Origin of the sequence: Acidiphilium sp. 34-64-41, assembly GCF_002282635.1 — a bacterium.
Classification (GTDB): Bacteria; Pseudomonadota; Alphaproteobacteria; order Acetobacterales; family Acetobacteraceae; genus Acidiphilium; species Acidiphilium rubrum.
In genome coordinates this window covers 1-41,855 of the sequence record NZ_NCJX01000026.1, presented here as the reverse complement: position 1 = coordinate 41,855, position 41,855 = coordinate 1, and the positions used below count along the sequence as shown (strand labels likewise).

Sequence of the window (41,855 nt, the reverse complement as noted above, 5' to 3'; positions counted from 1 at the left end):
CCGAGCCAGGATTCGAAATCTGCCACGTCCATGGATCGTCTCCTCACATCAAACCAGACCCTCGTAGCCAATATCAACAGCTAACGCCACAAGAGCCATCACCTTTGATCCGCTGGTCGCCGGCACGCCGATCGCGCTCGGCGGCACCGGCGCCGGTACGCTCGATATCGGCGGATCCCTGCTCGCCGCCATCACGCCTGGCGCCGCCGTGCTCGAAATCGGCAACAGCCTGTCCGGGCCGCTCGATGTCGCCGCCGCGTTGAGCCTGACGATCCCCGACATCGTGCTGCACGGCAACGGCGTCGCGGTAAACGCCTCGCTCGCCGCCGATACGCTCGACCTCGAAAGCACCGGCTCGATCAGCCAGGCAGCACCGGTCAGCGCCACTCAACTGATCGGCGCGGCCAATGGCACGGTCCTGCTGACGGCATCGAACAGCATCGGCACGCTCGGGGGCTTTACCGATCCGAACGGCAATTTCGACCTGACCGACAGCGGCACACTGGTGGTCGCCGGCCCGCTCAGCGCCGCCAATGCCGCCTTGATCGCCAGCGATCTGGCGATTCCCGGCGCGATTACCACCGGGTCGCTCGCCCTGACCGCGACCAATACTATCGCCGGCTCCGGCACGCTGACCGCGCAGACGCTGACCGGCACCGCCGCTGACCTGAGCCTGACCGGTCCGAACCAGATCGTCACGCTCGGCTCGCTCGCGATCACCGGCGATGCGCTGTTCAACGACGCCACCGCGCTCACCATCGCCGGCCCGGTCAGCGCCACTATGCTTTCCCTGGGTGAGAATGGTGGGATCACCGAAACGGGTAGCATTACGGCGAAGACGCTCGCGAGTTACAACACGATCGGCGGCAATGTCGCTCTAACGGGACTCAATAGTATTGCCGTACTCGGCAGCTTCGCCGATGCCGCCGCCGTCACGCTCGATGATAGCGGCCCCCTCAGCATCGCCGGCCTGCTCTCCGCCGCCAGCGCCACGCTCAACACCGGCGCGCTCACCGAATCCGGCAGCATCACCGCCGGATCGCTCTCGGCCGATATCAGCGGATCACTCGCGCTGAACGGCACCAACAGCATCGCCACACTCGGCAGCATTATCGCAACCGGCGATGCCACCATCACTGACCATAGCGCGGTCACGCTCGATGGCACGTTCACCGCGCCGAACGCGACGATCACCGCCCCGGGAATCGGCATCAACGGCGGTATCCAGACCAGCCTGCTCTCACTCGCCAGCACCGGCAGCATCACCGGCGCCGGCCCGATCACCGCCGCCACGCTGACCGGCAGCGCCGGCCCGGTGGTCTCGCTCACCGGCGCCAATACCATCGCCAACCTCGGCTCGTTCACCGGCACCGGCAGCATGGCGTTCAACGACACCGTCGATCTGTTGATCGCGGGCTCGCTCAGCGCGCCGCAATCCATCAGCTTCGCCGATACCAGCCCGATCACCGAAACCGGCAGCATCACCACCAGCACGCTCGCGAGCTTCGGCGCCGGCCTGAACAGCGCCCAATTCACCGGAACCAACACCATCGCGGCACTCGGCAGTCTCACCGCCAGCGGCGCCCTGAGTTTCTCCGACACATCCGGCTTCGCTATCGCGGACCCGGTTGGCGCCGCCAGCGTCACGGTCATCACCCCAGGCAGCATCACTGAAAGCGGTGTGGTTGCGACCAATTTGTTCAACGCGACCGCCGCAGGCCTGCGCCTGACCGGCGCGAACCAGATCGTCACGCTCGGCACGCTCGCGATCACCGGCAATGCGCTGATCAACGACACCACCGCGCTCACCATCGCCGGTCCGGTCAGCGCCACGATGCTTGCCCTGGGTGATAATGCTGCGATCGCCGAAACCGGCAGCATCACCGCGGCCACGCTCGCGAGTTACAACACAATCGGCGGCAATGCCGCCCTCACCGGCACCAACAGTATCGCCACGCTCGGCAGCTTCGCCGATGCCGCCACTGTCACGCTCGATGATAACGGCCCCCTCAGCATCGCCGGCCCGCTGTCGGCCGCCAGTGCCACGCTGAACACCGGCGCGCTCACCGAACCTGGCAGCATCACCGCCGGATCATTCTCGGTCGACGTCAGCGGATCGCTCGCGTTGACGGGCACCAACAGTATCGCAACGCTCGACAGTATCATCGCGACCGGGGATGCCACTCTTGTTAACACTATCGCGGTCGCGCTTGACGGTATGTTCACCGCACCGAACGCGACGATCACCGCCCCTGGCATCGGCATCAACGGCGGTATCCAGACCAGCCTGCTCTCGCTCGCCAGCACCGGCAGCATCACCGGCGCCGGCCCGATCACCGCCGCCACGCTGACCGGCAGCGCCGGCCCGGTGGTCTCGCTCACCGGCGCCAACGCCATCGCCAACCTCGGTCCGTTCACCGGTACCGGCAGCATGGCGTTCAACGACACGGTCGCTCTGCTGATTGCAGGCTCGCTCACCGCTCCCGCCGGTCTCGCGCTCGGCGATGCCGCATCGATTACCGCAACCGGCGGCATCACCACGGGCACATTGACAAGCATCGGCACGATCGGCGGTGCAGCCCGCCTGGCCGGGCTGAACACCATCGCAACGCTTGGCGATTTCGCCGCCGCCGGCACGCTGAGCCTCGCGGATCAAACCAACCTGATCATCGCCGGCGCGGTCGCCGCCGCCAATACCACGCTCACCACACCGGGCAGCATCACTGAAACCGGCAGCCTGGCCACCGGCAGCCTCACTGGCAGCGCCGGCGCGCTGGAACTCACCGGCACCAACACCATCGCCACGCTCGGCGCCCTCAGCATCGCCAACGCCCTGCTTCTGCAGGACGCAACCCCGCTCACCATCGCCGGCCCGGTTGCCGCCGGCACTCTGGCGCTGGGCGATACCGGCGCGATCACCGAACCCGGCAGCATCAACGCGGCAACCCTGGCGAGCCTCGGCACCATCGGTGGCCCCGTCGCGCTCACCGACACCAATACCATCGCCACACTCGGCAGCTTCAGCGCCGGCAACACCGTCACGCTTGATGACACCGCGCCGCTGACCATCGCCGGCCCGTTCACCGCACCCGATGCCACGATCGCCGCCGCCGGCCTCACCGTGCCGGGCACCATCACCACCGATACGCTCGCCCTGCTGAGCGCCGGCGCCATCACCGCGACCGGCCCGATCGATACCGCAACCCTGCGCGGGCGCGCCGCCGGCACTCTGGCACTCACCGGCGCCAACCAGATCGGCACCATCGCCAGCTTCACCGCAACCGGCGACGCCACCATCAACGATGCCGCCCCCCTCACCCTCGCGGGATCGTTCACCGCCCCCAACGCAACCATCACCGCCGCCGCCATCGCCATCCAGGGCAGCATCGCCCTTCAGAACACGCTCGCCCTCGGCAGCCCCGGCAGCGTGACGGAAACCGGCGCGATCACCGCTCAAACCCTGACATCCGAGGGGATAATCGGCGGCAGCGTCGCGCTGACCGGCACCAACACCATCGTCGCCCTCGGCGATTTCGCCGCCCGCAACGACATCATTCTGCTCGATACCGCGCCCCTCACCATCGCCGGCACGCTCAGCGCCGCCAGCGCGACCCTCGGCAGCGCCGGCCTTTCGATCCCCGGCGATATCGCCGTGCCGGGCACCGTTTCGCTCGCCAGCACCGGCGGCATCACCGAAACCGGCACGATCGACCCTGCCCTGCTCACCGGCAGCAGCGCCGGGCCGGCCAGCCTCACCGGCACCAACGTCATCGCCACACTCGGTGCCTTCACCGTCGCCGATGGCGCCTTCATGCTGAACGATACCACGCCGCTCATCGTCACCGGCCCGCTCACCGCGGCCGATATCGCCCTGACCACACCGGGCCTCGCGGTTCCAGGCACCATCACCACGCCGGGCACCATCACCATCGCCGGCGGCGGCGTCAGTGAAACCGGCGCAATCGCCGCCAACCTGATCCAGACCACCGGCAGCCTCACCGGCGACGCCAGCCTGATCGGCACCAATCAGATCGGCACGCTCGGCAGCTTCAACGATGCCGGCCATTATCTCTCCCTGAACGATGCCAGGGCGCTCACCCTGATCGGCCCGGTCACCGCCCGCGCCGTCACCATCGCCGCCGCCGGCCAACTCGTGCTCGATGGTACCGCGGGCGGCGGCCTGTTCATCCAGGGCCAGGGCCTCGCCATGCCGATCGCGCCCGACGTGCAGCCCCGCGCCGGCATCGATTCGGTGCTCAGCGTCACCAACGGCGGAGCCCAGCAATTGCTGCAAACCGGGGCCTTCACCATCGATACCGGCCCGGTCGCCCAGGCCGCCGGCCTCGCCAACCAGCCCAACGGGGTGTTCATGCTGCTGCCCTCGACCGGCAGCGCCACCTTCGCCGACCTGCTCGCGCCCAACACCACCCTGGTCATCAACCTCGGCGGCGGCATGGCCAGCGGCCAGATGGCGCTCCACTTCCTTGTCGTCGCCGGCAGCGCGGCCGGACAGACCAATTTCGACGGCTCGCTCGGCAATCTGTCCGGGCAGGCCGCCGCACATAACGGCGTCGTCGTCCCGGTGCCCGGCACCAACTACCGCTTCAACGCCTGCATCATCGGCTCGGTCAATTGCACCGTTCTGCCGATCCTGAACCTGCCCGAAGCCAGCCCGATCCAGGATTACGACCTGGCCCCGACACGACGCCGCCGCCTTGACCGCGACGTCCGCCTGCCCGGCGTCGCCGCAAAGGACTACTGACCATGCCACGCGCCACCGGCATCACCCCGACCAGACCCGGTGATGAGACTGGGAATCAGCAAGGCCAGGGGCTCCGCCCCTGGACCCCGCTAAGGGCGGAGCCCTTAGAACCCGCTAGTTTTAGGCGGGGGGAGGGCATCCAGGCGATTGCCACGCCGAATCCCGTGCCCGCCCTCCCCCCGCCTAAAACGAATGGATTCCAAAGGCTCCGCCTTTGCTGGGGGTCCAGGGGGCAAAGCCCCCTGGCCTTTTTGACCCAAGTCGCATCACCACGCCCAATCGGCGTCATCGCCGTGCTGGGTCTGGCGCTGGGCCTTGCCGGTTGTGCGCGGCCGCCGTCGAGTGCGTATCAGGCGGCGGGCAATATTGGGGCGGGGCTGACCGGCCCGCAGTATGCCCTGGGCCACAACAGCAGTGGTGAGGCGTGTACGGCCAGCCGCGCGAAGGGTGGCGCGCTGGTCTATTGCGGCGGTTGGCAGCATCCGAGTGCGCGGGTGGTATCGGGTCCGGCGACGAATGCCGCGGGGCTGGTTGCGCTGGCGACGTCCGGTTCGTGGCGTGGCGGGCTGGAGGAGCGGTACGTGTGCGCGGCACCGCGCCCGACGACCGTGTTGGGGCGTTATCCGGGCGAGGTTTTGTTGTGCACGCAGCGCATCGGCGGTTGGCCGCATGTCGCGCTCGCGGTACTGATCGATGGTCACGCCTGGCTGGCCGATGGTGTGCAGCCGGCATTTCCGGTGATGCAGCGCGCAATCGGGCTGGTCAGCGGCGTGGCCACGCCCTCGACGGTGCGGGACGTTTCGGTTGCGACGTCGGACCGGCTGCTGGCGAACCGTCTCGCGGCGGCGGCGTTCAGTTCGGGCGATATCGGCCAGTACGACGCGTTGATGCAGGTCGGCAACAATGCCAACCAGGCCGAGGATTATGCGGCGGCGGTCACCGCATACCGCGCCGCGCTTGCGTTGCAGCAGAAGAGTCTCGGCCCGGACAACCCGAACACCGTGTCGCCGATGGTCGATCTGGCGCTGAATTTGTCGGATGAGGGGCGGTATCGCCAGGCGGATGCGCAATTTGCCCAGGCGCGGGTTCTGGCACCGCACGCGGCGGATGCCACGGCGCTGCCGCGGCTGCTGCATTATCGCGGGCTCGATGCGTTGAACCGCGGCGAGTACCGCCGGGCGATGGTGCTGCTGGCCCGCGCGGAACAGGGTTATGCCGCGCTGTTGCCGGCGGCGGTGTTGCAGCCGCACGCGCTGGTGACCGCCGATGAGTCGAGTTTCGGCGTCGCGGCAAATGGCGGCACGGCGCAGATCCTGACCGCGCAGACCACGCTGCTCAGCCCGGTCAGCCAGCAGGCGCTGCTCGGCGTGATCGAGACGCTGCGCTATTATGGCGTGGTGTTGGCCGATCTCGGTCATCCGCACGCGGCGGCGGCGAAGCTGCGCCTGTCTTCGATGATCGCGGCAGCGAATGGCATCGGCGCGCCGATCCTGCAGGCGCGGCTCGACCGGACGGCCGCCACGATCGACAGCGACACGGGCAATACCAGTGCCGCGGTGGGTCAATTGGCCAACGCCGCGCGCCAGTTCGCCCAGGCGCTGCCGGGCTCGCGCCCGGTCGCTGATACCGCGCTGCTTCAGGGCGCGGTGCTGATGCGCGCGGGCAATGCCGATGAAGCGGTCACCGCGTGCCGCGCCGGCGTCACGTTGCTGAACCGGTTGCGGCTCGGCACCTCGGCGCGGCTGATCGCGCCGTGCCTGTCAGCGCTCGATCGTGTGGCCCAGACCCGGCCGGGCGCGGCGCAGGCGCTGTATGGCGAAATGTTCGCCATGGCCGAACTCGCCCAGGGCAGCACGACCAGCCAAGAGATTGCGGAATCATCGGCGCGGCTGGCGGCGGATGCCCATAACCCGAAGGTCGCCGCCGCGATCAGAGCGCATCAGGACGCGGTGGTTGCACTCGCCCGGCTGTACCGCACGCGCGATGATCTGGTGCACGGCCGTGGCGGCACGGCGCCGGCGGCCAAGCCCGGCAGCCCATTGGCGATCACAGAGCTCGACGCCAAAATCGCCGCCGCCACCAGGCAATTGGCCGATGCGGACGAAGCGGTGCAGGCGGCAGCGCCGAATTTCGGCCAGCTGGTGCAGGAATCGGTGCCCGCCACCGCGGTGATGCAGCAGTTGCGCCCGAACGAGGCGTTCCTCGACATCATGCTCGCGCCGCAGCATGCGTGGCTGTTCATGCTGCAGAACGGCCGGATCGCGGTGGCCCGGACCGGCGTGGGTGAGGCACCGATGACCAAACTGGTCGAGGCGGTGCGCCACAGCATCGAGCCGACCCAATCCGGTCTACCGCCGTTCGCGATGGACGATGCCGCGGCGATCTATCAGGCGACCATCGCCCCGTTCAAGACTGACCTCACGCATACCGTCGCGATGGTGGTGGCGCCGTCCGGCCCGCTGTTGTCGCTGCCCTTCGCCCTGCTGCCGACCGGCCCCGCCATGACCGCTGGCCCGGCCACCACCTCGGGCGGCAACCTGGGCATGACACCGTGGCTGATCCGCAAAATGACCCTGGTCTATGTGCCGGCGGCGGCGAATTTCGTTTCGCTACGCGCGGTGCAGGGCAATTCCCGCGCCACGCGCCCCTGGTTCGGCTTCGGCGATTTCAAACCAGTCACGCCAACCCAGGCCGAGGCCAGTTTCCCCGGCGGGGCGTGCGGCCAAAGCGCGCAGTTGTTCGCCGGCCTGCCGCCGCTGCCCTATGCCAAACTCGAACTCGCCGCCGCCCAGGCGATTTTCCACGCCCCGGCCAGCGATGAATTGCTCGGCGCGCAGTTCACGGTGCCCGCCGTCGAACACGCCGATTTGTCCGATTACCGGATTCTGCACTTCGCCACCCATGCGCTGCTGCCCTCGGAACTGCCCTGCGCCCAGGAACCCGCGATCGTGACCTCTGCACCACCTGATGCGAAATCCGCCGCGCGGGCGATGCTGACGACCTCGGACATCACCAACCTGCATCTCAACGCCAATCTGGTCATCCTGTCGGCCTGCAACACCGGCGGCAGCAACGGCCGGGCCGGTGGCGAGGCGCTGTCCGGCCTCGCGCGCTCGTTCTTTTTCGCCGGCGCCCGCGCGCTGATGGTGACGCAATGGGCGGTAAACGATCAGGTCAGCTCCTATCTGGTGGCGACCACGCTCGAACACGTCGCCGCCGCTGACGATGGCGGTGCCGCATCCAGCCTGCGCAGCGCGCAGCTTGCCCTGATCGACAGCGCCGGGTCGGGCGGCGTGCCGGCCAGCGTCGCCGATCCGTTCTACTGGGCGCCGTTCGTGGTGATCGGCGATGGCGGACGGCCGGCGCCGAACCTGGCCAATTACCGGGCGGTCGGTCAAGCGAAACGGTCCTTCTGAGATGGCCGGTGACGATCCGGCCACGCTCGGTAAATACGATGTGGTCCGCCCTTTGGGCCGTGGCGCGATGGGCGTGGTGTTCGAGGGGTTCGACCCGATCATCACCCGGCGCGTCGCGATCAAGACGGTTCGGCTCGACCGCATCGATGAGACCGAGGGAGCAGAGGATCTGCTGCGCTTCAAGCGCGAGGCCCAGGCCGCCGGTCGGCTGACCCACCCCAACATCGTCGGCGTCTACGATTACGGCGAAACCGATGCACTCGCCTACATCGTGATGGAATTCGTCGAAGGCGACACGCTGAAGTTCCTGCTCGATCGCGGCGATCGCTTCACCCCGGCCGATGCCGTGGCGATGCTGGAATCACTGCTTGCCGGCATCGCCTACAGCCATGACAATGGCGTGATCCATCGCGATATCAAACCCGCCAATGTCATGATCACGCGCGATGGGCGGGTGAAACTGGCCGATTTCGGGGTTGCACGGATCGAAAGCTCGAGTCTGACCCAGGCGGGCACCATGATCGGCACGCCGTCGTATATGTCGCCCGAACAATTCATGGGTCAGACCATCGATTCGCGGACCGACATCTATTCCGCCGGCGTGCTGCTGTATCAACTGTTGACCGGCGAAAAACCGTTCGAAGGCTCGGTCACCGCGATCATGCACAAGGTGCTGAACACCGAGCCGCCGCCGCCCTCCGCGCTGTCGGTTTCGGTGGCCCCCGCGCTCGATGCGGTGGTGCGCCGCGCGATGGCGAAACGGCCGGAGGACCGCTTTGCCGGCGCCCGCGATTTCGCCCAGGCCCTGCGCGATGCCACCGCCACGGCCGATGATGCCGATGCCACCATGATCGCGACACCCGCCCGCCCGACGATACGCGTTGCGGACGAACCGGCAGTTCGCCCGCGCCGCACCGGGCTGATCGCGGGCATTGCCGGTGCTGCGTTGATTGCGGCAGGCATCGCCGCCTTCATGGTAACGCGCCACCCCGCGCCGCACGCGGCAGCGCCGCCGAAAACAGCCGCAGTCGCCCGCCCGGTCGCGCGCCCCGGTGGCGCGGCGCTAACCGGCATCGTCGGCACCGGCGAACAGCAGGCGCTCAACACCGCCGCAACCAGCGCCATCCCCCCCCTGCCCGTCACCCTCGCGCTGGAACCCTTCACCGGCCCCTATTGCGGCGTGCTCGATGCGGTACGCGCGGACGCCCCGCCGTTCGCGGCCGACCCCGATCGCTTGCGCCTGCGCCTTGCGCACCATGCCACCCGCCTGGGCGCCGGCCAGCATATCGTGGTCGATCTCACCCTGCCTGACTTCGCTGGCTACGCCGAGGTCGATTACATCTCGAGCAGCGGTGCGATCTATCGCCTCTATCCCAGCCCCGCGCTGCCCGCGGCTCTGCTCCCGGCCTCCGATCATCTGGTGCTCGGCAAATCCGCCGCCGCAAGCTGGGCGGTTGCTAAGCCCTTCGGCCGCGACATGATCCTCGCCATCGCAAGCTCCGCGCCGATCAACACCATGCCGAAATCGTTATCGGGTGATATGAAGACCTTCCTGCCCGCGCTCAAGGCCACGCTGGCAAAGTTGCAGGCGCAGGGTGCCACGATCCGCACCGCCGCGATCGTGTTAGATACCGTCCCCCCGTAGCCGGCGCGCCGCCAGCGCCACGCAACGCTCGAACGCCGCCAGCGAGTCGAACGCCAGTTCCTCGCCCGCGTGCGGCAGCACCACCGGGCAGGACCCGCCAAACTCCACGGCGCCCACCACCATCAGATTATCCGCGAGCCCGAAGCTTTCATGCATCAGCCCCGCGACATCATCGGCGATCCGTCCGGCCTGCGCCCGGCTGCGCGCGGCGAACGGCACAGCGCTGTTGGAATACCCGAACACTGGCTTGCCGTGCCCGAAAAACCAGCCCAGTTCAACCAGCGTGCCGGCGTCAGCCGAGGCGCCGCGAAACGGCGTGAGGTTCGCGATGATGATGTCGCTCACCTCCATCATCGCCACATCCTTGTGAAAAATCGCGCGCCACGCCTGATCTTCGCTCATCGCCGCCGTGCTCGCATCATCGAGCGGTGCGAGCCCGACAATGCCATAGCGCGCCGCGATCGCGATTTTCCGCGCCGCCTGCGCAGTCGCATTCGGCAGGAACACATCGGGTCCCGCCAGATACGCCGTGATCGCCCGATCAGAAGGCAGCGTCTTCAAACTCCATCATGGTCGCCGAGCCAGATTGGATGGCGGCGAGCAGCGCGCCGGTCTGCGGCAACAGGCGCTCCATGAAGAATTTCGCCGTCTGCACCTTGGCGCGATAAAACTGTGCATCCTCGCTATCCGCCTTCGGTGCCGCGATCGCGACCATCCGCGCCCAGACGAACGCGAGTGCCGCCAGCCCGAACAGCCGCAGATAATCGACCGACGCCGCGCCGATTTCATCATGGTTCGACATGGCGTTTTCCATGATGAACCCGGTCGCGATCTGCACATGCTCGATCGCCTGCTGCAACGGCGGCAGGAACGGCGCCAGCGCCGCGTTGCCCTCATGCGCCTCGATAAATTCCAGCACCGGATCGAGGAAACGGGTGAGCAGGCGCCCGCCATCCTGCGGCAACTTGCGTCCGACCAGATCGAGCGCCTGGATGCCGTTGGTGCCTTCATACAGCATCGAAATCCGCGCGTCGCGCACGTATTGCTCGATGCCATGGTCACGAATATAGCCGTGCCCGCCGTAGGTCTGCACCGCCAGCGAGGCAATTTCGAAGCCCAGATCGGTGAACATCGCTTTGACGATCGGGGTCATCAACGAGGCGAAATCATCCGCGGCCTGCTTTGCATCGTTATCGCCCGATTTCGCGAGTATCTCCAACTCGCGCGCCACCCAGCCCGCGAGCGCACGGCAGCCCTCGATGTAGGCGCGCATGGTCAGCAACATGCGCCGCACATCCGGGTGGACCATGATTGGATCGGCCTGCTTGTCCTCGGCCTTGATGCCGGTCAGCGAGCGCCCCTGAATCCGATCCCGCGCATAGGCGACCGCATTCTGATAGGCGGTTTCCGCAACACCGAGCCCCTGGATTCCCACCGAAAGTCGTTCCGTATTCATCATGGTGAACATCGCGCGCAAACCCTTGTGCGCCTCGCCTACGAGCCAGCCCGTCGCACCATCGAAACTCATGGCACACGTCGCCGACGCCTTGATGCCCATTTTGTGCTCGATCGCGGTGCATTGCAGCCCGTTGCGCGGCCCGACCGAACCATCCTCGCGCAGTAGAAATTTCGGCACCACGAACATCGAAATCCCCTTCACGCCGGCCGGTGCGTCCGGCAGGCGGGCGAGGACGAGGTGGATGATGTTCTCGGTCAGGTCATGCTCACCGGCGCTGATGAAAATCTTGTTGCCGGTGATGCTGTAGCTACCATCATCGTTCGGCACCGCCCTCGTGCGCAGCATCCCTAAATCTGTGCCACAATGCGGCTCGGTCAGGCACATCGTGCCGGACCATTTGCCGGACACCAGATTGGGCAGATAGGTCTGCTTCTGCTCGTCGCTGCCAGCATGGTTGAGCGCCACATAGGCGCCATGCGACAGGCCGGGATATAGCCCGAACGCCACATTTGCCGAACACAACATTTCCTCGACCATCATGGCCGCCGGCACCGGCATGCCCTGGCCGCCGAATTCCGGGTCCGCCGCCATCGCGGTCCAACCGCCCTCACAGAACGACTTGTAGGCATGCTTGAAGCCGGATGGCGTGCGCACAACGCCATTTTCATAGGTGCAGCCTTCAAGATCGCCCGACTGATTGAGCGGGAACAGCACGCCTTCGGAGAATTTCGCAGCCTCCTCCAGCACGCTGTCGATCAACTCCGGCGTGAACTCGGCATTGCCCGGCAGTGCGGCTATTTCGTTGCTGTCGAACAACTGATGCAGCACGAAACGCATATCCTCCAGCGGGGCTTTATAGATCGGCATGGGTCTCTCCGTTCGGTTGGATCAATTACGCAAAGGTCGGCCGGTTTCCAGCGTGTGTTTGATACGCGCCTGGGATTCCTTGGTGCGGAACAGCGCCATGAAGGCCTCGCGTTCCAGCGCCATCACATCCGACTCAGTGACCGGGTCAATGATATCCGCATCACCCCCGGTCAGCACCCGCGCCAGGTGGGTCGAAACCGTCACATCGTGCGCGGTCGCCATGCCCTTCTTGCGGAACTCTGCCACCGCCATCCCAAGCCCGACCCGGCCGGACTCACCGGGCAGTTGCAGCACGACAGGCTCGGGCGGCCGATATCCCGCCACCTTCGCCAGCGCCAACGCCTTGGCATCGGCCAGCACGCGCATCCGATTCATCGTGATTCCGTCATCGGGTTTCAGGAATTTCAAATCCTTCGCATCCGCCGCCGAAGTCGAGACCTTCGCGGTCGAAACCATCTCGAACACTTTGGCCACAGCCGGCATTGGCCCCTTCGGCGCGTCCTTCGGAGTCTGCCAACGTGCCAGCATCGTGGCACAACCGCCCCACCCCGGCACCAGCCCGACACCGCATTCCACCAACCCTATGTAGCTCTCGGCATGGGCCTGCACCGCAGCGCAATGCAGTAGAATCTCGCACCCGCCGCCGAGTGCGCGCCCCGCCGGCGCACCGATCACCGGGAACGGCGCATAGCGCAACGCCTGATAGGTTTTCTGACCGTCCTTGATGCTGCCTTCAATCTTGCCCCACATCCGCAAATTCGCGGCGAACACCGCAAGTCCCAGATTGGCCCCGACCGAGAAATTCTCCCGGCCCGGCCCCGCGCGGAGATTTTCGGTATAGATTACGAGCGCCTGGTAACTCTTGGCGACCAGTGCAACGGTTTTATCAAGCAACGATAAAATATCGCCGTCCAGCGAATTCATGATCGAGTGGAACTCAAAACACAGAACACCATCACTGATGTCCCACACCGACGCCGATTTATTGGTCAACACTGGCTTCTGGCCGCGCTTGATATCTTCGAGTAACACAACGCCCGCGGGACGTCGCACCGGGCGATAAGTGCCCGCGCTGTCGAATTGCATCAAGGCACCGTCGACAGTTTTATAAAATGTCCCGTCTGCAAGCTTCGCCAGGATCGGTGGCACCGCAATGCCGAGCGGACCCAACCGCTCGGCGACCCACGCCGCGCCAAGCTTGTCGATCAACTCGAACGGGCCGTATTTCCAAGTATAGCCCAGGCGCATCGCCTCATCGATGTTGCTGATGTCATCGGCAATCTCGGGTACCAGTGCCGCCGCATAGGCGAGCACCCGCCCGAGCACGCCCCAGGCGTATTGACCGGCAACGCTCTTGGCGCCCACCAGTTTCTTCAGATCCTTTTTGGCGTCCTTCACCTCGGCGATGTCGGATTTCGCGGTCTTGCGCCATTCCAGCACGCCACCGGCGGCCGCCTTGAGCGACAAGGTCTCGCGCAACGCCTCTGCCCCCCGGCCGCTGCGCCGATAAAACCCACCCTTGCCTTTTCGGCCGGTATAGCCTTGATCGATCATCATCCCGATCATTGGCATGTCCCGATTCATCGCATGAAACGCATCCCCTGGCGGCAACAACCGCGCGAGCGATGCATTGACATGCGGCCCCAGATCGATCCCGACCAGATCCATCAACCCGAACACGCCGGTCGATGGCAGCCCCATCGGCTTGCCCATGATCGCATCGGCATCCTCGATTTCGATGCCCATCTCCATCGCCAGCACCAGCGCCGTCTGGATCCAGTAGGTCCCAATCCGGTTAGCGATGAAGCCCGGCGTATCACGGCACGCGATCACTGATTTGCCGAGCATCACGTCACAAAACTGCGTGATCGACTCGACGGTGTTTGCATTCGTCTCCGGTCCGGTCACCAATTCGAGCAGCCGCATGTAGCGCGGCGGATTAAAGAAATGCGTGATCACGAAATCCGGCCGCAGGCTTGCCGGCATCGCCGCCATCAATTTGGCAAGCGGAATCGTCGATGTGTTGGATGACACGACCGAACCCGGCTTCCGCACCGCGGCCAGCCGCGCATACAGCGCCTGCTTGACATCGAGCCGCTCGATCACCGCCTCGACGATCCAGTCGCACTCGGCCAGACGCGCGAAATCATCCTCGGTGTTGCCCGGCGTGATAAGCCGCGCCGCCTTCGCTGACATCAAAGGCGCCGGCTCGATTTTTTTGAATCGCTCGATCGCCCCTTTGGCAATCGCGTTGCGATCCGCGCTGCCCGGCATGACGATATCGAGCAGCATCACCTTCACACCGGCATTGGCAACATGTGCGGCAATCGCCGCCCCCATCACGCCCGCGCCGATCACTGCAACCGATTTGATTTCGGACATCAAACCGCCTCCAGCACCGTAGCGATCCCCTGCCCACCGCCGATGCACTGCGTCGCCAGCGCATACCGCCCGCCCTGTTGCTGCAACAACTGCGCCGCCTTGCCGGTAATCCGCGCCCCGGTCGCGCCGAGCGGGTGGCCAAGAGCGATGGCCCCGCCATCAAGATTGACGCGCGCGGCCTCAAGCTCCAACTCGCGCATGCAGGCCAGCGCCTGGGATGCGAAGGCCTCATTCAACTCAACCACGTCGATCTCGCGCGCCGTAATCCCTGCCCGCGCCAGCGCCTTGCGCGACGCCGCGACCGGCCCGATGCCCATGATATCCGGCGCGCAACCGGCCACTGCCACCGCGGCGATCCGCGCCATCACTGTCAGACCATGCGTGCGCGCATAATCCTCCGAACACACCAGCACGGCAGAAGCGCCATCGGTCAGCGGCGAGGATGTGCCGGCGGTCACAGTGCCGTTGGCATCGAACGCCGGTTTCAAGCTGGCAAACCCCTCGCGCGAGGCGTCGTGGCGAATGCACTCGTCCTGCGTCGCGTTCGCCTTGCTCAGCGTGATCGGCACGATCTCATCGGCCAGACGCCCAGCCGTCTGCGCGGCCGATGCCTTCATATGGCTCGACAGCGCGAACTCCTCCTGCGCTTCACGGGTAATCTGCCAGCGCCGGGCGACGTTTTCGGCGGTGTCGCCCATTCCCATGTAGGCAGCAGGGTTTTTCGCGTACAGCGCGGGCGAGGGCATCGGATTGTATCCACCCATCGGCACCCGCGTCATGCTCTCCACGCCCACCGCAATGAACGCCTCGCCCGCCCCCATCGCAATCGCGCCCGCCGCCATATGGATCGAATACATCGATGATCCGCAGAACCGGTTGACCGTGGCACCCGCGACCGTAATCGGCAGATCTGCCAGCAGCGCAATCAACCGCGCCACGTTCAGCCCCTGCTCGGCCTCGGGAAACGCGCAACCGACAATAATATCCTCGATGTCTTCCGGGTTCACCTTGCTGCGCGCCACCAGAGCGCGCACCACCTCGGCCGCCATTTCATCGGGGCGCACCCGGGTCAGGCCCCCCTTTCGGGCCGGTGCGAACGGGGAACGGGCATAACCGGCAATGACAGCGTTGGTCATGATAGTGACTGGCTCCTGAGACTTTTATTTTTGCAGTTTCTGGATCGCGATTTCCGACTGGCGCTCAATATCACCAAGCTCGGCAAGACTCTGTTCAAGCGCGGCACGCTGCTCCTGCAGCTTCGCAATCCGCTTGCGCACGGCAGCCAACAACTGGCGCACCTGGGTATGCTGCGTCGGGTCGATATCGTACAGGTCGAGATAATCCTTAATCTCCCGCAACGAAAAACCCAGCCGCTTGCCGCGCAAAATCAACATCAGCCGCGCCCGATCGCGCGGTGTGTAGACGCGCGTGGTGCCGGCCCGGCTCGGGTTAACCAGCCCCTTGTCCTCGTAAAAGCGAATGGTACGCGCGGTCACGCCAAGCTGGCGCGCCAATTGGCTTACCGAATACAGCGCTCGTGGCGTCCCGCCGGCATCCGCAACCTCCCGCTCATGGCGCGCGTGTAACGCGGCCATCGCCGGACTCTCAGTCGTCAATACAGTCATGCCCAATCCTGGATATTTTGAAACAAAGTTTCCGGTTTTCGTATCGATGAACATGGACGATTCCGCGCGTTTACGCAAAGAGGATAGCTATTACGTATAGGATATACCCTTCCGTTTGTCCAGCGTCCGGCACTGGCGTCAGCCGAGGGTGGCAAGGCCTTCTTTTTTGAAAAAAAGAAGCAAAAAACTTTTATTCGTCTGGGCCCGTGCCGATGAAACCGCCTGTACCTAAATTCAAAAAAGTTTTTTGCTGCTTTTTTTCAAAAAAGCAGTCTCGCTTCGCCTAAACCTTGGCCTGCGCCTTAGCCACCTCCTCAGCCACCAACTCCTTCTTCGACAATTTACCCACCATCGTCTTCGGCAGGCTCTCACGAATCTCGACCGTCTTCGGAATCTCGATCCGGTTCAAATGCGCCTGGAGAAATTCGAGTATCTCGGCCTCGGTCGCCACCGCTCCGGGCCGCAGCGTCACGAACAGCTTGGGCGCCTGGCCGCGATACGCGTCAGGAATGCCGATCGCCACGGCATCCTGCACCGCAGCGTGCTGATACGCCGCCTCCTCGATCACGCGGGGATACACGTTGAACCCGCCACACAGGATCAAATCCTTGATCCGGTCAACGATGAACAAATACCCATCCTCATCCAGATACCCGATATCGCCGGTCCGCAACGCACCATCGACAAAGCTCGCCGCGGTCTCCGCCGGCCGGTGATAATAGCCGCGCATCACCTGCGGCCCGCGCACGCAAATCTCGCCGCGCGCGCCCTGCGCCAGCACGACCTCAGGATGGTCGGGGTCACGAATTTCCACAATCGTACCCGGCAGCGCTCGGCCGACCGAGCCGATCTTCACACGGTCCGGTGGCGTGGTCGTCACAATCGGCGAGGTTTCGGACAGCCCATACCCTTCCAGAATGGGGCAGCGCGACAGGAGCTGAAACCGCTCCATCCCCTCGAGCGACATCGGCGCGCCGCCGGACATGCAGAAATGGATGAACGATAAATCCATCCCCGCACCGGCAGCGTTGCAAATCGCGGTATACAGCGTCGGCACGCCCGGCAGCATGGTAGGCCGCTTGCGCGCAATCGTCGCCATCAGCAGTTTCATGTCGAGCCTGGGCATCAGGATCAACTCGGCGCCGATCGCCACACCCAGATTCATCACGCCGATCCGCTCGGTGCCGCGCCCGATCGTCGGGTTCGCCGCCAGAACCTGCTGGATATTGGCGGTGATATTGGCATGCGTCAGCATCGCGGCCTTCGGCGTGCCGGTGGTGCCGCCGGTATATTGCAGCACCGCGATATCCTGCACCGGATCGATCGCGACAGGCTTGGGTTTCGCTGCCCCGGCAATCAGCCTATCGAACCGCAGATACACTTCGCCATCCGGCACGGCGGCAAGATCCCTCGCCTTGAACGCGCGGAACAGCAACGCTTTCAGCAGCGGAAGGGCCGCCACCATCGAACAGACGATCACCCGGTCCAGCAACCCCTGATCCACCAGCCGGCCGATCTTTGCCTGGATCATCGCGATATCCAGCGTCACCATGATCCGCGTGCCAGAGTCCTTGATCTGCCCGGCCAGCTCCCGCTCCGTATACAGCGGATTGAAATTCACGACCGTGCCGCCGACCTTCAGGATTGCGAAATACAGGATCACCGAATACGGCGTGTTTGGCAGGCACAGGCCGACGCACACGCCCTTGCCTACCCCCAGCGCTTGCAACCCCGCGGCCGCACGATCGGCCAAATCCGCCACCGTTCCCCAGGTCTGGCCACGCCCGAGAAAATCGATCGCCGGGCGCCCGGCAAACCGGCGCGCCGCGTCATCGAGCAAATCAATCAGGGGGGTGGGAACGGCAACAAAATCGACATCGGCATGATTGGCTGTAGCGTCCACTTCGGTGTCCTCCAGAGTCGGCCGGATTTTGTCCAACGCCGTATCGAACTACCCTTTTGGACGATCCCTTGCCGTTAACGTCAATACTACCAAGCCGACCCCGCCTTGGCAAGAATGCCGCCCGCGCAAAAAAACGGGGCCCAGAGGACCCCGTGATCGACAACCCCGAAGTCAGAAACTTCAGACGGCTTTCAGGTTGATGGCGGCAGCCTTGCCCCGTTCCATCGCGATTTCGTATGAGACTTTCTGGCCTTCATTCAGGCCGCGCATGCCCGCTGCCTGAACTGCCGTGATATGAACGAATACATCCTTGCCGCCATCCTGCGGTACGATGAACCCGAAACCTTTTGTGGTGTTAAACCACTTGACAGTGCCGATCGCCATTGTTGCGTCGTCGCTCCTAAGACACACCCACCGTGCGACCGCCGCACGGCTCAAGAGGGACAACCGGGTTTTGGACGTCTTGGCCGCATACGGAGACCCGTCTCGTGCAACAAGGCAAGCCAAAGTCGATTGCATAGTTAATGACGCAGAAAGATGCGTGCCTGTCAACGCGAATACGCATGGCTCGCGCAGCGGACACGCCCTTTCCCGCAGCGCGTGACAATATTCCCCGCCGGAGGTCCTATTTGCGCCCAAACCGCCGAACGGCGATAAGTGCAATCGTCTGTTCCAGGGAGGATAATTCGTGATCGTATCGAAAACATTTGAGACAATTTCCACTCAGAAAAGTTTCGGTGGCACGCAGAGCGTGTACCGCCATGAATCGACCGAGACCGGCTGTCCGATGCGCTTTGGCGTATTCCTGCCGCCCCAGGCCGCTGACGGGCCGGTGCCGGCGCTGTACTACCTTGCCGGCCTTACCTGCACCGAAGAGAATTTCGTGGTCAAAGCCGGTGCGCAGCGCATCGCCGCCGAACTCGGCATCGCGCTGATCGCGCCCGATACCTCGCCCCGCGGCCTGCACTACCCCAGCGAAGACGATGCCTACGATTTCGGCTCCGGCGCCGGCTTCTATGTCGATGCGACCGAAGCACCCTGGCAGACCGGCTATCGCATGTATTCCTACATCAGCCGCGAACTGCCCAACCTGTTGAACGCCGAACTCCCGATCGATCCCGCCCGCATCGGCATCTTCGGCCATTCGATGGGCGGCCACGGCGCGTTGACCATCGCGCTCAAACACCCCGAAACCTTTAAATCGGTCTCCGCCTTCGCGCCCATCGTGTCACCGATGCGCTGCCCCTGGGGCGAAAAGGCGCTGACCGGCTACCTCGGCGCCGACCGCACCGCCTGGCGCGCCTATGACGCCACCGCCCTCATCGCCGATCGCGGCTGGGCCGGCCCGCCCATCCTGATCGACCAGGGCAGCGCAGACCCGTTCCTGACCCGCGAACTCAAGCCCGAACTGATGCAGGAGGCCTGCGCCGCCAAGGGCGTCGCGCTGGACCTGCGCATGCAGGATGGCTACGACCATTCGTACTTCTTCATCGCCAGCTTCGTGGAAGATCACCTGCGCTTTCATGCGAAATATCTCTGACGCGAAAAGTCTCGGAGGCAAATGTCCGGCGGTCGCCCGCCGGACATCGCCGAGCTCAATCGGGATGCGCGCCGTCGATGCTGTTCTCCAGCACCGCCCCTGTCTTCGCATCCACGCCGACCTCGTGCGTCGCACCCGCTGCCTTGATATCGAACGAATAGCGCAGACCGGACCCACCCGCCTCGCGCTCCAGTTCCATATCCGTAACCCGCCCCCTCTGCGCCTTCAACGCGATGGCCTGCGCATGGGTCGGCGTGATCGCCGCATCCTTCTGCAAAGCTTGCCCGGAATAGGCCAACCCCGCGCCGCACGCCGCCACCGAGACCGCCGCGATCAAGCCAATGTTCCGGATCGATACAATACGCTTCGTCATGTGTGTCTCCTGATGCCACGGCCCACGATCGGCCGCACTGCCATCAGGCGCCGTGCCGCAAACCCAGACCATGACAGCGGCTGTATCGATCGGTAACCTCGAATTGCCGCTGGCAAAACCGTGACCCATAATGCTTGCAAGGCGCTCGGAGCGAGGAAGACCATGGGCGAGCATTTGACGATCGGCGAAGCGGCGGCGGGCAGCGGCGTGTCGGCCAAGATGATCCGGCATTACGAGTCGATCGGATTGATCGAACCACCGGTGCGTGGTGAGAACAACTACCGGTTCTACGATCCGCGACTGATCCATGAATTGGGCTTCATCCATCGCGCCCGGGATCTGGGATTTTCGATCGCGGATATCCGGGTGCTGTTGTCGTTATGGCGCGACCGCAACCGGCCATCGGCCGAAGTGAAGGCGGTGGCGCTCGCACATCTCGCCGCGCTGGATGCAAAGGTGGCCGGGTTACAGGCGATGAGCGCGCAATTGCGCCATCTCGCGGCGTGCTGCCATGGCGATGATCGGCCGGATTGTCCGATCCTCGATGATCTGGCGGCGCAGGGACGCCGTGCCGCGGCCGGATGACGGTGGTGAGCCAACGAGCAGACGACCTGCAATGTCCTTCACCGCCGCACACAATCGAGCAGATAATTACCGTCGTTATCCTTGCGAACGCCATGAATATCGGCCTCGAACCCAGGAAACTGCCGATCCCAGGCCGCGGCGAAGCGCAGATATTCGATAATGAGCGGCGAGGACACGCGCTCCCCCGGCACGATCAGCGCAATGCCCGGCGGATACGGCACCACCATCCGCGCCAGTACCCGGCCGTGCAGCGCGTCGAGCCCCACCTGCTCGACCCGGCCGCCGGCGAGTTCGGCATGCGCCTGCTGCGGCGTCAGCACCTGTTCGGGCAGGGTTTCGAACATCGCATTCTGGATCGCGAGAACCCGGCCATCCTGATAGACCGCGTGCTGCGCCGTGCACAGATCGCGCAGACCCATGCGCTCATAGGCGCGCGATTCGCGGACCAGATCGGGCATCACATCGGCCAGTGGCGTGTTGGCCGCATAATGCGCGCGAAACGCCAGCAATTCAGTGACCAGATTGCTCCATTTGCCGCGCGAGACGCCGAGGGTGAACAGGATCAGAAAATGATACGTGCCGATCTTTTCGACCACGATGCCGCGCGACCACAGGAATTTCGCAACGATCGGCGCCGGAATGCCATCCTCATCACCCAGACCCGGGCACAAAATAGTCACCTTCATCGGGTCCAGCAGCGAAAACCCCTCGGTGATCTCGGCAAACCCGTGCCAGGCGTCGCCGGGTTTCAGCGTCCAATCCACCTGGTCGAACCCGGCACCCGCCGGTTCCCATAGCTTGAACCACCAGTCGCCACGCGCCGCGAAGGTATCGCCCAACGCCGCGATGCTGCGCCGGAACGCCGCCGCCTCGTGCAAGGTTTCATCGACCAGCGTGCGCCCCGCTGCACCGCGCATCATCCGCGCCGCCACATCGCACGACGCAATGATGCCATACCAGGGCGAGGTACTGGAGTGCATCATGAACGCCTCGTTGAATCGGTCAGGATCGAGTTTCTGCGCCGAGCCCTCCTTCAGATGCACCATCGACGCCTGCGAAATCGCGGCCAGAACCTTGTGAGTCGATTGCGTCGAAAACACCAAAGGTTCGACCGGCCCCGCCCCGTCGCTCATCGCGTAAAAACCACGATAAAACTCATGAAAATGCGCCTGGGCGAGCCATGCCTCATCGAAATGGACCGCATCCGCCACCGGCGCCAAAGCCAGCTTCACCGCATCCGCGTTGATGCACAGACCATCGTAGGTCGAGTTCGTCACCGTAGCGATCCGGATGCGCCCGCCCGCCTGCGCCGCAATCGCCGCCGCTTCGAATTGCGCGCGCGGGATCGGGCCGATAATGCCATACGCATTGCGACTCGGCCGCAGATAAATCGGGCTGGCCCCGGTCATGATCAGCGCATGCACGATCGATTTATGGCAATTCCGGTCCACCAGAACCTTGTCGCCCGGCCCGACCAGACCGCTCCAGACGATCTTGTTGGCCGATGACGTACCGTTGGTAACGAAAAACGTCGAATCCGCACCAAAACTCTGCGCGGCCTCACGCTCCGCCTCGCGCACCGGACCCGCATGATCGAGCAACGAACCCAACTCCGGCACCGAGACCGACAAATCCGCCCGCAAGGTCGTCTCGCCGAAAAACCGGTGAAACGCCTGGCCGACCGGCGAGCGCATGAACGCCACCCCGCCACCATGACCAGGCGTGTGCCAGGAATACTTCGCCGCATCGGTATAGCGCACCAACGCCTTGAAAAACGGCGGTAACATCGCATCCAGATACCGATGAATCGCACTCGACACATAGCCCGCCATAAACGCCGGACTGTCTTCATGCAGGTATAAATACCCGTCGATCCGCTCCATCAGCGCCACCGGCGGATCATCCGGCATCCGCCGCTCGCCATATAAAAACAACGGCAGATCCGGCGCCCGCGCCAACGCCAGGGCCACGATCCGGTCCAACGCCTCGATCAACGCATCACGGTCGGCAAATCCGTCGATCGACACCAGCACGGCCGATAAGCCGGTGTACAGCACGCGCCCGGCCCGCGCATCGTCAACCGTCAGCCCGGCCAGCACCGCATGGCCCCGCGCCTCGAACGCACCAACCAACGCCCGGACCACACGGCCCGCCGCCGATTCTGCGGCATAATCGTCGTCGACCACCGCAATCGGATAATCCTGCAAACTGCTCATCGCCGCTCCTTATGCTCGCCGGTATGATCGTGGCGCCCGATTATATCAGTTCGGTCGGCAGGGTAATTCGGAACAGAGTCCCATGGTCGGAGGTTGCCACCAGGTCGAGTTCGCCGCCATGAGCGCGCACGAGGTCGCGCGCGATCGCGAGGCCCAGACCGGTGCCGCCGCGGCGGGCGGAACCGGTAAAAGGACGGAACAAATTGGCGCGGGCTTGCTCAGGCAGGCCGGGACCATCGTCCTCGATATCGATCGTGACAACGCCGGCTTCGCTGGCCGCCCGCACCGTCACATGCCGGGCCCCCGCCTCGGCAGCGTTGCGGATCAGGTTGAACAGAGCACGGAACATCTGCGTCCGGTCCAGCGGCGGAGCCAGACCGGACGGGATTTCCGCTGCGACCGCCACCGTTTCGACCTGCGCCATCACCTGATCGGCCACTTCACCGACCAGATCGCCCAAAGGAAACCCGGCCCGCAACACCGCCGGCGGCCCCTCACGCGCGAAGGTCAGCGTCTTGGTGACCAGATCGGTCGCGCGCTCCACCGCGGTCACCAGCGTCGTCGCCGCACGCCGTGTGCCAGGGTCGTCGCTGCCCGACAGCCGGTCCGCGACCAGCAACGCCGAGGACAAAATGTTGCGCAGATCATGGCTGATCTTCGCAACCGCCGTGCCCAACGCCGCCAGTCGCGCATTGCGCCACAAAGCGGCTCGCAACTCGGTCTGCATCGCGGTGAGTTCACTGGCGGCCAAGGCAATCTCGTCATCACGAACCCGCCGGCGGCGCGGCATCGCAACGGGCGCCGCATGCTCCGGATCGGCCCGAAACCGCGCGATACTCTCGGTCAGCCGGCGCATCGGCAACACCAATATGCGGTCGAGCGCCAGATACACCATCAGCCCGGTCACCAACGCAATTGCCACCGATAACGCCGCGATATGCGCCATATACCGCCGCAAATGATCCGCCAAAGTCGGATTGTGCACGACAATCTGGACGATCACACCCTTTTGTAACGGACTTGGCGACGTCACCAGAATGTCCGGCGGCTCCAGGTTGAGCACCACCGCAACCGCCCGCACCATCGAACCAATCAACGTCTCATGCGCAATATTGATCTGGCCCTCCGCATGAACCGTGCCACGCGGCGGCAACACCAAAATACTCCGCCCGCCCTCGACCAGCCGGATCGCCTCCGTGCCCGACAACCGCAACAACTCGTTGCGCGTCGATAAATCGACCACACCATGCGGCGCCGTCGAGACCGTCAAACCCGCTAGATGCGCCTCCGTCACACGGTTGGTCAGCCACGCCATCCGCTCCCGCCCCAAACTCGGCAACAGAATCATCACCTCGACCAGCAACGTCACACCCACCGTCAACCACAACAACCGCGCCGATAAACTATGCCGCACCCGCCGCGCCATCGGCCTCAACATCCGCCGCTCCGGCGCATGACCGCAACGGGGGCCGGGGTTAAAAGCAAGGAAGGCCGGGGGCTCTGCCCCTGGACCCCGCTAAGGGCACAGCCCTTAGAACCCGCAGGTTTCAGGCGAGGGGAGGGCATCCAAACGATTGCCGCTCCAAATTCCATGCCTGCCCTCCCCTCGCCTGAAACTAATGGATTCCAAAGGCCCTGCCTTTGGCGGGGGGCCAGGGGGCAGATCCCCCTGGCCTTCTTTGGCTCGACCCCGGCCCCCGTGGCGGTCATGCGCCCGCGCGACCGGCGGTGAAGAGGCGGTCGAGGAAGGTGCGGTCGGCGTTGGCGCGGGATTCGGGGGTGAGGCCGGCGAGGGCCTGGTCGGCGGTGTATTCGGTGAAGGCGAGGCTGGGGGGGAGCATGGCGCATTCGGCGTCGATGGCGGTTTGGAAGGCGATTTCCTGGACGCGGTTGAGGATATCGTTGGTTTGGGTGGGCACGCCGGCACGGAGGCGGCTTTGGGCGCGGATGAGGACGAGACGGGTTGGATTGAGGGCGAGGAGTGGTGCGAGGGGTGGGTTACCGGAGTAGGCGCCGTCCCAGTAGGCGATGCCGTCGATGGTGACGGGGGGAAACAGCATGGGCAGGCAGGAGGAAGCGAGCAGGGCGTCGGTTGTGATGTCCTGGTTGGTAAAGATGCGGGGGCGGCCGGATTCGACGGCGGTGGCGGCGATGAACAGGCGTTTGGCGCTGGGGTGGATCAGGGCGTCGGGGTCGAGCAGGTCGGCGAGGATGGGGCGCAGCGGGTTCTGACCGAGCGGGTTGATGGTGGCGGCGCCGAACATGTTGACCAGGGCGGACATGCCTTGCATGGCGATGCTGTTGCCGAATTCGCGGCCGATTTCAAAGCCGGGGACCCAGCGGTCGAGGTGGCCGGTGAGCGGGGCGAACATATTGGTGGCGACAACGCGGTCCCAGAATGCGGCCATGGCGGTGCGGGCGCCGGTGGCGCCGTTTCGCACGAGGCCCTGCACGGCCATCGTGGCGAGAATGGCGCCGGAGGAGACGCCGCACACGGCATCGAAGGTGAAGCCGGTTTCGAGCAGGGCATCGAGCACGCCCCAAGCGTAGGCGCCGTGGGAGCCGCCGCCTTGGAGGGCCAGGGCAGTAGGGCCGGCGGTTCGGGCGCTGTTCTTGGTCATGACCCATAGTGTGGGCCGAACGCCGTTTCGGCAAGCGCACAGGGTTCCGGGGTGGTAAAGCGAAGGAAGAAGGAAGGTCTTCTTTTTTGTGAACAAAAAAGAAGCAAAAAAAACTTTGTTCGTTTGGGACTGCGCCGCTTCAAACGCCCGTGCTCCAGGGTCAGAACGTTTTTTGGTTTTTTCCAAAAAAGAAGTGCTTCCTTCCTCCTTGCCTTAAACCCACACCCAACCGCGCTGATTTGTTGACGGCAGCGAGCCGTGATGCTTAAGACGGCGCGACGATGAGCCGCTCCACCCGGAACGCGGCCTCGTGTCCGTTTTTGTCATCATAATGATCTGCCCGTCAGACCGGGATTTGTTGGAGTACAGACCGTGAAGCGCACTTATCAGCCATCCAAACTCGTTCGTAAGCGCCGCCATGGTTTCCGCTCGCGCATGGAGACCGTTGGCGGCCGCAAGGTTCTGGCCAATCGTCGTGCCAAGGGCCGCAAGCGCCTTTCGGCCTGATTTCTGGTGCTGATGTTCGGCACCGATCTCTTTGATTGCGGACCGGCTTGATGCCACGGGCACTTCCTGACTCTCTCCCGAAACGTGCCGATTTTTTGCGTGCCGCTGCACGTGGCCGCAAGGTGGCGCGGCCTGGCGTTGTGGTGCAGGTATTCAAGACCAGCCCTGGTGATCAGCTCCGGCTGGGGCTGACGGCGAGTCGCAAAATTGGCAATGCCGTGGCACGCAACCGCGCGCGGCGAAGGCTGCGGGCGGCGTTCCGCTTGGAATTGGCGGTGCGCCGGGCGCGCGGCGAAGTGGCGGGCGCGGATATCGTGCTGATTGCCCGCAAGGACAGTGCCACGGTGGATTTCACGCATTTGCAGGCGGACATCGGTGCGATTCTGGATTTGTCGTTTGGACATCAATCGTCCGGGCCGGCTGGTGCCGTGAACGGCCCGTCTTCATGACGCCGCAGGCCCGCGCTTTGCGCGGTGCGGTGCGCGCGTATCAGCTCATCGGCGCTGCGGTGCTGGGTGGCCAGTGCCGATTTTACCCTTCGTGCAGCGCATATGCGATGGAGGCGTTGGATCTGCATGGCGCGGCGCGCGGAAGTTTGCTGGCGGTGCGGCGGATTCTGCGGTGTCATCCGTGGCATGAGGGCGGCATTGATCCCGTGCCGCCGGCACCGCGACCGGCCCTGATGGTTTGCGACGCTCCCGAGGCTTCCTCGTTACCGAACGAAAAGACAATTCATGGATAATCGCCGACTTTTATACGCTATTTCGATCTCGCTCGTGATCCTGGTGATCTTTCAGGTGTTGGGCGGCTATTTCCTGCCCAAGCCGCCGCCGAAGCCGATCGTGGCGCACAGCACGGTATCGCGCACGATGGCGCCTGCGAGCGGTGCCGCATCGTCCGGTGCGGCGCCGGGCGTACCGGGCGAGGCGACAACGGCCGCGGCCGCCGCGCCGCGACTGATGATCGATGCGCCGGCGATCAAAGGCTCGATGAGCCTGCTGGGCGCGCGGCTCGATGATCTGGTTTTGACCAATTACCATCAGACCGTCTCGAAAAAATCACCGCTGGTGCAATTGCTGTCGCGGCCGGGCGGCAAGAAATCGTATTACGTGCAATTCGGCTGGGATGCGGCACCGGGTTCGGCGCTGGCGGTGCCGGGGCCGCAGACATTGTGGACCAGTTCGGCGGGGACGCTGTCGCCCAATCATCCGGTCACACTGTCGTGGAACAACGGCGCGGGCGTGACGTTCGAGCTGCTGATGACGGTCGATACCGAATATATGGTGACGGTGCAGCAGCGGGTAGTGAATGCCGGCAAGACTGCGGTTGCGGTGTTTCCGTGGTCGCGCATCCGGCGGGACTATCTGCCGACGGTCGAGGGGTCGTTCACGCTGCACAAGGGGCCGATCGGCGCGTTCAAGGGCACGCTCCACGAAATGAGCTATGATGGCGTGAAATCGGGTGGCAAGCATCCGCAGGTCGGCCAGGCACCGGGCACGGCATTTCAGGACACGAATCTGGGCGGCTGGGCCGGGATTACCGGAAAATATTGGCTGACCGCGCTGATTCCGAGCCAGGGCACCGAGATGACCGGTGCCTATCGGTATCTGGAGCGGCCGGGCGATCCGAAGCAGGGAGCCTGGCAGGTCGATTACATGACGGCCAAGGCGATCGATGCGGCACCGGGTGCGACGTCGGGGACCACGCTGCACGTGTTCGCCGGGGCCAAGGTTCTCAGCATTCTGAACGGGTATGAGGCGAAATATCATATTCCGCTGTTCGAGCGGGCGATCGATTTCGGGTGGTTCTTCTTTCTGACCAAGCCGATTTTCGAGGCGCTGGATTATCTGGCCTCGGTGTTCGGCAACTATGGTGTCGCGATCATCGTATTCACCGTGATGTTGAAGCTCGTCCTGTTTCCGCTGGTGCGGACGTCGTACCGGTCGATGGGGCGGATGCGCGCGGTGGCCCCCAAGGTTGCTGCCATCCGCGAGCGGCTGAAGGACGATACGGTCCAGCAGCAGAAAGAGATCATGGCGCTCTACAAATCGGAGGGCGTGAACCCGGCGGCGGGCTGTTTACCGATGCTGCCGCAGATTCCGATTTTCTTTTCGCTGTACAAGGTGATTTTCATCTCGATCGGGATGCGGCATGCGCCGTTCATGCTGTGGGTGCATGATCTGGCGGCCGAGGACCCGACCAATGTATTCAATCTATTCGGGCTGATTCCGTATCATCCGAGCACGTTGTCGCCGTTCCTGCATCTGGGCGTGCTGCCGATCATCATGGGGCTGACGATGTGGGGCCAGCAGAAGCTCAACCCGCCGCCACCGGACCCGACGCAGGCAAAGATGATGCAGTTCATGCCGGTGATCTTCACGTTCATGCTTGGCCGCTTCGCCGCCGGGCTGGTGCTGTATTATTGCATCAACAACTCGCTGACGATCCTGCAACAATGGTTCATCATGCGCGGCGTTACGCGGCCGCCGCGGCGCCAAGTTGATGTGAAGGCCTGACGATGCCCGAGGTTATCCCCCCCGATCCTGAAATCGGCGAGGCTGCGGCGCTCGAAGCCGGGCGGTTGCTGTTCGCGCAGAATACCCAGTTCGTGCACGCGGCGCAGACGGTGGAAGGCTTGCTCGAGGCGCGCGGCATCGAAGTGGCGCTGGCCGGGCGCTCGAACGTCGGCAAGTCGACGCTGATCAATGCAATCACCGGACATGTCGCGCTGGCGCGCGTGGCGCAGGCGCCGGGGCGGACGCGGCAGCTGAATTTTTTCCAGGTCGGTGAGGGTCGGCTTTCGATCGTGGATATGCCTGGCTACGGCTATGCCGAAGCGCCGAAGGCGGTAAAGCGGGACTGGCAGGGGCTGATGTTTCGCTATCTGCGCGGCCGGCCGAACCTGCGGCGGGTACTTCTGCTGATGGATGCGCGGATCGAGGACAAGCCGGCGGATCACACGATCATGGGGATTCTCGATAAGGCGGCAGTGGCGTTTCAGATCGTGCTGACCAAGGCCGACAAAATGAAACCCGAGGTGCTGGCCCGCAAGCATGAAGCGATTCTGGCGATTGCGCGCAAACATCCGGCGGCGCTGAATGATGTTATCGTGACATCGAGCGAGACCGGGCTGGGGATTGCCGAATTGCGGGCTTCGATCGCGGCGTTGGTAGTTTGAGGTGAGGGAAGGCGAGCACTTCTTTTTTTGAAAAAAAAGAAGCAAAAAAACTTTTGTTTGTGGGGCCTGCTGCGGTTCAAACGCCCGTGTCCCAGAATCAGAAAGTTTTTTTGCTTCTTTTTTACAAAAAAGAAGCCGTCCCTTCCCTGTTTCCGCCGACTTGACCCCGCGCCCCCCTCACCATAGACGGCCCCAAGCCAAAGGAACCTCGTGCCGCCATGACCAGTACCGACCGCCACGCCGACGCAGCCGAGCAGGCGCGCATCGTTGCCCTCGCCCTGCCCTACCTGCGGCGCTACGCCGGTGCGACGATCGTCGTGAAATACGGCGGTCACGCGATGGGCGAAGACGCGCTGGCCGATGAATTCGGCCGCGATATCGCGCTGCTGAAGCAAGTCGGTATCAATCCGGTCGTGGTGCATGGCGGCGGGCCGCAGATCAATGCGATGCTGTCACGCCTGAAAATCCAGTCGACCTTCGTCGATGGCCTGCGGGTGACCGATGCCGCCATGGTCGAGGTGGTGGAGATGGTGCTGGCCGGCACGGTGAATAAAATGGTCGCGGGGCTGATCAACCGCGCCGGGGCGCTGGCGGTGGGGATTTGCGGCAAGGATGGCGGGTTGATCCGTGCGCGCAAGCTTACACGGACGCGGCGGGACCCTGGCAGCGCGATCGAGACCGCGCTCGACCTCGGGTTTGTCGGCGAGCCTGAGCATGTCGATGTGCGGGTGATCCATGCGCTGACCGGTGCAGGGTTGATTCCGGTGATTGCGCCGGTCGGCGTCGGGGCGGATGGTGCGACGTATAATATCAATGCCGATACGGTGGCCGGGGCGATTGCCGGGGCGCTGGGCGCGAACCGGCTACTGATGCTGACCGACGTGCCGGGGGTGCTCGATCGCGAGGGGCAGTTGATGGCGGATCTGACAGTCGATCAGATCGATGCGATGCGCGCCGATGGCACGATATCGGGCGGCATGATCCCGAAGGTGGAGACCTGTATTGCCGCGGTGCGCGATGGGGTGAAGGGGGCGACGATTCTGGATGGCCGGGTGCATCACGCCTGCTTGCTGGAATTGTTCACCGAGGGCGGCATCGGCACGTTGATCCACGCTTAAGGCCGAATTTTGGTTTGTGACTAAATGTTGCGACGGCGGGGCTGCGTTCGGCGGCAGACAAGCCCTGCTTTATTGTAAAAAACCAGCAAAAAACTTTCGTTGATCCGAGACGCGGGCGTCTTCGCTGGCACTGGCCGAACCGGGACACCGGTGATTATGCCCGTATTTCGTTCGCGAAAAAGCCGGGTCTCCCCTCCCCTCACCGCGCCGGTCACACGGACCCCGACGGGCACGTGATTGACGCGGCAGCGCCGCGGCCTTACGTTCCGGCATGGCAGCATCATTGTCATTTTTTAATGATGAGGTCCGCTTGGCCCGCCGCTGGCTGCGGGCCGGCTTGCCGAAGTCGGGTTTTAACCGATCTTCCCTGTTCTGGTTCGGTCTTGAAAGAGGTTTCGATGCGTCGAGTGACGAGTGGACGTGCCGCCGCGGTTGCCGTTATGGCTGGTATCAGCATTGCCCACGCCGCCGCCCCGCCCCCGCCCGCCGTGAGCGTAGTGGTGGTGCACAAGCAGAAGGTCTACCAGGAGACGTCCTATATCGGGCGCATCCAGGCAACCCAGATTGTCAATCTGGTGCCGCGGATCACCGGTTATCTGGAGCAGCGACTGTTCCACCAGGGTGGTGACGTCAAGAAAGGCCAGTTGCTCTACGTGATCGAGCCTGGTCCGTATCAGGCGGCGTTCGACCAGGCCAATGCGGCGGTTTCATCGGCGGAGGCGACCCTGGCAAATGCGAGGATCACACTCGGCCGGTCGCAAGCGCTGTTACATACGCCGGCGGGTCAACGTTCGACGCTCGATAACGACCGTGCGACCGAGCAGAGCGATGCCGCCAACGTGGCTTCCGCCAAGGCGCAGCGCGAGACCGCCGCGATCAATCTGAGCTACACGCAGATCCGCGCGCCGATCAACGGGCGGATCGGGCCGACCAATATCAACATCGGCAACGTCGTGAGCCCGACCACCGGCACGCTGGCGACCGTGGTGAGCCAGAACCCGATCAACGTGACGTTCTCGATGCCGGCGCGGGATGCGCTGAAACTACGTCAGGAATACGCCAAGCAGGGCGGGCTCGATGCGGTGGAACTGCAATTGCGGCTGCCGGACGGGCGGATGGACAAGCAGACCGGTACGCTCGATTTCACCAGCAACCAGATCAGCCAGACGACCGACAGTCTGGCGATGCAAGGCACCATCGCCAATCCGGTAATCCCCGGGCTGGGCAAGGCGAAGGTGAACAATCGCGAACTGACCAGCGGCGAATTCGTAACGGTTGTGGTGCGGGCGAAACATCCGGTCGAGCAGATCGTGCTGCCGCGCGATGCCGTGCTGTCCGACCAGCTGGGCGATTACGTGCTGACGCTCGACGCACAGAACAAGGTGGTTCGGACCAGCATCAAGCTCGGTCAGACCACCCCCGCGACGGCGACGGTTGCGAGCGGGCTAGCGCTGGGTGCCAAGGTGATCGTCGATGGGATCGAGAAGGTGCACCCCGGCATCGTCGTTAAACCTGATGTGGTGAAATCGCCCGTGGCGCAGGGATAAGCCGATGATTCCTTCATTTTTCATCGATCGGCCGCGTTTTGCGATCGTGATTGCGATCGTGATCACGATCGCCGGTGCGATTGCGATGACTCGGATACCCGTGGCGCAGTTTCCCTCGATCGTGCCGCCATCGGTGCAGGTAAGCGCCACCTATCCCGGCGCCTCAGCCAAGGTGGTGAACGACACGGTCGCGGAGCCGCTGGAGCAACAGATCAACGGGCTGAACGATGAGATTTATTATTCATCGACCAGCGCCAACGACGGCACCTACGGCCTCACGGTGACCTTCAAGCTCGGCAGCGATCCTGACATCGATGAAGTGAACGTTACCAACGCGGTGCAGCAGGCGCTGACGCAATTGCCCTCCGAAGTGCAGAAGGAAGGCGTGACGGTGACTAAAAAATCGTCCTCGGTGCTGCAATTCGTGTTTTTCTATAGCCCAGACAACAAGCTGACGCCGCTCGAGATTTCCAACTACGTCAAGATCAACGTGCTCAATCCGTTATCACGGGTGGCAGGCGTCGGTCAGGCGCATATGTTCGGTGAGCAGGATTACTCGATGCGGGTGGTCTACAACACCAACCGCCTCGCCGAGCTGGGGCTGACGCCGGGCGATCTGATCAGCGCGATCCAGGACCAGAACACGCAGGCGCCGGTCGGTACGATCGGGTTGATGCCGATCGGCCACGATCAGCAGTATCAGCTTTCAGTGCAGACCCAGGGCCGGCTGAGCACGGTAAAGCAGTTCGGCAACATCGTGATCCGCGGCAACAAGGATGGGTCGCTGCTGCGGCTCAAGGATGTCGCGAAAATCGCGCTCGGGCCGCAGAGCGAAAATCAGATCGACCGGATCAACGGCCATCCCGGTGTCGCGATCGGCGTGTTCTTGTCGCCGGGTGCGAATGCGGTGGCCACCTCCGCGCGGGTCGAGAAGGAAATCGCAACGCTGGCGAAGCGGTTTCCCAAGAGCCTGTCCAACAAGACGGTGTATAATTCCAGCTCCTTCGTGTCCGACACGATCGATGAGGTGATCAAGACGCTGATAGAAGCGTTCGTGCTGGTCGTGATCGTGGTGTTCCTGTTTCTCGGCTCGTGGCGCGCGGCACTGGTGCCCTCAATCGTCGTGCCGATCGCGCTGCTAGGCAGTTTCGCCTTCATGCTGGCACTGGGTTATTCAGCCAATACCGTCACGTTGCTCGCGCTGGTGGTCGCGACCGGGCTGGTGGTGGATGACGCGATCGTCGTGGTCGAAAACATCGAGCGGGTGATGGAAGAAAACCCGGAGATGTCGTCCAAGGAAGCGGCCAAAGTGGCGATGGCGCAGATCCAGGCACCGATCATCGCGATCATGCTCGTGCTGCTGTCGGTGTTCGTGCCGACCGCGTTCATTCCGGGTCTGTCCGGCCTGCTATTCACCCAGTTTGCCGTCGCGATCAGCACCGCGATGCTGATTTCGGCGCTGAACGCGCTGACGCTTTCGCCCGCGCTGTGCGCGCTGCTGCTGCGCCGGCAGACCCATAAACGCGGCGTCATGGCGAAGATCCTTGGGTTCATCGATCGCACGCGCGACGGATATGCCAATTTCGTCGGCAAGGTGATCAAACGCTCGGTGCTGGTGCTCGTGGTGATCCTGCTGTTCGGCATCGGCGCCGCCGTACTTGGCAGCATCACGCCGGGCGGCTTCCTGCCCGATGAGGATCAGGGTGCGTTCTTCATCCAGGCGACCCTGCCACCCGGCGCCTCGCTGCAACGCACCGACGCCATGGGGCAGAAACTCGCCAAAATGATCCATACCCTGCCGCAGGTGAAGGACGTGATTGCGATCAATGGCTACTCGATTCTGGATTCGGCGACCGAGCCGAACGCGCTGTTCATGGTCGCGCATCTGAAGCCGTTCGGAAAACGGCCGGGGGCGGCGAATTCGGTACAGGCGGTGATCGGCAAGGTGTTCGCTATGGGCGCGCAGATCAAAGGCGCGAGCGTGATCGCGTTCAACCTGCCGCCGATTATCGGCCTGTCAACCAACGGCGGGTTCACCTACGAGCTTGAGAACGTGCAATCGGCCAGCGAGCAGAAGTTCAACTCCGTGCTCAAGGCGCTGATCGTCGCGGCCAACGGCGATCCGAAACTCAGCCACGTCTTCAGCACGTATTCGGCAAACACACCCTCGATCTATCTCGATATCGACCGTGCCAAGGCGCAGGCGCTCGGCGTGCCGGTATCCTCGATCTTCGAGGCGCTCCAGGCCTCGCTCGGCGGCTACTACGTCAATCAGTTCAACCTGTTCGGCCAGGTGTGGCAGGTGAACATCCAGGCCAAGGCGCGCGATCGCGATACCGAGGCCGGGATCTGGCGGATCTATGTGCGCAGCAACTCCGGTGCGATGATCTCGATGCGCTCGCTCGCCACCGCGCATACCGTGCTCGGACCGCAGATCATCAGCCGCTACAACGATTCCGAAGCGGCACCGGTCATCGGCAACCCGGCACCGGGCGTGTCCTCGAATGCCGCTCTCGCCGCGATGGCGAAACTCTCGGCCCGCGTGCTGCCGGCCGGCTTCTCGTATGACTGGACGAGTACCGCCTATTTGCAGGAACAGGCGAAGGGCCAGGCGATCTACGTGTTTGGCCTATCGCTCACCTTCGCGTTCCTGTTCCTGGTGGCCCTGTATGAAAGCTGGATCATCCCGATCCCGGTGTTGCTGTCCGTCGTGGTTGGCGTGTTCGGCGCCATGCTCGGCATCGTCATCGCCGGGCTGACCTTCGATCTCTACGCAGAAATCGGACTCATCGTGTTGATCGCGCTCGCCGCCAAAAACGGCATCCTGATCGTCGAATTCGCCAAGGAACGCCGCGAGGAAGGCATGAGCATCCACGAAGCGGCTATCATGGGTGCCAAAATGCGGTTCCGCGCCGTGATGATGACCTCGATCGCCTTCGTGTTCGGCTTGCTGCCGCTCGTAATCGCCACCGGCGCCGCCCAGATCACCCGGCGCTCGCTCGGCACCCCGGTGTTCGCCGGCATGATCCTGGCCAGCGGCATCGGCATCTTCGTCATCCCGCTGCTGTACGTCGTATTCGAAAGCCTGCGCGAACGCACCGGCCGCAGACGCCGCACCCAGCCGCAAGCTCGTATCGCCGAACACGTCGGCGACGACTGAGCGCGGGGGCCAGAGCGCGGGAGTCCGGGGCGGCGCGCAAACAGAGCCAGGCGCGGAGGCGGCATTCCAACGACGACGATCGTCGCAGGCATGGCGCCCCCTGCAACAGGCCGCCACCTGATTGACGATCGATCAATCGAACCTCGCCGGAGCAAGTCTCGTCAACCCGTCGTGAAATGGCTCGCTGTTGACGTCATCGGCTGACATTCCTTCACTGCGACCAATAACATCAACTAAAATTGGATCCGCCCATGTACGATATGAAGAACCTCAAACATCTCGCCACCATCGGTACCCATGCACCAAAGGCGATGCAGGCCTTCGCCGCGTTCGATGCCGCCGCGATGGCGGATGGCGCCGTGCCGGTGAAATACAAGGAACTGATCGCCCTGGGCGTCGCCCACACGACCCAATGCCCCTACTGCATCGAAATCCATGTCGGCAAGGCCCGTGCCGCCGGCGCGACCGATGCCGAACTGGCTGAAACCATCATGGTAACGGCCGCGTTGCGGGCTGGTGCCGCGGTCACCCACGGCACCCATTGTTTCCACGATAAGGCATAATCGGCGTCAGCCGCCAGTGGTTGTAGCGGCCTTGCTGACGCTGGTGACCGCGGTGAACGGCACCGATAGCGCGCCGAGGTTGAGCGATACCGAGTTGGTGCCACTGCTTACCCCGGTTGCCGTGCCGGTCACCGTGAAGGGCAGTGCGGTCGCGGTGCCGCTGCTGCCCTGCCCCATCACCGCCACGGTATACGCACCATCCGGCACCGTCGCGCCACTGGAATCCTTGCCGTTCCAGTTCCACGTATTGCTGCCCTGAGTCGCGGTCAGCGCGGTATCCAGAATTTGTGTGCCGGCACTGTTGTAGACCGCGATCGCCACCGGTTCAGCGGCCGGGGCGGTGAAACTCAGGCTCGCCTTGCTGTTCTGCAACGGCACCTTGTTGGATGTTGCGGTGACTTGACTGCCGAGCATCGCGCTCGCCTGCGTCAGGTCGCCGGCCTGGGTCAGTTGGATCAGCTGCCCCAGGCTCGAATTGGTGTTGATCTGCTGCTCCACGCTGGAAAATTGCACCAGTTCCGAGGTGAACTGGCTGGAATCCATCGGGCTCGACGGATCCTGGTTTTTCAGCTGTGTCGTCAGCATTGTCAGGAAGTTATTGTAGTTGCTTGAGAGCGCTCCGAGAGCGCCACCGCTGGCCGAGGAACTCGATGTACCGGTGCCGGTTGCCGAAGCGGTTGTCGAGCTCGTGCCGCCGGCTGAACCAGCCGCGCTCGATCCGGTATTGGTCAACCCCGCCGCAGCCGCGTTGGCCGCTGCGGTCAACTGGCTTTGCTGGTAGGCGACTGAAGCAATTGTGCCGGACATTTTTACGGTTCCTTTGGTCGGATCATGGCCTTGTCAGGCCATCATGTTCACGCCGAAGCGGCGCATCTGAAGGATGGACTGCGGTGCGGTGCCGCCGATAGCGACGCTCTCTGGAATATGCGCCGCAGCATGACCCAGACGATCATACGTTTGCGCGCTGCCAGGCGCTGGCTGACCGCCTGACTGACGACCCGCCCCATGCTCCAGCGAGCCGCCGCCTTGGCCAGTGCCGCCCTGCGACAGTGTGGCGCCCGCGCCGCCATCGGGGCGCGGTGCGTCGAGATGAAATGTGACGCTCCGATGATCCGCCGGTATCCCGGCTAGGGTCAACATCTGGTCGAGCGCCGCATGGTCGTTCTGGAGCGCCGCCAAGGTGACCGGATGGGTTGCGGCCACCGCAATCGCCGATGTGCCATCGGCCGCACGGTCGATCTGGATACTGACCATCCCGATCGCGGGCGGTGCCATCGCGATCATGAGTCGCGTGCCGCCGGCATCCGCCGCAAGGGGGGCAACCCCTACCATCGCCGTCGCGACCTGCTGCGTGGCGGCATGGAAGGCCGCTGCACCCGCTGTGGCCCCGAGCGGAGCCGCTGCGCCGCCGTCAAATGGTGCCGCCGCTAGCGCGGGGACGGCAAGCGCACCACCGAAGCTTGATCCGCTCGCCAAGACGCTCGCCGAAAGCGGTGCGGTGGCCTTTTGGGCCGGCGTAGCGGCAGGGCCGGCTAGTCCGTGGGCGGGCACGCTTCCCGGAGTCGGATTGCCCTGGCCCCCGGCGGATGGCAGCGTCGTTTCTGGCGAAGGTCCGGCCGGCCCGTAGGCCCGCATCGCCCCCCCCGCAGTCCCGTTGCCTTGGGTCCCGACGGATGGCAGCGTCGTCGCTGGCAAAGGTCCGGCCGGTCCGTGGGCCGGCATCGGGATTCCCGAAGTCGCGTTGCCTTGGAGCTGGACGGATAGCAGGGGCGTCACCGGCGAAGGTCCGCCTTGCGACAAGGCTGCGGCACCCGCCGGACCCGCGGGAACGATGGCAGCTTGTCCACTTGCCGAGGCTGGCACCCCGGCTCCCGCGGTCGGCAACTCCTTCGCTGACGCGTGCGAAGCAGGCCGGCTCGATGCAACGGAGTTGGACAAGTTCGATCCCGTTTTGGATACTGGCGGCCCGGCGGAGGCGACCATCGCGCGTTCGGCCGATTGACCCGCGACAACCGGCGTTGGTGTCATTGGTTGCGGCAACATCGGTTGCGGCGTGGCGGGGAGTATCGTTCCTGCCGGCGGCAGCGCTGGCTGGGGCGATGACGCGACCGATACCGCCAAAGTACTATCCGCGGTCTTCGCCGCGCCCTGCTTGGTCTTAGTTTTGTCCGGTCCTAACATGAGGCCGCCGGTTGAGTTACGACCGCTCGCAACGCCCACGCCCGCCGCCTCTGCCGCCATTGCCTTACTTACCGCGTCGCCACCCCCGAATGCCGGGCCGGCAGCAACCGTCAATTGCGCCTCATTCTGCCCCTTGGTTCCATGGGCATCGGGTGCCGCCACCGGCGTCTCCGACACCATCGGGGGTGCGGAGGGCTTAGCGTGATCGACGGAGCCGCCCTTGCCGGGCGACACAGACGACAGCGCCTGCCTGAACGATGCCGCCGCCGTCGGCGCGACGGCCGCGCTCGACAGGATCGGCGCTGCCCCTGCCGGGAGCGCCCCCGATGGCCCTGATACGGGCGTTGTCGCCGCCGGCGCCGGTTTCACGGGGGCTGCGGCGATAAGGGCATTGGTTGCTACGGGAAGACCAGTCATGCCGCGACCTTTGCAAGATTCCTGCCAACCCGCCACGCATCGCCGGCTGGCGTGAGTTCATCGGGGTTGGCCATAAACCGGGGCTCTCCGCATGGTCACCCGGCACATTTTGCCGAGCCATTTATGGATAGCCCGGCGAAATCTGCCGGGCCGGCGGCAATTTTGCGGCCGCCGGCCCGGCTCAATCCGCGCACCGCCGCCGCGCCGGGCCGCTGGCATGGTTCCTGCAAACTCGTTGGACGCTTCATCTTCACGAACGCGGCCCCATCGGGTCGCAACCCGTTAACAGCAAAACCGCTACACTTCTAGCAACGAGGACAGAATGTCGATTTTTGGCGCATTGGATACGTCGGTCAGTGGCATGCAGGCGCAGTCCAGCGCCTTCACCAACATCAGCGATAACATCGCCAACAGCCAGACCACCGGGTACAAGGGGGTCGATACCAATTTCATAAACTATCTCACCCAGAGTTCATCCACCAGCAATGGTGCCGACTCGGTAATCGCGCGGCCCGACTACAGCAACACAGTGGCTGGAACGATCACGCAAAGTACCAACCCTCTGGCACTGGCGATCAGCGGACAGGGTTATTTCAATGTCAGCGACCCTGTAAGCAGTACCGCATCCAGCAGCGCGACCCAGAATTTTCAAACGCAACAATACTATACGCGGTCAGGCGATTTCAAGTTGAACAAGCAGGGCTACCTGGTGAACGGCACAGGTGCCTATCTGAATGGCTGGTCGATCAACACCACAAACGGTGTCGTCAACACCTCGTCCCTGGCGCCGATCCAGATTTCCCAGGCCACCACGCCACCGATAGCGACGAGCACCGTCACGTTATCCGCCTCCCTGCCGACAACGCCAGCGACATCGCCGGTCAGTACGCAGGTCGATATTTATGATTCGCTCGGCAATCTGCAGCAACTCAATCTCAGTTGGACGCAGACGGGCGCCAACCAGTGGAGCATGGCCGCCTACGCACCCGGCGATACAGCCGGCAACACCGCCAACACCCCGATCGCGACCGCGAGCATGACATTCGGGAGCGATGGTACGTTGAGTACGTTGAGTACCAGCAGCGCCGGCGCTTCGGCATCGAAAAACACGGCCGGGCAACCAGCAACCCTAACGATTCCAGCCAATTTCGGCAACGGCACCCAGAATATCGCGCTCGATTTCGGCACGTTCGGTGGTACCGCCGGTCTGACGCAATACGCGGGCACCGGTCTCAACCTCCAGGGTGCTTCCCAGAACGGCACGCCGCCCGGTAATTTTTCCAATCTCTCGATCGATACGCAAGGCAATATCACGGTCAATTACAGCAACGGCTTCTCCCAGGCCGTCGCTCAGATCCCGCTCGCGACATTCAATGCGCCGGATGCGCTACAGAACCAGAGCGGTCAGCTCTACACCGCGAGCCAGGGTTCGGGCGCCGCCACGATCAACGCGGTCGGCAGCAACGGCAATGCGCTCGTCACCGGCTCGACCGAAAGCTCCAATGTCGACATCGCCACCCAGTTCACCAGCCTGATCACCGCGCAGCAGGCCTATACCGCCAATTCCAAGGTGATTACTACGGCGCAGCAATTATTACAGACCACCGTGAACATGGTTCAGTAACTATTTAAGCGGATAATCATTGCGATGAGCATCGGAAGCGGACTTTTAATCGCCAATAGCGGCCTCGCCGCAATCCAAGCGCAGCTGGCGGTGGTGTCGCAAAACATCGCCAACGCGAACACCGCCGGCTATTCGGCCGAAGCGGCAACGCTGACCGCGACATCGGCACAGGGCCTGGGCAGCGGCGTCATCAGCGGACCTGCAACCCAACAGGTCAACGCTAGTATGCAGGCCCAGGTCAACGCCGCGGTCGGTGATCAGTCGTTTCAGCAAACCACCGCTCAATCGTTGTCCGGCGTCGATCAGGTGATGGGCACGCCGGGCCAGGGTAACGATCTGTCGAGTCTGCTCGGCAATCTCCAATCGGGCTTTGCCACGCTACTGACCAACCCGTCCAACACGGTGCAGCAATCCGCTGTCGTCTCGAGCGCGCAAACGCTCGCCCGCCAGATCAATTCCATTTCCAGCGCGATCAGCAATGCGACGCAGACCGCATCGACCGATGTTGCCACCGGCATCACATCGCTGAATACGTCACTGACCCAGGTCGGCACGCTCAATAACCAGATCATCAGCTTGAGCCAACAGGGCAAAAGCACCGCCGATCTGAAGAACCAACGCGATGCCCTGGTGCAGACCATCGCGTCGCTCACCGGTGCCAAATCCATCGCGCAGCCCAATGGCGCCATCTCGCTCTACACGCCCTCCGGCCAGCAATTGCCAACCGCTGGCGCCGGTGCATTCAAGGCAACCGGAAATCCGCCGGTCATCACCCTCGGCAGCCAGACTGTGACCGGTACGTTCACCGCCGGATCGATCGGCGCCGGCCTGCAACTGGCGACCACCACCCTGCCGGGCCTGCAATCCAATCTCGATAGTTTCGCCCAATCCCTGGCAGGCGGCTTTGCCGCCACCGGCCTCACCCTGTTTTCCGATCCGTCCGGGAATGTTCCCTCAACGGCCTCCGGCTTCGCCAGCGTCATTACCGTCAATCCCAAAGTCGTCGCGACGCCATCGCTCGTGCGCGATGGCACGCAGGCCAGCCCGCTGAACCCCACCGGCGCCACCGGCTTCACCGGCGTGATCAGCGCGGTCGTGACCAGCGCGGCCACAGCGCCAGGCGGCACCCTCGCGACGGCGGCAACCAATGTCACCGCCAATCAGGCGGCGCTCAGCAGCAACGCCCAAACCGCCAGCACCGCGGCTGCATCGCTATCCACCGCTCTAACCAACCAGGCGTCATCCACCAGCGGCGTCAGCATCGACCAACAGATGGGCCTGCTGGTCACGCTGCAGAACGCCTATGCGGCGAATGCCAAAGTCGTCAACATCGCCCAGCAGATGTGGGCAGCCCAGGAGGCCATGATTTCATGAGCGGTTCCATTTCCGGCATCACTGGCGGCACGTATGGCCTGATGCAACAGTTGATCGCCGAGGCCTCGGGAACATCCGCCAAACTCGACCAGTTGACCACGCAATCGACCACCGGCTACGTCGCCGGCACCTACGCCGGACTCGATAACGCGACACCGGGATCGGCGGCGGGCGCCTTGTCGATCGCGCCGCAGATCGCCGGCATCAATTCTACCGTGACCAATCTCAACGCCGTCGCGGGGCAGATGCAGGTCCAGCAGAGCACGATCACCGCGATCAGCCAGATCGCATCGAGCGTGCTGTCGCAGTTCCAGACCGTCAATGCGGCAACACCTCAGGGGGCGCTGACCTCCGCCTCGATGGCGCGTCAGGCCCTGAGCCAGATCGGCAATCTGCTCAACACCCAGGATGGCGCGGCCTATGTCTTCAGCGGCCAGAACAGCGGCGTGCCGCCAATATCGAGCCCGAATTCGATGACGGCAACGCTATTTTATACCAGTATTCAGACTGCGGTACAAAATCTGACGTCCAACCCGAATGCGGCCGCCGCAGCCATCAGCGCGGGCAAGCTAAACACACCGTTCAACAGCGCGCTCGGCACGCTGCAACCGCCTCAGGTACTCGGTGCGGGTGGTGCGCTGATCACCACGGGGCTGGTCGCCAATGCCAACACGCTGATCCCGGCGGCCTCCCCTAGCCCATCTTATTCGCCGCATGTCAGGGATTCGCTGGCGGGTGTGGCTTAAGTCATTGAGTTTGAGCAAAAATATGGGTGCTGACGCCAACCTTGCT

The 41,855-nt window shown here is 63.9% G+C and carries 31 protein-coding genes; 18 read left to right on the top strand and 13 right to left on the bottom strand.

The window, feature by feature from the left end; translation table 11 throughout:
* Nucleotides 1-208 precede the first annotated feature (208 nt).
* The 3 genes from B7X49_RS07705 (at nt 209) to B7X49_RS07695 (ending at nt 9,823) form a co-directional block, all read left to right on the top strand.
* Nucleotides 209-4,762, top strand: a complete 4,554-nt coding sequence (locus B7X49_RS07705) for a hypothetical protein (RefSeq protein ID WP_286703270.1) — start codon at nt 209-211, stop codon at nt 4,760-4,762.
* 251 nt (nt 4,763-5,013) lie between these two features.
* A complete protein-coding gene (locus B7X49_RS07700; protein WP_286703271.1) occupies nt 5,014-8,178 on the top strand; it encodes a CHAT domain-containing protein in 3,165 nt (1,054 codons plus the stop codon).
* A gap of 1 nt (nt 8,179) precedes the next feature.
* Complete coding sequence (locus tag B7X49_RS07695; protein WP_286838874.1) at nt 8,180-9,823, top strand: serine/threonine-protein kinase; 1,644 nt, start codon at nt 8,180-8,182, stop codon at nt 9,821-9,823.
* Here B7X49_RS07695 and B7X49_RS07690 read toward each other — a convergent pair.
* The 7 genes from B7X49_RS07690 to B7X49_RS07660 all read right to left on the bottom strand — a co-directional run bounded on the left by B7X49_RS07690 (nt 9,803) and on the right by B7X49_RS07660 (nt 18,443).
* Nucleotides 9,803-10,384 (bottom strand): nucleoside 2-deoxyribosyltransferase, encoded by a 582-nt coding sequence (locus B7X49_RS07690; RefSeq protein ID WP_286703273.1) that lies wholly within the window; start codon nt 10,382-10,384, stop codon nt 9,803-9,805. The two genes, B7X49_RS07695 and B7X49_RS07690, sit on opposite strands and share 21 nt — an antisense overlap.
* On the bottom strand, nt 10,365-12,149 hold the full coding sequence (locus B7X49_RS07685) for an acyl-CoA dehydrogenase C-terminal domain-containing protein (protein ID WP_286703274.1): 1,785 nt from the start codon (nt 12,147-12,149) through the stop codon (nt 10,365-10,367). The genes B7X49_RS07690 and B7X49_RS07685 overlap by 20 nt, the downstream gene beginning before the upstream one ends.
* A 21-nt stretch (nt 12,150-12,170) precedes the next feature.
* Nucleotides 12,171-14,531 carry a 3-hydroxyacyl-CoA dehydrogenase/enoyl-CoA hydratase family protein gene (locus B7X49_RS07680; RefSeq protein WP_286703275.1) on the bottom strand — a complete coding sequence of 787 codons (2,361 nt, stop codon included), beginning with the start codon at nt 14,529-14,531 and terminating at the stop codon, nt 12,171-12,173.
* Nucleotides 14,531-15,667, bottom strand: a complete 1,137-nt coding sequence (locus B7X49_RS07675) for a thiolase family protein (RefSeq protein ID WP_286703276.1) — start codon at nt 15,665-15,667, stop codon at nt 14,531-14,533. The genes B7X49_RS07680 and B7X49_RS07675 overlap by 1 nt, the downstream gene beginning before the upstream one ends.
* Before the next feature lie 24 nt (nt 15,668-15,691).
* A complete protein-coding gene (locus B7X49_RS07670; RefSeq protein ID WP_035229414.1) occupies nt 15,692-16,126 on the bottom strand; it encodes a MerR family DNA-binding transcriptional regulator in 435 nt (144 codons plus the stop codon).
* A 313-nt stretch (nt 16,127-16,439) separates the two neighbouring features.
* A complete protein-coding gene (locus tag B7X49_RS07665) occupies nt 16,440-18,059 on the bottom strand; it encodes a long-chain fatty acid--CoA ligase (protein ID WP_286838869.1) in 1,620 nt (539 codons plus the stop codon).
* A gap of 180 nt (nt 18,060-18,239) precedes the next feature.
* Nucleotides 18,240-18,443 carry a cold-shock protein gene (locus tag B7X49_RS07660; RefSeq protein ID WP_029312631.1) on the bottom strand — a complete coding sequence of 68 codons (204 nt, stop codon included), beginning with the start codon at nt 18,441-18,443 and terminating at the stop codon, nt 18,240-18,242.
* A gap of 304 nt (nt 18,444-18,747) precedes the next feature.
* Between B7X49_RS07660 and fghA the strand changes: the two genes are divergently transcribed.
* Nucleotides 18,748-19,599, top strand: coding sequence for an S-formylglutathione hydrolase (gene fghA / locus B7X49_RS07655; protein ID WP_324504008.1), 852 nt, complete (start codon nt 18,748-18,750; stop codon nt 19,597-19,599).
* A 55-nt stretch (nt 19,600-19,654) separates the two neighbouring features.
* On the opposite strand, the gene B7X49_RS07650 is transcribed toward fghA, so the two are convergent.
* Nucleotides 19,655-19,972, bottom strand: coding sequence for a PepSY domain-containing protein (locus B7X49_RS07650; RefSeq protein WP_286703278.1), 318 nt, complete (start codon nt 19,970-19,972; stop codon nt 19,655-19,657).
* A gap of 174 nt (nt 19,973-20,146) precedes the next feature.
* On the opposite strand from B7X49_RS07650, the gene cueR reads away from it, so the two are divergent.
* Nucleotides 20,147-20,557, top strand: a complete 411-nt coding sequence (cueR, locus tag B7X49_RS07645) for a Cu(I)-responsive transcriptional regulator (protein WP_286703294.1) — start codon at nt 20,147-20,149, stop codon at nt 20,555-20,557.
* Between the two features lie 38 nt (nt 20,558-20,595).
* Here the strand turns inward: cueR and B7X49_RS07640 are convergent, their stop codons facing one another.
* The 3 genes from B7X49_RS07640 to B7X49_RS07630 form a co-directional block, all read right to left on the bottom strand.
* Nucleotides 20,596-22,773 (bottom strand): arginine/lysine/ornithine decarboxylase, encoded by a 2,178-nt coding sequence (locus B7X49_RS07640; RefSeq protein ID WP_286703279.1) that lies wholly within the window; start codon nt 22,771-22,773, stop codon nt 20,596-20,598.
* 40 nt (nt 22,774-22,813) lie between these two features.
* The gene (locus B7X49_RS07635) at nt 22,814-24,211 is read right to left on the bottom strand and encodes a HAMP domain-containing sensor histidine kinase (protein ID WP_286703280.1); all 1,398 of its coding nucleotides are present in this window, start codon (nt 24,209-24,211) and stop codon (nt 22,814-22,816) included.
* Nucleotides 24,212-24,479: 268 nt separating this feature from the next.
* Nucleotides 24,480-25,394 carry a patatin-like phospholipase family protein gene (locus B7X49_RS07630; RefSeq protein ID WP_286703281.1) on the bottom strand — a complete coding sequence of 305 codons (915 nt, stop codon included), beginning with the start codon at nt 25,392-25,394 and terminating at the stop codon, nt 24,480-24,482.
* 372 nt (nt 25,395-25,766) lie between these two features.
* Here B7X49_RS07630 and rpmH point away from each other — a divergent pair, with 372 nt between their 5' ends.
* From rpmH to B7X49_RS07585, 9 genes are all read left to right on the top strand, one after another.
* Nucleotides 25,767-25,901, top strand: a complete 135-nt coding sequence (gene rpmH / locus B7X49_RS07625) for a 50S ribosomal protein L34 (RefSeq protein ID WP_076454639.1) — start codon at nt 25,767-25,769, stop codon at nt 25,899-25,901.
* A 50-nt stretch (nt 25,902-25,951) separates the two neighbouring features.
* Nucleotides 25,952-26,350 (top strand): ribonuclease P protein component, encoded by a 399-nt coding sequence (gene rnpA, locus B7X49_RS07620; RefSeq protein WP_286703282.1) that lies wholly within the window; start codon nt 25,952-25,954, stop codon nt 26,348-26,350.
* Entirely contained in the window at nt 26,347-26,643 is a 297-nt protein-coding gene (gene yidD / locus B7X49_RS07615) for a membrane protein insertion efficiency factor YidD (protein WP_286703283.1), read from the top strand. Before rnpA ends, yidD begins: the two co-directional genes overlap by 4 nt.
* The gene (yidC, locus tag B7X49_RS07610) at nt 26,636-28,417 is read left to right on the top strand and encodes a membrane protein insertase YidC (RefSeq protein WP_286703284.1); all 1,782 of its coding nucleotides are present in this window, start codon (nt 26,636-26,638) and stop codon (nt 28,415-28,417) included. The genes yidD and yidC overlap by 8 nt, the downstream gene beginning before the upstream one ends.
* A 2-nt stretch (nt 28,418-28,419) precedes the next feature.
* Nucleotides 28,420-29,079, top strand: a complete 660-nt coding sequence (gene yihA, locus B7X49_RS07605; RefSeq protein ID WP_265636845.1) for a ribosome biogenesis GTP-binding protein YihA/YsxC — start codon at nt 28,420-28,422, stop codon at nt 29,077-29,079.
* Nucleotides 29,080-29,297: 218 nt separating this feature from the next.
* Nucleotides 29,298-30,197: an acetylglutamate kinase gene (argB, locus tag B7X49_RS07600; RefSeq protein ID WP_029312618.1), complete on the top strand. Its 900-nt coding sequence runs from the start codon at nt 29,298-29,300 to the stop codon at nt 30,195-30,197.
* 440 nt (nt 30,198-30,637) lie between these two features.
* The gene (locus tag B7X49_RS07595) at nt 30,638-31,744 is read left to right on the top strand and encodes an efflux RND transporter periplasmic adaptor subunit (RefSeq protein WP_286703285.1); all 1,107 of its coding nucleotides are present in this window, start codon (nt 30,638-30,640) and stop codon (nt 31,742-31,744) included.
* Nucleotides 31,745-31,748: 4 nt separating this feature from the next.
* A complete protein-coding gene (locus B7X49_RS07590) occupies nt 31,749-34,904 on the top strand; it encodes an efflux RND transporter permease subunit (RefSeq protein WP_286703286.1) in 3,156 nt (1,051 codons plus the stop codon).
* 251 nt (nt 34,905-35,155) lie between these two features.
* Nucleotides 35,156-35,467, top strand: a complete 312-nt coding sequence (locus B7X49_RS07585) for a carboxymuconolactone decarboxylase family protein (RefSeq protein WP_286703287.1) — start codon at nt 35,156-35,158, stop codon at nt 35,465-35,467.
* Between the two features lie 6 nt (nt 35,468-35,473).
* Here B7X49_RS07585 and B7X49_RS07580 read toward each other — a convergent pair whose 3' ends face one another.
* Entirely contained in the window at nt 35,474-36,274 is an 801-nt protein-coding gene (locus tag B7X49_RS07580; RefSeq protein WP_286703288.1) for a flagellar hook assembly protein FlgD, read from the bottom strand.
* Between the two features lie 33 nt (nt 36,275-36,307).
* Complete coding sequence (locus B7X49_RS07575; RefSeq protein WP_286838857.1) at nt 36,308-36,943, bottom strand: hypothetical protein; 636 nt, start codon at nt 36,941-36,943, stop codon at nt 36,308-36,310.
* A gap of 925 nt (nt 36,944-37,868) precedes the next feature.
* Between B7X49_RS07575 and B7X49_RS07570 the strand changes: the two genes are divergently transcribed.
* The 4 genes from B7X49_RS07570 (at nt 37,869) to B7X49_RS07555 (ending at nt 41,809) form a co-directional block, all read left to right on the top strand.
* Nucleotides 37,869-38,120, top strand: coding sequence for a hypothetical protein (locus B7X49_RS07570; RefSeq protein ID WP_286838855.1), 252 nt, complete (start codon nt 37,869-37,871; stop codon nt 38,118-38,120).
* Nucleotides 38,121-38,387: 267 nt separating this feature from the next.
* Nucleotides 38,388-39,689 carry a flagellar hook protein FlgE gene (gene flgE, locus B7X49_RS07565; RefSeq protein WP_286703290.1) on the top strand — a complete coding sequence of 434 codons (1,302 nt, stop codon included), beginning with the start codon at nt 38,388-38,390 and terminating at the stop codon, nt 39,687-39,689.
* Between the two features lie 24 nt (nt 39,690-39,713).
* Nucleotides 39,714-41,063 (top strand): flagellar hook-associated protein FlgK, encoded by a 1,350-nt coding sequence (gene flgK / locus B7X49_RS07560; protein WP_286703291.1) that lies wholly within the window; start codon nt 39,714-39,716, stop codon nt 41,061-41,063.
* A complete protein-coding gene (locus tag B7X49_RS07555; RefSeq protein ID WP_286703292.1) occupies nt 41,060-41,809 on the top strand; it encodes a hypothetical protein in 750 nt (249 codons plus the stop codon). The genes flgK and B7X49_RS07555 overlap by 4 nt, the downstream gene beginning before the upstream one ends.
* The last annotated feature ends 46 nt before the right edge of the window (nt 41,810-41,855 follow it).

What these genes read in the sequence shown, in the direction of transcription:
- B7X49_RS07695 (WP_286838874.1), top strand. Translation starts at nt 8,180, where the DNA reads ATGGCCGGTGACGATCCGGCCACGCTCGGTAAATACGATGTGGTCCGC.
- B7X49_RS07685 (WP_286703274.1), bottom strand. Translation starts at nt 12,149, where the DNA reads ATGCCGATCTATAAAGCCCCGCTGGAGGATATGCGTTTCGTGCTGCAT.
- B7X49_RS07680 (WP_286703275.1), bottom strand. Translation starts at nt 14,531, where the DNA reads ATGTCCGAAATCAAATCGGTTGCAGTGATCGGCGCGGGCGTGATGGGG.
- B7X49_RS07675 (WP_286703276.1), bottom strand. Translation starts at nt 15,667, where the DNA reads ATGACCAACGCTGTCATTGCCGGTTATGCCCGTTCCCCGTTCGCACCG.
- B7X49_RS07670 (WP_035229414.1), bottom strand. Translation starts at nt 16,126, where the DNA reads ATGGCCGCGTTACACGCGCGCCATGAGCGGGAGGTTGCGGATGCCGGC.
- B7X49_RS07660 (WP_029312631.1), bottom strand. Translation starts at nt 18,443, where the DNA reads ATGGCGATCGGCACTGTCAAGTGGTTTAACACCACAAAAGGTTTCGGG.
- B7X49_RS07650 (WP_286703278.1), bottom strand. Translation starts at nt 19,972, where the DNA reads ATGACGAAGCGTATTGTATCGATCCGGAACATTGGCTTGATCGCGGCG.
- B7X49_RS07640 (WP_286703279.1), bottom strand. Translation starts at nt 22,773, where the DNA reads ATGAGCAGTTTGCAGGATTATCCGATTGCGGTGGTCGACGACGATTAT.
- B7X49_RS07635 (WP_286703280.1), bottom strand. Translation starts at nt 24,211, where the DNA reads ATGTTGAGGCCGATGGCGCGGCGGGTGCGGCATAGTTTATCGGCGCGG.
- B7X49_RS07630 (WP_286703281.1), bottom strand. Translation starts at nt 25,394, where the DNA reads ATGACCAAGAACAGCGCCCGAACCGCCGGCCCTACTGCCCTGGCCCTC.
- rnpA (WP_286703282.1), top strand. Translation starts at nt 25,952, where the DNA reads ATGCCACGGGCACTTCCTGACTCTCTCCCGAAACGTGCCGATTTTTTG.
- yidD (WP_286703283.1), top strand. Translation starts at nt 26,347, where the DNA reads ATGACGCCGCAGGCCCGCGCTTTGCGCGGTGCGGTGCGCGCGTATCAG.
- yidC (WP_286703284.1), top strand. Translation starts at nt 26,636, where the DNA reads ATGGATAATCGCCGACTTTTATACGCTATTTCGATCTCGCTCGTGATC.
- yihA (WP_265636845.1), top strand. Translation starts at nt 28,420, where the DNA reads ATGCCCGAGGTTATCCCCCCCGATCCTGAAATCGGCGAGGCTGCGGCG.
- argB (WP_029312618.1), top strand. Translation starts at nt 29,298, where the DNA reads ATGACCAGTACCGACCGCCACGCCGACGCAGCCGAGCAGGCGCGCATC.
- B7X49_RS07595 (WP_286703285.1), top strand. Translation starts at nt 30,638, where the DNA reads ATGGCTGGTATCAGCATTGCCCACGCCGCCGCCCCGCCCCCGCCCGCC.
- B7X49_RS07590 (WP_286703286.1), top strand. Translation starts at nt 31,749, where the DNA reads ATGATTCCTTCATTTTTCATCGATCGGCCGCGTTTTGCGATCGTGATT.
- B7X49_RS07585 (WP_286703287.1), top strand. Translation starts at nt 35,156, where the DNA reads ATGTACGATATGAAGAACCTCAAACATCTCGCCACCATCGGTACCCAT.
- B7X49_RS07580 (WP_286703288.1), bottom strand. Translation starts at nt 36,274, where the DNA reads ATGTCCGGCACAATTGCTTCAGTCGCCTACCAGCAAAGCCAGTTGACC.
- flgE (WP_286703290.1), top strand. Translation starts at nt 38,388, where the DNA reads ATGTCGATTTTTGGCGCATTGGATACGTCGGTCAGTGGCATGCAGGCG.
- flgK (WP_286703291.1), top strand. Translation starts at nt 39,714, where the DNA reads ATGAGCATCGGAAGCGGACTTTTAATCGCCAATAGCGGCCTCGCCGCA.
- B7X49_RS07555 (WP_286703292.1), top strand. Translation starts at nt 41,060, where the DNA reads ATGAGCGGTTCCATTTCCGGCATCACTGGCGGCACGTATGGCCTGATG.